Raw genomic sequence first — 43,031 nt, 5'->3', positions numbered from 1 at the left:
ATGAAGGCCGCATCGTCTCCGGCGGCAACTTCCATGCGGAATACGTGGGCTTTGCCGCCGACCAGATCGCGCTCGCCGTGGCCGAGATCGGTGCCATCGCGCAGCGCCGGGTGGCGCTGATGGTGGATCCGACCCTGAGCCACGACCTGCCGCCGTTCCTGACGCCCGATCCGGGGCTGAACTCGGGCTTCATGATCGCCGAAGTCACCACCGCCGCGCTGATGAGCGAGAACAAGCACCTCGCCAACCCCTGCGTCACCGACTCGACGCCCACCTCGGCCAACCAGGAGGACCACGTGTCGATGGCGGCCCACGGCGCGCTGCGGCTGTCGAAGATGACCGCCAACCTCTCGGTGATCCTCGGCGTCGAGATGCTCTGCGCCGCGCAGGGGGTGGAGGCGCGGGCGCCGCTGAAAACCTCGGCCCGCCTGCAGGATGTGCTGATGATGCTGCGCGAGGAGATCCCGGCACTGGCGGAGGACCGTTACCTCGCGCCCGACATTGAGGCCGCAAGCGCCATGGTCCGCGCGGGACGGGTTGCGGATGCCGCGGGCGTGGAGGTCTCGGCATGATCGAAGTCACTCAAGGCGCATCCCCGCTGGTGCTGGGCCTGCCCCACACCGGCACCGATGTGCCGCCGGAAATCTGGGACTGCCTGAACGAGACGGGCAGGGCGCTGGCGGACACAGACTGGCATATCCACGACCTGTATTCCGGGCTGGTGGAGGACATTACAACCGTGCGTACGCCGGTCCACCGCTATGTGATTGACGTGAACCGCGATCCCTCCGGAATCAGTCTCTATCCCGGGCAAAACACCACCACTTTGGTGCCGCTCACGGATTTTGACGGGCTGCCGATCTGGCAGGAGGGCAAGGAGCCGGATGAGGCGGAAATCACCCGCCGCCGCGACGCTTATCATGCACCCTATCACGCGGCGCTGGAGGCGGAGATGCAGCGGGTGAAGGCGATCTACGGCTTTGCCATCCTCTACGACTGCCACTCGATCCGCGGTGACATTCCGTTCCTGTTCGAAGGCCGCCTGCCGGATTTCAACGTGGGCACCAACATGGGTGAAACCTGTGACGCGTCGATTGAGGCGCTGACCGTGGCCCATTGCGCGGCGGCGGAGGGCTATACCTCCACCCTCAACGGCCGTTTCAAGGGCGGCTGGACCACCCGCTATTACGGGCGCCCTGCGGACGGCCTGCACGCCATCCAGATGGAACTGGCGCAGGCGACCTACTGCCAGGAAAGCCCCCCCTGGACCTATCTGCCGGAGCGCGCAGATGCTTTGCGCGCCCATCTCACCAACATTCTTACTGATCTCAAAAACTGGAGGCCCTCGGCATGAGCGATCCCCGCAAGAACACCCGCGACATCTTCCCGCCCACCGGCCCAGAAATCACCGCCAAGTCCTGGCTCACTGAGGCACCGATGCGGATGATGATGAACAACCTGCATCCCGACGTCGCGGAAAACCCGCATGAGCTGGTGGTCTACGGCGGCATCGGCCGCGCCGCGCGCACCTGGAAGGATTTCGACCTGATCGTCGAAAACCTGAAGAACCTGGAAGAAGACCAGACCCTGATGGTGCAGTCCGGCAAGCCGGTTGGCGTGTTCCAGACCCACAAGGACGCGCCCCGCGTACTGATCGCCAACTCCAACCTGGTGCCGCATTGGGCCAACTGGGACCACTTCAACGAGCTCGATAAGAAGGGCCTGATGATGTACGGCCAGATGACGGCCGGCTCCTGGATCTATATCGGCACGCAGGGCATCGTACAGGGCACCTACGAGACCTTTGCCGAGGCCGGTCGCCAGCATTACGGCGGTGACCTGAAGGGCAAGTGGATCCTGACCGGCGGTCTTGGTGGCATGGGCGGCGCGCAGCCGCTGGCTGCTGTATTCGCCGGTGCCTGCTGCCTCGCGGTGGAGTGCAACCCCGACAGCATCGACTTCCGCCTGCGCACCAAATACCTGGACGAGAAGGCCGAAACCCTGGACGAAGCGCTGGAGATGATCGAGCGCTGGACCAAAGCGGGCGAGGCGAAATCCGTGGGCCTTCTGGGCAACGCGGCTGAGATCTTCCCGGAGCTGGTGAAACGCGCCGAAGCAGGCGGTATCCGTCCTGACATCGTGACCGACCAGACCTCCGCGCATGATCCGGTCAACGGCTACCTGCCGCTGGGCTGGACCATGGGCGAATGGAAAGAGCGCCGTGAGAGCGACAAGAAAGCGGTTGAGAAGGCCGCCCGCGCCTCGATGAAGGTTCAGGTAAAGGCGATGTGTGATTTTCACGCCATGGGCGTGCCCACGGTCGATTACGGTAACAACATCCGCCAGATGGCGCTGGAGGAAGGGCTGGAGAACGCCTTTGACTTCCCCGGTTTTGTGCCCGCCTATATCCGCCCGCTGTTCTGCAAGGGCATCGGCCCGTTCCGCTGGTGCGCGCTGTCGGGCGATCCGGAGGACATCCGCAAGACCGACGCCAAGATGAAGGAGCTGTTCCCGGAGAACGAGGGTCTGCACCGCTGGCTGGACATGGCGCAGGAACGCATCGCCTTCCAGGGCCTGCCTGCGCGGATCTGCTGGATCGGGCTGGGTGATCGCCACAAGGCGGGCCTCGCCTTCAACGAGATGGTCCGCACTGGCGAATTGTCGGCGCCGGTGGTGATTGGCCGCGACCACCTGGACTCGGGCTCCGTGGCCTCCCCGAACCGTGAGACCGAGGCGATGATGGACGGCTCCGACGCGGTATCCGACTGGCCGCTGCTGAACGCGCTCTTGAACACCGCTTCTGGCGCCACCTGGGTGTCGCTGCACCATGGCGGCGGCGTGGGCATGGGCTTCTCGCAGCATTCCGGCGTGGTGATCTGCTGCGACGGCACCGAGGACGCCGACCGCCGTATCGGCCGCGTGCTGTGGAACGACCCGGCCACCGGCGTCATGCGCCACGCGGATGCGGGGTATGACATCGCCAAGGACTGCGCGCGCGAGCACGGGTTGAACCTGCCCGGCATCCTGGGCTGACGTCCGAGCGAGAGAAGGGCAGAAATCCGGCGCGGATTTCTGCCATGAAAAATCGATTTTTCATAGCCGTTTCCCTCGCAGGGAAACGGCTATTTTTCGTTCAGCAGCCGTTCAGCGGTGTGTTTGGCATCGCTCAGATGCTGTTCTATGGCAGCCTGCGCAGCCTTTGCATCCCCTGACACAATCGCTTCGCAAATGTCCTGCATATGGGCGGGGCCGGGTTTCTGGCGCTCCGCGGTCGACAGCGTCACCGCCCGCAAGCGGCTGATGCGGCCGTTCAGACGCTGGGCGATTTCCCAGGCGACGTTGTGGCCGGCGCCGTCGAAGATGATCCGGTAAAACTCTGTCGTGGCGCGCAGCATCGGGGTGGGCACGCCTGCGGCCACGGCCTCTTGCAGGCTCTGCAGCGCCGCCTTCAGCTGTTCTGCAAGCTGCGGCGTGATGTTGCGGGCGCATTCGGTGGCGGCGGCGGTCTCCAGCATCTGGCGGATGTCGTAGATCTGCCGCGCGTCGGCCCATGTAAGCCGCGCCACAATCGGCCCCTTGCCGGGCAGGATCTCCACCAGCCCCTCTGCCTCCAGGTACCGGATGGTTTCGCGCACCACGGTGCGGCTGACGCCAAGCTGGTCGCACAGGGGCCGCTCCACCAGCCGCTCGCCGGGGGCAAACTGGCCGGAGATGATCGCCTCGCGCATCCGCTCCTGCACGATGTCGCGCAGGGTCTGCGGCTGGTGGTCGATTTTGCTCATGATGGGGTTGGTCATAGTTCTTCCGATAACAACGGGGGCAGGGCGGAACAAGTCTGCATTGACATACTGTATGATGGTATACCATAATACGGCAACTGGAATCAGACAAGAAAGACCCGCCCATGCCCGCCGAAATCCGCAAGACGCTGCTGCATGTTGAAGAAACCCTGATCGAGGGCGGCAAGGCGGCGGAAACGCCGCTGAAAATGATTGCCGCGGTGGCGGTGATCAAAAACCCCTGGGCCGGGCAGGGCTTTGTCGAGGACCTGCGCCCGGCGATCCACGACTGTGCGCCGGGGCTGGGCGAGAAGCTGACCGCGATGATCCTGGAGGCCGCTGGCGGCGGCGACCGGGTGGAGGGCTACGGCAAATCCGCCATTGTCGGCGTCAACGGCGAGGTGGAGCATGCCTCTGCCCTCATCCACACGCTGCGCTTCGGCAACCATTTCCGAGAGGCGGTGGGGGCGAAGTCCTACCTCGCTTTCACCAACACCCGCGGGCCGGCAAACGCCTCGCTGCAGATCCCGCTGATGGACAAGAACGACGGCGGGCGGCGCAGCCATTACCTGACCATCCAGCTGTCGGTTGCCGATGCGCCGGGCCCGGATGAGATCGTGATTGCGCTTGGCGCCTCGATCGGCGGGCGGCCGCATCACCGCATCGGCGACCGCTATCAGGACCTGAAGGAACTGGGCCATGACGTCGACAACCCTGCCGCTGTCTGAGCCTTACGGTGCCGTCTCCTGCCTCAGGGCAGGGGAGGGGGCGCCGCTGGTGCTGATCCACGGGGTCGGCATGCAATCGGCGGCCTGGGGGCCGCAGATCGAGGCCCTGTCGGCCAGCCATGAAGTGATTGCGCTGGACATGCCCGGCCACGGCGGCAGCGCGCCGCTGCCGGAGGGGGCGGAACTGCCGGGTTACGTGGCGTGGTTGCATGCGGTCTTGCAGGCTCTGGATCTAGGGCCGGTTAGCCTGGCGGGCCATTCCATGGGCGCGCTGATTGCCGGCGGCTATGCTGTCAGCCATCCTGAGAATGTGGCCCGGGTGGCGCTGCTGAATGGGGTGTTCCGCCGCTCTGCCGAAGCACGGGCTGCGGTTGAGGCGCGTGCCGCGGAAATCCGCGCGGGCAGCTTTGATCTGGAAACACCGCTGGCGCGCTGGTTCGGGCAGAGCGAGACCGACCAGGCAGCACGGGCGCAGGTGGGGGAATGGCTTTCGGGCGTGAACATGGATGGCTATGCCGCCGCTTACAGCGCCTTTGCCCGTGGCGACAGCACCTATGCGGACGGTTTCGGCGATACTCGCTGCCCGCTGCTGGCGCTGACCGGCGACGGGGATCCGAACTCGACGCCCGCAATGGCGCAGGCCATGGCCGATGCCGCGCCGCAGGGCAGGGCGGTTGTCATCGAGGGCCACCGGCATATGGTCAACCTGACTGCACCCGCAGCGGTCAACGCGGCCCTGCACGACTGGCTGAACACGGAAGGAGCGACGACATGAGCGAGATCGACCCGCGCGCCCTGCGAAACGCATTCGGCACCTTCATGACCGGCGTCACCGTGGTGACAACGCACGATGCGGACGGCAACCCCATCGGCTTCACCGCCAACTCCTTCACCTCCGTGTCGCTGGACCCGCCGCTGGTGCTGGTCTGCATTGCCAACTCCTCCAGCAACTACGCGGCGTTCGAACAGGCGGGCGGCTTTGCCGTCAATGTGCTGGCCGAGGACCAGAAGGACGTCTCCAACACCTTCGCCCGGCCCGTCGAGGACCGTTTTGCCGCCGTCAGCTGGCAGCAGGGGCCGCAGGGCAGCCCGGTGTTCGACGGCGTTTCCGCCTGGTTCGACTGCTCCATGCACAACCGGGTCGAAGCCGGTGATCACCTGATCCTGATCGGCCGGGTAGAAGCATTTGAAACCTCGCCCGCGCCGGGGCTGGGATACGCCCGCGGCGCCTATGTGACCGCTGCGGCAGAGGCCGAGGCCCTCAGCCAGGGCGCCAAGCTCATCGTCTCGGCCTTGATCGAGCATGAGGGCAAGGTGCTGCTCATGGGCAACGATCAGGGTAAGCTGACTCTGCCGGAAATCCGGGTCGGCAAGGAGGGCGCCTCAGCCGCGCTCGCCAAGCTGATTGCGGACACCGGTGTCGAGGCGGAGCCGGGGTTCATCTATTCCGTTTACGAAGACAAAGCGCGCGAACATCAGCACATCTCGTTTCTGTGCCAATCGGCCGGCGGCACACCGGCCAAGGGGGTTTTCACACCGCTGACCCAATCCACGCTGATGGACATTGCCGACGCGGCGATGTGCACCATGCTTGAACGGTTCGCGAGTGAATCCCGGATGGGCAATTTCGGGGTGTATTATGGCAATCAGACCACCGGGCAGGTCCGCCCCGTGGCGACAGGGAGCAAGGGCGCATGAAATTTTCCCTCTTTGCGCATATGGAGCGGATTTCCGCGGCAGACGATCAGAAGCGGCTTTATGACGAGTTCATCCAGCTGTGCAAAATCGCCGATGACGGCGGTATGCATGCGGTCTGGACCGGCGAACATCACGGGATGAACTTCACCATCTCGCCGAACCCGTTCCTGAACCTGATTGACGTGGCGCGGCATACCAAGAACGTGCGTCTGGGGACGGGGACGGTGATTGCGCCGTTCTGGCATCCGATCCGGCTGGCGGGCGAGGCGGCGATGACCGACATCATCACCGAGGGCCGCCTGGACCTGGGCATCGCCCGGGGCGCCTATTCGTTCGAATACGAGCGGATGATGCCCGGCATGGATGCCTGGGAGGCGGGCCAGCGAATGCGGGAGCTGATCCCGGCGGTGCAGGGCCTGTGGCAGGGCGATTACGCGCAGGAGGGGGAGTTCCACTCCTTCCCGAAAACCACCTCTTCGCCCAAGCCGCTGCAGCAGGACGGCCCGCCGATCTGGGTGGCGGCGCGCGACCCGAACAGCCACGAATTTGCGGTTGCGCAGGGGTGCAACGTGCAGGTGACGCCGCTGTGGAAAGGCGACGAGGAAATCGCTGACCTGATAGGCAAGTTCAACGATGCCTGCGCCAAGCACAGCGATGTGCCGCGGCCCAAGATCATGCTGCTGCAGCACACCTATGTGGCCGACAGCGCCGAGGATGTGAAACGCGGGGCCGAGGAACTGAACCGGTTCTACTGCTACTTCGGGGCGTGGTTCATGAACCAGCGCGAGATCAGCCAAGGCCTCATCGACCCGCTGAGCGACGAGGAGATTGCCGCGCATCCGTTCTACTCGCCCGAGGCGATGGAGCGCGATCTGGTGATCGGCGAACCGGCGGCGGTGATCGAGCGGCTGAAGAAATACGAGGCCCTAGGCTATGATGAGTATTCGTTCTGGATCGACTCCAGCATGAGTTTCGAGCGCAAGAAAGCCTCGCTTGAGCGGTTCATCACCGAAGTCATGCCGGCGTTTCAGTAAGGGAGCCTGAGAATGCAGTCTTTCCAGCAGTACATAGGCGGAGCGTTTGAGGACGCAGGAGAAACCTTCGAGAGCCTCGATCCGGCCACCGGAAAACCCTGGGCGCAGATGCCGGCCGCTTCGGCGGAGGATGTGGACCGTGCGGTGCGGGCTGCAGAGGCTGCGTTCTTCTCGCCTGAATGGGCCGGGATGAATGCTACCCAGCGCGGCAAACTGTTGATGCGGCTGGCCGATCTGGTGGCAGAAAACGCGCCCTGTTTGGCAGAGCTGGAAACCCGCGATACTGGCAAGATCATCCGCGAAACCTCTGCCCAGATCGCCTATGTGGCGGAATACTACCGCTATTACGCAGGGCTGGCGGACAAGATCGAGGGCGCGCATCTGCCGATCGACAAGCCGGACATGGAGGTCTGGCTGCGGCGCGAGCCGGTGGGCGTGGTGGCCGCCATCGTGCCTTGGAATTCGCAGCTGTTCCTGTCTGCGGTGAAAATCGGCCCGGCGCTGGCGGCGGGCTGCACGGTGGTGCTGAAGGCGTCCGAGGAAGGCCCGGCGCCGATGCTGGAATTTGCCCGGATCTTTGACCAGGCGGGCTTTCCGCCCGGTGTGCTGAACGTGATCACCGGCGGGCCGCAGGCAGGCGCGGCGCTGACCAGCCACGCATCGGTGGCCCATGTGGCGTTTACCGGGGGGCCGGAGACCGCGCGGCATATCGTGCGCAACTCGGCAGAAAACCTTGCCTCCACCTCCTTGGAGCTGGGCGGCAAGTCGCCCTTTATCGTGTTTGACGATGCCGATCTGGAAAGCGCGGTGAATGCGCAGGTGTCGGGGATTTTTGCCGCCACCGGGCAAAGCTGTGTCGCAGGTTCGCGGCTGGTGATCCAGAAGGGGATCAAGGACGCGTTCCTGAAGCGGCTGAAGCAGAAGGCCGAAGAGGTGGCGATCGGCGCGCCGGATGACATGGCAACCGAAGTGGGGCCGCTCTGCACCCTGAAACAGCGCGACCATGCGGTGCAGCTGATCGAGGCGTCTGTTGAGGCCGGTGCGAAACTGATCGCTGGCGGGACCGTGCCGGAAGGGGAGGGGTTCTTCTTCCCGCCCACGGTTCTGGATTGCTCCGATGCGCCGGAGGCACCCTGCCTGTCGAACGAATTCTTCGGCCCGGTGCTGTCGGTGGTGGAGTTCGAGACCGAAGCCGAGGCCATGGAGATTGCCAACAACACGGCCTTCGGCCTGGCCTCGGGCGTGTTTACGCAGAACCTCACCCGCGCGCACCGGATGATCCGTGGCATCCGGGCCGGTATCGTCTGGGTCAACACATACCGCGCCGTCAGCCCGATTGCGCCCTTTGGCGGCTACGGGTTGTCCGGCCACGGGCGAGAGGGCGGCCTGCAGGCGGCGCTGGATTACACCAAGGTCAAAGCGGTTTGGCTGCGCACCAGCGATGATCCGATCCCGGACCCCTTTGTGATGCGCTGACCTGGTTCGGCGAAATCTCTGGACGCGGGCGCTGATCCGGTCACACTGGACCCCGTACGGCGGCCACACCGGCCGCGGAGTAAGGAGGTGTGTGATGAGTGACTCGGTTTACAAGACGGTGGATGTGGTCGGCAGTTCGCAATCCAGCATCGAGGATGCCATCAGGGGGGCCATTGCCCGCGCGTCCAAGACCATTGACCACATCGGCTGGTTCGAGGTCGGTGAGATCCGCGGCCATGTCGAGGACGGCAAGGTCGCCCATTATCAGGTCGGCTTGAAGATCGGGTTCCGGCTGGATTGATCCGGCAGAGACGGGCGCAAGTGGCGCGGCGGCGCGGATGCACTATCTGGAGGCGCAGATCCCCATAGGGAGCGTTTCCGGATGCAGATCAGCCCGCGCAGAGTGATCGTGCTGGGTGGCACGGGGTTTCTTGGCCGCCGGGTGGTGCGGCGTCTGCAGCAGCAGGGCTGCAGCGTCAGCGCAGGCACCCGCACGCCCGGGGCGCCGCCGCCGGATGAGTGGGAGCCGGGGGTGGAGCAGGTGCAGACGGATCTGGCACAGCAAAGCGTCATGGCCCGTGCCCTCAGCGGTGCAGGATGGGTGGTCAATTGCATCGGCTTTTACACGGAAACCCGGCAGCAGGATTTTCAGAGCGTGCATGTGGAGGGCGCCCGCAGGGTCGCCCGGCTGGTGCGGCAGACTCCGGGCCAGCGGCTGATCCATATTTCCGGCATCGGCGCCAGCCTGCATTCGCCCTCGGCCTACGTGCGGGCCAGGGCCGAGGGGGAGGCAGCCGTGCGCAGTGCCTGCCCGGATGCGGTGATCCTGCGGCCCAGCGTGATGTTCTGCCAGGGCGGCACATTTTTCGGGGACCTGCAGAAAATTGCCGCGCAACTGCCGGTGATTCCGCTGTTCGGCCGCGGCCGGACCCGGCTGCAGCCGGTCTGGGTCGAGGATGTGGCAGAAGCGGTGGCCCGCGTCAGGGACGGCCCCCGGGCGCAGCGCAAGGTGTTCGAGCTGGGCGGGCCGGATGTGCTGGCCTACCGTGACATCCTGCAGCGGCTGGCGGCCCGCACCGGCCGCCGCCGCCTGCTGCTGCCGGTGCCGTTTTTTCTGTGGCGGCTGGCGGCGGCGCTGCTGTCGCCGCTGCCCAGGCCTCCGGTTACCCCGGCACAGATTGCACTGATGCGGCGGGACAATACCGTGGGCGCGGGAGTTGCGGGGTTCACAGATCTGGGGATCAAGCCGCATTCACCCGTGGCGATGGGTCTGGTGTAGGATAGCAGGATGCCGGCGCCGCCCTTAGCGGTTCTGGCCGCCGCTGGTTTTCGCCATCCAGGGTTTTTCCTGCACCCGGGCCTCGCGGATGGTCCGGCCGTAGTGCCCGCTGAAGGACCGCCCCAGAGAGGAGGCGGAGGAAAACCCGCAACGCAGTGCAATCTGCTCGAGGCTCAGATGGGTTTCCTCCGACAGGTAGCGGGCGTGCTGGAGCCGCAGCATCTTGTAATACTTGCCCGGTGTCATGCCGAGCTCGCGCTGGAACGCCCGCGCCAGGGTGCGTTCCGACAGGGACACGCGTTTTGCCAGTTCTGCCGTGCTCAGCGGGGTTTCGATGGTTTCTGCCATCAGGTTCGCCGCCCTAAGGATCTTGGGTGAGCCCTTCTGCTCCAGCCGCGCGGCGCCGCGGTTCAGCTCCGACTGGCGCGAGGGGTCGTAGACGAACATGGTCGAGGCGCCGAAGGCGGCCGCCGAGCCGTAGAGGTCCTGGATCAGGCTCAGCATCATGTCGAGCGCGGTACTGGCGCCGCCGCAGGTGAGGAACGGGCCGGACCGTACAAACCGCGCGGTGGAAACCTCCACTTTGGGAAAGGTCTCGGCAAAGGCGTCCAGCTCCTGCCAGTGGATCGTCGCCGCATGCCCGTCCAGCACCCCGGCCGCAGCCAGCAGCCATGCGGCGGTATCGAGCGCCAGCACCAACCTGGCAGCCCGTGTGGCGGTCCTGAGCTTGGCCAGCAGGGCAGGCGTCACCTGTTCGCGCACATGGTAGCCTGCAACCAGAACCAAGGTGCGGTTGGCCTGGCGTTCGTCGAATGCCCCGTCCGGCGTGATCTGCAGCCCGCTGGAGCTGCGGACTGGCGCCCCGTCCAGAGTGCTCACACGCCAGCCCGCGACGTCCTGGCCGGAGTTCATCCGCACGTCGCGCAGCGGCTCCATGGCGCTGGCCAGCACCATGTTGGAAAACCCGTCGAACAGCAGGAATTCGAAAACTGGCGGCTGATTTGGCTGCATGTGTATATTTTTTGACCGAAACTGTATAAATGCTGCGTCAACTCCTGCGCTAATCACGCAGGAAGTCAAGCATCTTGACGATCCGCCGACGACCACCTGACGCCCGCTCTCTAACCACTGATACCTCCATGACCACCGCTCCTCTTCTCTGGCAGCCGGATCTTTCGGCGCGCCGCAAACCTCTGCTGTCCGGTTTCATGTCGCAGGCTTCTGCGATTGCCGGAACACCGCAGGACAGCTTTGCCGGACTGCACGCCTGGTCGGTTGCGCAGCCGCAGGACTTCTGGCCGCTGGCCTGGGAGTTCTGCGGGCTGAAGGGCGATCCGGGCACGGTGCCGCTGCTGGCCCATCAGGACCCGATGCAGGCCCGCTTCTTCCCCGAAGCGCGGCTGAACGTCGTGGAGACATTCCTGAAGAACGCGGATGGGCGCGAGGCGATTGTGTTCATCGGCGAGGACGGCCGCCGCTCGGTCTGGACCCGTGCCGGGCTGAAGCGCGAGGTGGAAATGCTTGCCGCCGCGCTGCGGGAGGCCGGGATCGAGGCGGGCGATCACGTCGCGGGCTATGTGCCGAACATGCCGCAGACCGTTGCGGCGATGCTGGCCACCGCCTCGCTGGGCGCGGTCTGGTCCTCCTGCGCGCCGGAGAGCGGCCCGGATGTGGTGGTCGACCGGTTTGGCCAGATCGAACCCAAGCTGATTTTTGCCGCCGACGGTTATTTCTACAACGGCAAGACGTTTGAGACCCGCGCCGCCATTGCCGAGGTCGCCGCCCGCGTGCCGTCGATCCAGCAGATCGTGGTCTGGCCTTATGCGGGTGATGCTGCGGACCTGCCGGAGGGCATGACCGCCTATGAGGCCTTCAAGCAGGCGAATGCCCCGGCGCTGGACTGCCGTGTGATGGGCTTCCGCGATCCGCTTTATGTGATGTTCTCCTCCGGCACCACCGGCAAGCCCAAGTGCATCGAGCATTCCGGCGGCGGCACCCTGTTGCGGATGCTGGTGGAGCAGCAGCTGCACTGCGACCTGCGTCCGGGCGACTGGATGTTCTATTACACCACCTGCAACTGGATGATGTGGAACTGGCAGGTGGCGGCGCTGGCCTCCGAGGCCGTGATCGTGCTGTTTGACGGCAACCCGATGTATCCCGGCATCCGCCGGCTGTTCGATCTGGCCGAGGCTGAGAAGGTCACCCATTTCGGCATTTCCGCCAAATACATCGATGCCTCGCTGAAGCGCCGCAACCGGCCTGCGGACAGCCATAATCTGGATAATCTGCGGGTGGTTCTATCCACCGGCTCGCCGCTGTCGCCTGAGGGCTTTGCCCATGTCTATGCCGACTGGAAGGCGGATGTGCAGCTGGCCTCGATCTGCGGCGGCACCGATATCCTGGGCTGTTTCATCGGCGGCTGCCCCCTGCTGCCGGTGCATCAGGGCGAGATCCAGGCGCCGATGCTGGGGCTGGATGTGGCGACCCTGAACGATCAGGGCGACCCGGTTGAGGGCACGGCGGGGGAGCTGGTCTGCCGCAATGCGCATCCGTCGATGCCGACGCGGTTCCTGAACGACCCCGGCGATGCCCGCTACCGCGCCAGCTATTTCGAGACCTATCCCAATATCTGGCGGCAGGGCGATTTCACCATCCGCACGGAACAGGGCGGCTATGTGGTGCTGGGCCGCTCGGACGCGACGCTGAACCCCGGCGGCGTGCGGATCGGCACGGCGGAAATCTACCGGCAGCTCGACAAGATAGACGAGGTCGCGGATGCGGTGGTCGTGGGCCAGAGCATCGACAACGACGTGCGGGTGGTTCTGTTTGTGGTTCCGGCCGAGGGTGCAGCGCTCGACGATGCGCTAACTGCCCGGATCAAAACGGAAATCCGCAAGAACGCCTCGCCGCGCCACGTGCCCGCGAAAATTATCGCCGTCGCTGATATCCCGCGCACCAAATCCGGCAAGACCGCCGAGCTGGCGGTGCGCGATGTGGTGAACAATCACCCCGTCCGCAACCTCTCCGGCCTTGCCAACCCGCAGGCGCTGGAACTGTTTGCGGATCACCCTGAATTGCAAGCTTAACCCCAAAGGAGCGAGACCATGCCCCTGACCATGAACCGAGACGTCTTCATCACTGCAGCCGTGACCGGCTCTGGCGGCACCCAGGACAAATCCCCCCATGTGCCGCGCTCACCCAAGCAGATTGCCGAATCCGCAATCGCGGCGGCCAAGGCTGGCGCGGCGGTGGTTCATTGCCATGTGCGCGACCCTGAAACCGGCGCACCGTCCCGGAAACTTGAGTATTATCGGGAGCTTACCGACCGCATCCGCGATTCCGAGGTGGATGTGGTGCTGAACCTGACCGCGGGCATGGGCGGCGACATCGTGTTCGGATCGACCGAAGCGCCGCTGCCGGTGAATGAGGCGGCGACCGACATGATCGGTGCATCCGAGCGGATGGCCCACATCGCCGAATGCCTGCCGGAAATCTGCACGCTCGACTGCGGCACCATGAACTTTGCCGAGGCCGATTACGTGATGACCAACACGCCGGGCATGCTGCGGGCGATGGGGCAGATGATGACCGATCTGGGCGTGAAGCCGGAGATCGAGGCGTTTGACACCGGTCACCTGTGGTTTGCCAAGCAGTTGGTAAAAGAGGGAATTCTGGAACCGAACGCGCTGGTGCAGCTGTGCATGGGTGTTCCGTGGGGCGCACCGAACGATCTCAACACCTTCATGGCGATGGTCAACAATGTGCCGACGGACTGGACCTGGTCGGCGTTCTCGCTGGGCCGGGACCAGATGCCCTATGCGGCACAGTCGGTGCTGGCGGGCGGCAACGTGCGGGTCGGCCTTGAGGACAACCTGTTCCTCGACAAGGGCGTGCTGGCCACCAACGCGCAGCTGGTGGAGCGCGCGGTTGGCGTGATCGAGGGCATGGGCGCCCGGATCATCGGCCCCGACGCGGTTCGCGAGAAGCTGGGCCTGAACAAGCGCGCGMCGGTGGCGAAATAAGCGGAAATGCGGGGGTGTCCTGCGTGCACCCCCTGTACACCCCCTGTGCACCGGCGGGCGCACAGGGAGGGCGATCAGAGGATAGATCATGAAAACAGCAGCAATCATCGGCGGCGGGGTTATCGGCGGCGGCTGGGCCGCGCGGTTCCTTTTGAACGGCTGGAACGTGCGGGTGTTCGACCCGGACCCGGAAGCGGAGCGCAAGATCGGCGAAGTGCTGGCCAACGCCCGCCGCTCGCTGCCGTCGCTTTATGACAAGGCGCTGCCGGCCGAAGGCGAACTGACCTTCCACACCGACCTGGCCGAAGCGGTGGCAGATGCCGCCTGGATCCAGGAAAGCGTGCCGGAGCGTCTGGATCTGAAGCACAAGATCCACGCTCAGCTTCAGGAGCACGCACCGGCATCTGCGGTAATCGGCTCGTCCACCAGCGGCTTCAAACCGTCGGAGCTGAACGCCGAAGGCGCCCGCGCGGTGGTGGCGCATCCGTTCAATCCGGTCTACCTGCTGCCGCTGGTCGAATTGGTGGGCGATGCGGACACTTGCGCGCAGGCCGCTGACATCCTGCGGTCTGTGGGCATGTACCCGCTGACCGTGCGCAAGGAGATTGATGCGCATATCGCCGACCGTCTGCTGGAAGCGGTCTGGCGCGAGGGGCTGTGGCTGATCAAGGACGGTATCTGCACCACCGAGGAGCTGGATGAATCGATCCGCATGGGCTTTGGCCTCCGGTGGGCGCAGATGGGCCTGTTCGAGACCTACCGGATTGCCGGCGGCGAAGCGGGCATGAAGCATTTCATGGCGCAGTTCGGCCCGGCGTTGGAATGGCCCTGGACCAAGCTGATGGATGTGCCGGAGTTCACCGATGAACTGGTGGACCTGATCGCGGGCCAGTCGGATGCGCAGTCCGGCCATATGTCCATCCGCGCGCTGGAGCGGCTGCGCGATGACAACCTGGTCGGCATGATGCGGGCGCTGAAGAAATCCGGCAGCGGCGCTGGCGGGGTCATCAACACCCATGAGGCAACGCTGCCCGTGCCGGACGCGGTGGAACTGCCGGTGACCGTCAGCCGCCCGGTGCCGCAGAGCTGGACCGACTACAACGGCCACATGAACGAGGCGCATTACACCGAGGCCTCGGCCCAGGCGACCGACCGGTTCATGGAGATGATCGGCTGCGACGCCGAATATATCGCCGCGGGCGGCAGCTATTTCACCGTCGAGAACCATGTGCGTTTCCTGGATGAGCTGCACGAGGGCGATGCGCTGACCGTGACCACCCAGGTGCTGAAAGGCGTAGGCAAGAAGATGCATCTGTTCCACCGCCTGTTTGGGCCCGAGGGCAAGCTGGCGGCGACGGTGGAGACGCTGCTGCTGCACATGGACCTGAACGCGCGCGGCACCTCGCTGCCGTCGCCGGAGGTGGCGGACAAGCTGGCGTCCTTTGCCGCCGCGCACGCAGGCCTGCCGCTGCCGGAAGGCGCCGGGCGCCACGTCGGCCAGCGCGGATGACTTGGAAACCCGGCGGCTCGCGCGCTGCCGGGTTTCTGTTTGCGGGCCGGGTTTCCTCCCCAATCCGGCCCGTTTTTTCAGTTTGGCCTGCTGCGGATGCGGCGGCAGGGGGAGGACCAAGCCGAAGCGCGGAGCCATCGGGAGGGCTTCATCCCGCCGTGCGCTCCGTTCAGTTTTCCGCGGGTGGAGGGCCCCGGGGCTGAAGAATCTGAAACAAATGGGAGGACCAAATGTCTGAAGATAATTCCAACAGCCACCTGGTGGCGAAGTCCGGTTTCTTTGCCGGTCTTCATCCGGGGATGGGCACGGCGGCGAAGGGGATGATCGCCTTCTTTGTCATTTTCACGGTTTTGAACGTGGATCTGGCGGGCGGTCTGTACAAGTCGGTGCGGGCCTGGATCGAAGGCTGGTTCAGCTGGTTTTACATTTCCCTGCTGATCGGAGTCATGTTCTTCTGCTTCTGGCTGATGGCCTCGAAGTTCGGCAAGCTGCGGCTGGGCGATGACGATTCCCGCCCCGAGTTCGGCAATTTCAGCTGGTTTGCGATGCTTTTCTCGGCGGGGATCGGGGTCGGCATCCTGTTCTTCGGTGTGGCTGAGCCGATCTTCTATTTCGACAACTCCGGCGCTTTTGGCTACCCGAACAACCCGCATGCCGATATGGCGGGCCATATGGAGATGGACATGCTGCGCGCCCGGGATGCGATGCGGGTGGCCTTCTTCCATTGGGGCTTCCACGGCTGGGCGCTGTATGTGCTGGTCGGGCTGTGCCTCGCTTATTTCGGCTTCCGCAAGAAGCTGCCGCTGACCATGCGCTCCACTCTGTACCCGATCCTGGGCGAGCGGATCTATGGCCCCTGGGGCCATCTGGTGGATCTGCTGGCGGTGTTTGGCTCTGTTTTCGGCATCGCGACCTCGCTGGGGCTGGGCTCCACCCAGATTGCCACCGGGCTGAACGTGCTGTTCGGGCTGGAGGTGACGCTGACCCTGAAGATCGCGCTGATCGTGATCGTGTCGGTCATTGCCACGGCATCCACCGTGTCCGGTGTGGCGCGCGGCATCCGGTTTATCTCCGAGTGGAACATCTGGCTGTCCATCGCCCTGCTGCTGGCCTTTGTTGTGCTGGGGCCGGGTAAATGGCTGATGGCGTTCTTCATCACTTCGCTGGGGGATTACCTGTGGAACTTCATCCCGATGGGGTTCTGGACCGCGACCGAAGCGCCGAATGTTGCATGGCAGGGCGGCTGGACCATCTTCTACTGGGGCTGGTGGATCGCCTGGGCGCCGCTGGTGGGCATTTTCATCGCCCGCATTTCCTATGGCCGCACCATCCGCGAGTTCATGGTCGGGGTGCTGTGCGTGCCGACAGTGGCGGTGTTCTTCTGGCTGTGCATCTTTGGCGGCACCGCGATCTGGCAGGAAATGCACATGGCGGGCGGACCGGCGGCGGAAGGCGGCGCGGGCATCATTGCCACCGTCCGCAACTGGGAGCTGCCGGGGGCGCTTTATGGCACCATTGCCAACATCGGCCAGACCTCCTGGATGGGCGATATGAGCTGGACCGCCTGGCCGATGTCGCTGCTGGCAACGGTTCTGCTGGTCAGCTGGTTCGTGACCTCGGCGGATTCGGGGACGCTGGTGATCACCACCATGCTGTCGATGGGCGACGAGAACCCGCCGAACAAGTTCCGCGTCATCTGGGGCGTGGGGATCGGCGCAACCGCCATCGCGCTGTTGATGTCGGGCGGGCTGAGCGCCCTGCAGACGGCGCTGATTGCGACCGCCTTCCCGATCTCCTTCCTGCTCATCGCGATGGTCTGGGGCCTGTGCAAATCGCTGCGCGAGGATCCCTCGGCCGCGCCGATGCAGGCGGAGCCGCTGGCAACACCCGATGGGACCCACATGACCCAGGACCTGCCCGCCTGAGGCAGCATTGCGGGCCGAAAAGAAAAAGCGCCGGGCTGTTGAGGCCCGGCGCGTTCTGTTTGCTAGACGGCAGCCGGATCAGTCGCAGGCGGCGGTGACGATGATCTCGACCTTGAGTATCTCGCGGGCCAGCTTGGCCTCGCCGCAGGCGCGGGCCGGGGCGTGGCCTTCGGGGACCCAGGCATTCCAGACCTCGTTCAGCTCGGCGAAATAGGACATGTCCGAGAGCCAGATCACGGTCTGCAGCAGGCGGGTCTTGTCGCTGCCGGCCTCGGCCAGCAGGGCGTCGACCTTGGCGAGGATCTCGCGGGTCTGGTCCGCGGCGGTCTCGGCCTCGGACACCTGGCCGCTGAGGTAGACGACGCCGTTGTGCTTGACGATTTTGCTGGAGCGGGCGGTGGTGCCGATGCGGGTGATGGTCATGATATGTGCCTTTCCTGTGATGAGCTGCCGCGGTCATAGCCGCGGCGGCTGCCGTCGGAAAGGGGCGGCAGATCGGGCCAATCAGATCAGGCAGGTCTTGGCGGCCAGTTCATCAATCAGCACGCGCTGGTTTTCGCTGTAATCGACGGGCACGTCGATCAGGTGCACGCCGCCCGCGGCAAAGGCGGCTTCAAAGACCGGCGCCAGGTCCCCGGTCTGCTCGATCCGGTGGCCGGTGGCGCCATAGCTGGCGGCGTATCGCACGAAATCGGGGTTGTTGAATTCCAGTCCCCAGTCGGCAAAGCCTTCATGCGCCTGTTTCCAGCGGATCATGCCATAGGCGCTGTCGTTCAGCACCGTGACCACCAGATTCAATCCCAGCCGCACTGCCGTTTCCAGCTCCTGGCTGTTCATCATGAAGCCGCCGTCGCCGCAGATTGCCATCACCCGGCGGTCCGGGTTCAGAAGCGCCGCCATCATCGCCGAGGGCAGGCCCGCGCCCATCGTCGCCAGCGCGTTGTCCAAGAGCACGGTGTTGGGGTGGCAGGCCTTGTAGTTGCGGGCATACCAGAGCTTGTAGATGCCATTGTCGAGCGCGATGATATCGTTTTCACCCATCACCTTGCGGGTATCCGCAACTAGCCGCTGCGGGATAACCGGAAAGCGCGGATCATCGGCGCCTTCGGCGATGTGCGTGTCGGTCTCCGCCTTCATGCGCTTGAAGAAGCTGCGGTCAAAGTTCAGCGGACCGCCCAGGATTTCGCCCAGCCGGGTGATGGATCCGGCCAGATCGCCGACCACCTCCAGCTGCGGGAAATAGACCTGGTCGACCTGCGCGGCCTTGTAGTTCACGTGGATGACCCTGGTGCCGCCCTCAACCATGAAGAAGGGCGGCTTTTCCACCACGTCGTGGCCGACGTTGATGATCAGGTCGGCGCGTTCGATGGCGCAGTGCAGGTAATCGCCGTCCGACAGCGCAGCGGTGCCGAGGAACAGATCGGAGCTTTCGTCTACCACGCCCTTGCCCATCTGGGTGTTGAAGAAGGGGATCTGCACCTGCTCGATGAAGTCGCACAGGGCCGCGCGCGCCTTGCGGCGGTTGGCCCCGGCGCCGACCAGCACCAGCGGCATCTTTGCGGCGCGGATCATTTCAGCCGCTTCCGCCAGAACAGCCTCGTCCGGCACTGCATAATGTCGCGGGTGCGGGGGGATGACAGCGGCATCGGTGTGTTCCGCCGCGATGTCCTCCGGCAGCTCCAGCAGCACCGCGCCGGGGCGTTCCTCCTCCGCCACGCGGAAGGCCTCGCGGATCAGTGCGGGGATGGTGTTGCCGTGCACGATCTGGCGCGCCATCTTGCAGACCGGATCAAACAGGTTGACCACGTCGATGATCTGGAACCGGCCCTGTTTCGATTTCTTGATTGGCTTCTGGCCAGTGATCATGATCAGCGGCATCGCGCCGAGATGGGCATAGGCCGCTGGCGTGGCCAGGTTGGTGGCGCCGGGGCCAAGCGTTGCCATGCAGACGCCCGGTTTGCCGGTGAGGCGGCCATAGGTCGCCGCCATGAAACCGGCGCCCTGCTCATGCCGGGTCAGCACCAGCTTGATCGTCGAGGTGCGCAGCGACTCCAGCAGGTCGAGGTTTTCCTCGCCCGGAACACCAAAGACGTATTCGACGCCTTCGGCCTCCAGCGCGGCCACAAGAAGGTCGGATGCTTTGGCAGGTCGGTCAGAATCTGGCATGGAGGCTCCTTTGGTGGTCAGGGCGGGCGGTTTATTGCGCGGCGTGCTGCTGGGCCTGTTCCGGGTACAGCTCTGCCATCGATACCGAGCGGCCGCTGTCCAGCACGATCCGCGCGTGATAGCGGCGCAAGAGCCGCGGTTCGGTGACGCCGCAGCTGTGGGCGAGAATGGTCACCTCCTTGACCATGTTCCTGGCGTAAGAGGCGACCCGTTCCGCCTTGTCGGCGGGGTCGAGGCCGAACTGCAGCTTGGGGTTATGGGTGGTGATGCCGGTGGGGCAGGTGTTCTTGTTGCACTGCAGCGCCTGGATGCAGCCGAGCGCAAACATGAAGCCGCGCGCCGAGTTGACGAAATCGGCACCGGCGCAGAAGGCCCAGGCGACCTCTGACGGGTTGATCAGCTTGCCGCTGGCGCAGATCTTGATGCGCTGGCGCAGCCCGTAGCGGGTGAGGACATCCACCGCCTTGGGCAGGCTTTCGCGCAGGGGCATGCCCATGTTGTCAATCAGGCTCATCGGGGCGGCGCCGGTGCCGCCGTCGGCGCTGTCGATGGTGATGAAATCCGGCGCGCTGGCCTCGCCGCGGGACAGGATTTCCTGGCAGAGGCCGTCGAGGAAGCCATGGGTGCCCAGCACCGCCTTGAACCCCACGGGCTTGCCCGTCACCTCGCGCGCATAGGCGATCATGTCGAGGAGTTCGCCCACGTTGGAGGCCTCCGGGTGGCGGTTGGGGCTGATTGCGTCCTCGCCCGGCGTCAACCCGCGGATGGCGGCGATTTCCTCTGTCACCTTGGCGCCTGGCAGGATGCCGCCCTTGCCGGGCTTGGCGCCCTGGCTGAGCTTCAACTCGAACATGCGGACGGTTTCATGCGCGGCGACCGCGCGCAGCTTGTCCTCGTCAAAGCCGCCCTCGGGCTTGCGCACGCCGAACTTGCCGGTGCCGATCTGGAACATGATGTCGCAGCCGCCCTCCAGATGGTAGGGCGACAGGCCGCCCTCGCCGGTATTGAGCCAGATGCCGGCCTTTCTGGCGCCGCGCGACAAGGCGCGGACGGCGGGGACGGAGATGGCGCCGAAGCTCATGCCGGAGATATTGAAGATCGACGATGTGGTGTAGGGCGTGCGGGCATAGGGGCCGATAGTGACCTCGGCAGGCGGGGTGGCGCCGTGTTCGAGGTCCGGGAACGGCGCGTTGGCGAAATAGACGGTTCCCGCCGGGCGCAGGTCGCGGGTGGAACCGAAGGCGACGGTGGAATCCACGTTCTTGGCGGCGCGGTAGACCCAGGAGCGTTCGGCGCGGTTGAACGGCATCTCCTCGCGGTCGAGGGCGAAGAAATACTGCCGGAAGAACTCTCCCAGGTGCTCGAACAGGTAGCGGAAGCGGGCAATCACCGGGTAGTTGCGCCGTAGGGTGCTGGCGGTCTGGGTCTTGTCGCGGATGTAGATCGCAAGCAGCCACAGGAGGCCGGCGCCGATGGCGAAAATGAAGGCGTAGGACAGGATTTCGAGCAGCGCCAAAACGGTGCTGGATATCTGGGACATGGTTTCCTTCGCTCCTTTGCGGCCGGGCTTGGGCCTGGCTTTTGCTTTTCTAGACTGCGCCATTACGGTTGAATTTGCAGCCGCGGGGCGGTCACATCCTCGGGAGCCGCAGCGGCGGCGTGCAGAGCGCTGTCCCAGGACGCAACATGCCGCCGCCCGGAAAGGTTCCGCCCGGTGCAGGTCTTGTTTCCGGATACTGCGGCAGGCGCGCTGAAGTTGTCCAGCCTTGGCAGCGGGGCGAGGCTGGAGCGGGCCGCGGCGGGCGGCTGGCACTAATATCTTGCCATGGCGCGTTTTTGCGGCCTATCGACGGGAATGCGCCTGATCCCGTTCCTGATATCCCTCGTGGTGACGATTGCCGTCGCGGCTGGCGTGTTCCGGGTGTCCAGTGCCTATTTCCGCTCAGAAGAGGTGTCCAAGGCTGAAGGGCGGTTGTCCCTATACCAAAGCTCTGTTGTTGCGGAGCTGGAGCGGTTCTCCCATCTGACCCACGTGCTGGCGCGGGACGCCGCGGTCATTGAAACGGCCGGCGGCGCGGACACAGGCGCGCTGAACCTGCGGCTGGAAGACTTCGCCGCCAAGGCGGGGCTGGATGCGATCTACCTGATGGACACGGCAGGGGTTGCCCTCGCGGCCTCCAATTTCCGCCAGCCCGGCAGTTTTGTCGGGCAGAACTACGCCTTCCGCCCGTACTTCCAGCAGGCGCTGCAAGGCGGGCAGGGGCGGTTTTACGCCATCGGCACAACAACCGGCCTGCCCGGGTATTTTATCGCTGATGCGGTGCGCGGCCCGGATGGTTCGCCTGCGGGTGTCGTTGCGATCAAGATCGGCTTTCAGCCGCTGGAGCAGAGCTGGAGCGGTGCGGGCGAGCAGGTTTTGATGGCCAACGAGGACGGGGTTGTGCTGCTGGCCTCCGACCCGGCCTGGCGGTACCGGGTACTGGCGCCGCTGACGGCTGGCCAGCGGCAGCGGATCAAGGCGGCGCGGCAGTTTCCGGGCCAGGACCTGGCGCCGCTGGAGTGGCAGGCGGGCGAGGGGCCGCGCGCGGTGATTGCCGGGCGGGAGCAGATCCACCTGACGGCAAGCATCCCGCCGCACGGCTGGACCTTGCATTACTTTGCCAGCGACGACCGGGCGGCGGCGCGCAGCTGGCTGGTGACCTCGCTGGTCGGCTTTGCTGCGGGTCTGGCGCTGATCCTGTTCCAGGTCCAGCGGGCGCGGCGGATCGGCGCCGCGCTGGCGCGCGCTGAGCGGGAGGAGGCGCAGCTGCGCCGGGCCAACGAGATGCTGGCAAGCGAGATCGAAGACCGCCGCACCGCGGAACGGCGCCTGAAACGCACCCAGGACGAGCTGGAGCGCGCCAGCCGTCTGGCAGCCCTGGGCAGGCTGGCTGCATCGGTGACGCATGAGCTGGGCCAGCCGATTGCTGCCATGCGGAACCACTTGGTGGCGGCTGAAATCGATCGCAAGGGGCGCAGCGGTTTGCCGGACAAGATCGGTGCGCTGGTGGACCGGATGGAGGGGATCACCCGTCAGCTCAAGTTCTTTGCGACACCGGACGCAGAGGCACAGGCTGCTGTCGACCTGAACGCCGCGATGCGCGCCTCTGCCGCCCTGGTTGCCCCCAATCTGGAGGAGGCGGGGGCCGGGCTGCGGCTGGATCTTTGCCCCGCCCCGGTCAGCGTGCAGGGCAGCCGCCTGCGGATCGAGCAGGTGATGACCAATCTGTTGCGCAATGCCATTGATGCCAGCGAGGACAGCGCGGCGCCGCTGATCGAAGCGCGCACCGGCGCTGCGGACGGCGAGGTCTGGTTTGATATCAAGGACAATGGCCATGGCCTGGGCGAAGCCACGCTGGCTGACTTGCAGGAACCCTTTGTCACCACCCGCGAGAGCGGCCGCGGCATGGGCTTGGGCTTGGCGATCTCTGCCGGTATCGTGCAGGATCACGGCGGCACGATGACGGCCTGCAACAGGGACGCGGGCGGGGCCGTGTTCCGGGTCGCGTTTCCGGTCCGGCCAGCAGAGGAAGAACAGCCATGAGCAGCGCCAGGCCCTTCAGCATCCTGGTCATTGATGATGACAAGGCGATGCGCCAGTCGGTGGCGGAACTGCTGGAGGCCGCGGGCTGGCAGGTCACCGCGGCGGCACGGGCGGCGGCGGGTCTGGAGCGGCTGGCGGAGCTTCAGCCGGATGTCATCCTGTCCGATGTGCGGATGCCCGGCATGTCCGGACTGGATCTGCTGGCCGCACTGGAACCTGCCGCGCCGCCGCTGGTGCTGATTTCCGCCCATGGCGACATTCCGATGGCGGTGAAGGCGATGCAGGACGGGGCCTACAGCTTTGTCGAAAAGCCTTATGAGCCGCGCCGCCTGCTGGCGATCCTGCGCCACGCTGCCGAGCAGCACCGGATGCAGCAAAGCAACGCGCGTCTGAAGGCGCGGCTGTTCGCGCTTTCGGGGCTGGACCGGGTGCTGCTGGGGCAGTCGGCGCCGGTGGTGCAGCTGCGGCAGGACATTCTGGACCTTGCGGATACCGGCACCACGGTTCTGATCGAGGGCGAGACCGGCACCGGCAAGGAGCTGGTCGCCCGCGCATTGCATGATCTGGGGCCAAATGCCGATGCGCCGTTTCTGGCGCTGAACTGCGCCGCGCTGTCGCCTGCCACCTTTGAGGCGGAGATGTTCGGAACCGATGGCGGTCCTGGCGGGAGGCTGCTGGCGGCTTCAGGGGGCACGCTGTTTCTGGATGAGGTCTGTTCCTGTCCGCTGGAAGTGCAGGCCAAGCTGCTGCGGGTGATCGAGGACAAGCAGATCCTGCCCGCAGGCGGCCAGCTGCCGGTGCCGGTCAGCTTCCGCGTGGTTTCGGCCACCAATGAGGATGTTGAACTGGCGGTGCAGGAGAACCGCCTGCGCAAGGATCTGCTGTTCCGCCTGAATACGATGGTGCTGACCCTGCCGCCGCTGCGCCAGCGCCGCGATGACCTGATGCTGCTGGCGGCGCATTTCCTTGAAGAATTCGCGCGGCTTTACGAAACTGCCGTGCCCGATATCTCTCAGGACGATCTGACCGCGCTGCTGGCGCATGATTGGCCGGGGAATGTGCGGGAGCTGCGCAGCGTCTGCGAGCGCCGGGTGCTGGCTGCCCGCCGTGGCGGCGGCACCATGGCAGAGGCTATCCGTATGGATCAGCCCCTGGATGATGTGCCGGATACCCTGCGCGAGGCGGTGGCGGCGTTTGAGCGCGAGCTGATCGGCAAGGCGGTGAAAGCCCACGAAGGCCGCATGGATGCCGCCGCTGAGGCACTGGGAATTGGCCGCCGTACGCTGAACGAAAAGATCGTCAAACTTGGCCTCGACAAGGACGCCCTTCTGTAGCCCGCGCGCCCTGCGGAATTCCGCAGGGCCGCCCGCAGATGCCGCGCGGTTTCCTTCATAGGCAGGCTGCCCGCCGTCCCGGATACTCCCTCAATCATATCCGCATGCATCTGGGAGGAGCACTGATGCGCACTTATCTCAAGGGGGCCGCGCTGGCCGCCCTCACCGCCGCCTTTGGCACCGAAGCCCTGGCCACCGAATGGAATGTCTCGCTGTGGGGCAAGCGCCGGGCCTTTACCGAACATGTCGAGAAACTGGCCGAGCTGGTCAGCGAGAAGACCGGTGGCGAGTTCACCCTGAACATCAGCTATGGCGGGCTCAGCAAGAACAAGGAGAACCTCGACGGCATCTCCATCGGCGCCTTTGAGATGGCGCAGTTCTGTGCTGGCTACCACCGCGACAAGAACCCGACGATCACCGTGCTGGAGCTGCCGTTTCTGGGCGTAACGTCGCTGGAGCAGGAGATCGCGGTCTCGCAGGCTGTCTACCAGCACCCGGCGGTGCAAAAGGATCTGGCGCGCTGGAACGCGACCCTGCTGATGCCCTCGCCGCTGCCGCAGTACAATCTTGTCGGCACCGGGGATGTGCCTGGCACGCTGAAGGATTTTAAGGGGCTGACCGTGCGCGCAACCGGCGGTATCGGCAAGGCAATGGAGGCTGTCGGCGCGGTGCCCACCTCGATGTCGGCCACCGAGGTGCGCCAGGCGATGGACAGCGGCATCGTCAAGGCGGTTGCCTTTGCACCGCATGCGCATATGTCCTTTGGCACCATCGAAAACGGCACCTGGTGGACCACCAACCTGAACCCCGGCACGGTGAACTGCCCGGTGGTGGTGAACACTGATGCGCTGGACAGTCTGTCCGATGAACACCGCGAAGCGCTGCTGGGTTCGGTGGATGAGGCGCTGGCCCATTACGTTGATTTCTACAAGTTCAACTCTCTGGACACCTGGGAACCTGCGCTGGATGCCGCCCGGATTGAGCTGGTGACCTTCCCGGATGCCGAAATCGCCGCCTTCAAGGAGGCCGCCGCGGCACCTGCGGCCCAGGCCTGGATCGAGGAAAACGCCACCCGCGGCCTGCCTGCGCAGGAACTTTACGACCTGGTGACAGGCCTGATCGCCGAAGGCAGCTGACCCTGCCGCGCCCCGCAGCCGCACGCTGCGGGGCGTCTTTTTTCTCCCGTAAAACTGATGGAGTCCCGCCATGGCCGGCTCATCCCTCGTGCTGACAGACGGCAGCCGTCTCAGCGCGCTTGACCAGAAACTCTACCGATTGGAAAAGCCCCTTGCCCTGCTCAGCGGCCTGGCGGTGTTTTCCCTGATGCTGCTTGCCGTTGGCTCCGTCGGCGGGCGCAATTTGTTCAACAGCCCGCTGCCGGGTTATGTGGACTGGATCGAGCAGGCGATGCCGCTGATTGCCTTCATGGGCATTTCCTTTACCCAGCGCGACGGCGGCCATATCCGCATGGACATGCTGGTGGGGGCGCTCAAAGGCCGGGCGCTGTACCTCGCCGAGTTTCTGACCACCGCCGCCGTGCTGGTTCTGATGCTGCTGATGGTCTGGGGAAGCTGGGCGCATTTCCAGCGCAGTTTCGATTTTGCCGCGCCCTGGTGGAGCGCCGACAGCTCAATGGATATCTCGCTGCCGCTCTGGCCTGCGAAACTGCTGGCGCCGGTGGCGTTCAGCGTGCTGTGCCTGCGCCTTTTGCTGCAGCTCTGGGCCTATGGGCGCGCTTTGCGCAGCGGCACCAATACCCCCGTTGCCGTCCCGATGATTGCCGATGCCGCCACCCAGGCAGCGATGGAGGCGGATCACGTCTCCGGCCACGACAGCTGAGGAGTTTCTGATATGGAACCGATTGAAATTGGGCTGACCGTCTCAGCCGGGCTGCTGGTGATGGTGATCCTGGGCATGCGGGTGGCCTTTGCCGCTGCCGCTGCCGGGATGATCGGCCTGATCTGGATCTTCTGGGCCAAGTTCGGCTATGACCCGGCGCGTTTTGGCAAGGCGCTGACCATTGCGGTCAAGACCGCGGGGCAGGTGCCGCATTCCAAGGTGTCCTCCCAGGCGTTGAGCCTCATTCCGACCTTCATCCTGATCGGCTACCTCGCCTATTACGCGGGTCTCACCCGCGCCCTGTTCGAGGCCGCCAAGCGCTGGATGGCCTGGGTGCCGGGCGGGCTGGCGGTGTCTACCGTTTTTGCCACCGCAGGGTTTGCCGCGGTATCCGGTGCCTCGGTGGCCACCTCCGCCGTCTTTGCCCGCATCGCCATCCCGGAGATGCTCAAGATCGGCTATGACAAGCGTTTTGCCGCGGGTGTGGTTGCTGCTGGCGGCACGCTGGCGTCTTTAATCCCGCCCTCGGCCATTCTGGTGATCTATGCGATCATCGTTGAACAGGACGTAGGCAAGCTGCTGCTGGCAGGCTTTATTCCCGGCGCGTTCTCGGCTGTGATCTATGGGCTGCTGATCGTCGGCATGGCAGTGGTGATCAAGGATTTCGGGCCCCGCGTCACCGGCTTTACCTGGCGCCAGCGGTTTGCCGCCCTGCCGCCTGCGCTGCCGATCGTGTTTGTCGTCGTKACCATCATCTTCTTTGTCTACAACCCCTTTGGCGGCGACGCCTGGGGCACCCCGACCGAGGGCGGGGCAATCGGTGCCTTTGTGGTGTTCCTGATGGCCTTGCGCCACGGTATGCGCTGGCGGGAGCTGAAGGATGCGCTCTTGGAGACCGCCAAGCTGAGCGTGATGATCTTCACCATCATCTGGGGGGTGCTGATCTATGTGCGCTTCCTCGGGTTTGCCGATCTGCCCGGCGCCTTTGCTGATTGGATCACCTCCCTGACCATGAGTCCGATGCTGATCCTGGTCTGCATCCTGCTGGCCTATGCCGTCCTGGGGATGTTTATGGACGCAATCGGGATGCTGCTGCTGACGCTGCCGGTGGTTTACCCGGCGGTGATGGCGCTCAATGGCGGCGAAGCGGTTTCGGCTGCGGACAGCACCTTTGGCATGTCCGGCCCGATGTGCGCGATCTGGTTCGGTATTCTGGTGGTCAAGATGGCCGAGTTCTGCCTGATCACCCCGCCCATCGGCCTCAACTGCTTTGTGGTGGCGGGCGTACGCGATGATCTGAGCGTGCAGGACGTGTTCAAGGGCGTGACCCCGTTTTTCATTGCCGACGCAGTGACAATCGCGCTGCTGGTGGCGTTCCCGGCGATTGTGCTGTGGCTGCCGGGGCAAGTCTGACACGCTTTTGATGCGCTGAACCGGGCCGCCTGCTGCTGGGCGGCCCGGCTGTTTTCAGCGGAAGGTCAGCCTGAAACAGGCGCCGCAGCTGGACGGGACAACACTCAGGGTGCCGCCGATAGCCTCTGCCGTTGCCTTGACGATGTTGAGACCCATGCCGGTGCCACCGCTGTCCCGCCGGGTGGTGAAGAAGGGCTGCAGGATCTTGTCCGCGTTGCCTGCGCTGATGCCGGGGCCGTCGTCTGCGATCTGAAGACAGGTGGCCGCGCCGTCCTGACAGGCGGTCAGCACGGCCTGTTTGGCCCCGTGCTGCTGTGCGTTTTCCAGAAGATGGGTCAGGATAATCTGAAGGGTGCGCGCTTCCAGCGGCAGCGGCAGGGTGGCGTTCTCCGTTTTGACGGCAAGTGCCGGGAAGGCTTGTGATATCTGCGCATGGATTTCGTTCAGGCAGCATGTCCCTGCCATCGCGCTTTGATCCGCCAGGCTGAAGGCGCGCATGTTGGCCAGCAGGTCCTCCATCCGCTTGCCGCCCTTGTCCACGGTATCCAGCAGCCGGTGTTTCTGGGCCGGGGGCAGATCGTCGTCGCGCAGCAGTTCTGCAGCGCCTTTCAGAGCCGTAAGCGGCGATTTCAGCTCATGCGTCACATGGGCGGTGTAGGTTTTCAGCGCGTCCTGCTTGTTTTGCAGGCGGCCGGTCAGCGACTGGAAGCTGCGGCTCAGCTCCTCGATCTCGCGGGTGCCGAGCTGGTCCGGCGGCTCCCACGTCTGGCTGCCGTGGCCTGCCAGCTGGCTGCGCTGGATCAGCAGCTGGATCGGGCGGGTGATGAAGCGCCAGAACACATAGCCGATCAGCATGGTGGACAGGGCAATAAAACCCGCGGCCTTGGCGAGGTTGAAGCGCTCGCCATAGAGAAAGCGGAAGATGTGGTTCGGGGTGCGGCTGAGGTAGACCGCGCCGATCAGGGTCTGGTCCGCAAACACCGGCATCGCCACAAAGACGCGCACGCGGGCGCCGCGGCTGAGGGTATAGAGCGCGGGCGGCGCGTCCTCGCGCAGGCGGGTGCGCGCAACTGAGACGGTTTCGCCTGCCAGCGCGCCCTGCACCTCTTGCACATGGCCCAGGAACGTGCCGGTTTCGGCGGTGCCTGCAAAGACGTTGCCGCGGGTGTCAAGGAACCGGTAGCCGGCCAGCGTCTGGGCCTGCGCGGCATTGGCAATGCGGGTCAGCCGGGTTGCGATTTTGCGGTAAGGGGCGCCCGCAGGACCGGAGAGCGGTTTTGCGTCGGGCCGCGGCGGCAGCACGGTTTCGCTGTTGACCGACAGCGACGGAAACACCGCGTGCTCGCCGGAGACGGCGCGTCCGCGGGGCGGTTCGGTGCCGGCCGCGCCTGCATAAAGCTCAGCGTAGACCGCTGACATCACCGCGGCCTGGGTCAGCAGGCTTTCCTCGGTCTGCTGCACCAGCTGGCTGTCATAAAAGCGGAATAGGATCAGCCCGGCAAAGGGCAGGCACAAAACCAGTGCCAGCACCAGGAGCACCACCGCCCAGAGCCGCGGCCGCCATTTGCGCGTCAGGCTGGGGTGCATGCGCCCATCCTGAGGCCGACGCCGTGGACGGTCACGATCCCGTCGGCGCAGCCGGCCTGGGCCAGCTTGGCGCGGATGTTGCGGATGTGGCTGTCGATGGTGCGGTCGGAGACATGGATGTTGTAGCCGTAAAGCGCATCCACCAGCTGCGCCCGCGACAGCACGCGGTCCGGGCGGGCCATCAGGGTGGCCAGCAGCCTGAACTCCGACCCGGTCAGGGCCACCGGCGCGGCAGCGAAGCGGCAGAGGTGGCGGTCCGGATCAAGCTGCAGGCTGCCTTGCGCCAGTACCGCTTCGGGCTGCGCCGGGGCAGCAGGGGCGCTGCGTTTCAGGATCGCCTTGATCCGGGCCACCAGCTCACGCGGGGAGAAGGGTTTGGTCAGGTAGTCGTCGGCGCCAAGCTCCAGCCCGACGATGCGGTCGATCTCGTCATCGCGGGCGGTGAGGAACAGGATCGGCACGTCGGAGGATTTGCGGATCTCGCGGCAGACCTCCAGCCCGTCCTTTTCCGGCAGCCCGATGTCCAGCACGATCAGGTCGGGGTTTGCCTCCCGGCTGGCCTCCAGCGCGGCGAGGCCGTCGCTGGCAAAGACGGTTTCAAAGCCTGCCTTTTCCACCGCGAATCCGGTCACCTCAAGGATATCGGGATCGTCATCGACAACAAGAATGCGGGCTGGCATCAAATGGGGTCCTTCAATTCTGCTGCTGATAATAGGCTTGGATCCGCCACCTCCGAAAGCCCCATTCGCGCCAGTTGGTGATGGCGGTTTTGTACAGGTCATAGTGCATTGCGCTGCCGCAGACCTGCTGTCCGATTTCGGTTTCAAAGGCATGGACGGCGGGGTAGGCACCGGCGCCGAGGCTGCAGATGTAATAGCTGTCCTGTTCCGCCAGCGTGCTGCCGTGTGTCAGGTTGTAGCGGGCGATAACTTCGGCGAAGTTCACGAAACCGCAGATGTAAAGAGTGCCCAGAAGTGCGGCAAAGCAGCGGCGCAGCAGCCAGGCATTGCCGTGGCCGCGGTGGATTTGCATCACGGTCAGCACCAGTCCCGCCAGCACCAGTGCCATCCAGATAAAGGCGGCCACCCGCAGGTAAGTCAGCGCATAGGCCCCGACGTAATGGTGCAGCCGGATGGCTGCGGTCAGCACCAGGAACATGTTCTGCGCCAGCCAGAGGTAGACCAGAGCGCGCAAGCTGCGGTCGGTGCCGGTCATGCTGCGCGTCACCAGTGTGAACACGCCGGCCAGCAGTGCCGTCACCACCAGCGGATAGGAGCCGCGGTGGGCGTAAGAGGCATAGCTCATCCTTTCAGGCAGGGACACGCCGCCGGTCAGGATGCCGAGGTCCATCACCGTTTGGACCAGAAACAGCAGGTTGAACAGCACCAGCGAATTGCGCACCGAGACCGGGTTGATCAGAAAGGCGGCCCGGCTTGGGCCTGCTTTTTGCATGGAGACGGGCGGTGCTGCACTGCCCAGCCATGTCCCGCTGAGGTTGAGGCAGGGCCACAGCAGAGCTGCCATCACGGTCCAGAACAGGAGCCGCAGCCAGAATTCCAGCTCGAACAGGCGGCCGGGGTCCAGCTCTGCCAGAAACTCCTCCAGCACGGGGTTGGCAGAGGCCAGCAGCATCAGGAAAACCGCCCCCATGAGCAGCGGCAGCGCTAGCGAGGCCGCCTGGCGGCGGGCGCCTGAGCTGAGGTCCGAGGCAGGCATGGCGCGGAATGCATCGCGCAGCAGCAGCACGGCGCCAACCGTTGGCAGGCGCAGGGCGGTGCGCAGCGCCAACTTCTCGCTGACGGCTGGGCCGTAGATTGCCCAGGCCGTCAGGCAGATCAGGCCGCCGAGGCTGAACAGGACGGACAGGAACTGCAGCTCAATTGCCGCAGGCAGGTTGCTGAGCAGGGCAAAACCTGCGGCGCCTGCCCATTCGCGGGCTGTTGGCCGGCGGGGCTTCATCGCCATGACGGCGGCAGAGAGGATCAGCGCAAAGACTGCAACCGAAATGCCCGCCGGCTGATCCCAGAACAGCCAGTCCGCAACTGCAACCAGCGATGCCAGAAGCGGAATTGCATGGCGCATTCGCAACGAGGCGAAAAGCGGCCCGCCGTCCTTGCGGCGGCGGGGCTGCGCCTGCGGCGGCCCGTCCGCCGTTTCCAGCCACCACCCATCCAGCCTGATGCTGTCGGGCACCCCGTGAATAACCAGTTCCTGCCTCATGTCCTGTCTCCTGCTCTCAAATCTCTTTGCCAGGCAGGATGAGGCCCGCGCTTGCAGCTTTGGCGTGCTGTCTCCGCAGGTTTAAGGGGGCTTTTGTGCAGATTTCGTGCATGGAAGCGGCGTCAGCCTGATGACGTTTCCCGGGTGTGCTGCCGCATGATGACTCGCGCGTGCATCTGGCGTTTGCGGCCGCGAGTGCGGCAGGCCGATTGAGCCTGCCCCTCGCTTCTGCCGCCGCCGCAAGCGCCTCAGGGGGCCATCTTGCCTTCGGCAAAGATCCGGGCGGCGGCCACCGCCTCCGGGTCCGGCTCGACCCCGGTGAAGCCCAGCAAATAGCCCTCCAGCCGGGCGGTGCGGGCCTGCATCGGTTCACGCACTTCCAGCGCGTGATAGCCGCATTGCATGAAATAGAGGATCCGGGCGCGGGCCTCTGCTTCATAGGCGGAGTAGCCGTGGCACTCATACATGGCCGTCACGGCGGCAAGCCGCTGCGCATCCGCCGCGTCGATCCGGTTGCGCACCTTGCCGTCGCGGCGCGACCATTCGCGGACCGCGAAGTCCAGGGATGCGTCGAACAGGTCCGGGTCGACAAAGCAGCGGAAGAAATTGCAGACCGCCCAGGAGATATTGGCGGCGGGCAGGTTGCAATGGTCGAGGATGGGCGCGGTGTTGCGCGCCTCCCAATCGTCCAGCAGCGCCTCCAGCAAGTGTTTGCGGCTTTTGAAGTACCAGTAGAAGCTGGAGCGCGAGACGCCGAGCCGCTCGCCGATCGCCAGCACCTTGACCCCGGCCACCCCTTCGCTGACCAGCAGGTCGCGGGCCACGTTCAGCCAGTCCTCCGGCGTGACCTTCACATGGCCGCTCAGCGGTTCCTTGTCGGGGTTGTCCCGGTGCAGCACAGGGGCGGCGCGTCTGGCCATGTCAGCTCTCCGGCGGGGCGCCGCCTTCCGCGGTGCGTTTGGCGATGAAGGCCTGCAGGGCCTCAGCGCGGGTATCATCCGTTGCGGGCCGGTTATCACGGGCGAGGATGTCCTTCCAGACCCGGGTGGCGCGCTGGCTGGCATCCAGGGCGCCGCGTTCTGTCCAGGTGCCGAAATTGGCGTAGTCATGCACCACCGGCCCATAGAATTCGGTGCTGTAGCGCTCCATGGTCTGGGGGGCGGCAAAGAAATGCCCCTGCGGCTCCACCTGTGTCAGGGCGCTGGAGTAGCCTATTTCGTCCGTTCCGGCCTCAGCGCCTGCGCAAAGTTCGGCAATCATGTTCAGCACTTCGGCGTCGGTTATCAGTTTCTCGTAGGAGACCGAAAGCCCGCCTTCGAGCCAGCCGGCCGAGTGGATGATCACGGTGGCGCCGGCCATCAGGCAGCCCCAGAGGCCCATCTGGTTTTCATTGGCGGCCTGCACATCATTGCAGTTTGAGGCCGACCCTGCGGCAGAGCGCCATGGAAGCCCGAGGTGCCGCGCCAGCTGGCCTGCGGCCAGCGAGGCCTGAAAATGCGCGGGCGTGCCAAAGGCCGGGGCGCCGGATTTCATGTCGACGTTGGAGGTAAAGGTGCCATAGCACACCGGTGCGCCGGGGTTTGTCAGCTGGGTCAGCGTCAGCGCGGCCAGCACCTCCGCATGGCTGAGGGTGATGGCGCCCGCAACGGTAATCGGCGCCATGGCGCCCATCAGGGTGAATGGCGTGATGATCGAGACCTGGCCGTTGCGGGCAAAGTCGATCAGCCCCTGCGCCATCGGAATGTCCAGCGTGCGCGGGCTGTTGGTGTTGATGATGGTGTAACAGCGCGGGTCTGCCCTGAACTCCGCGTCAGACACCCCGCGAAAATCGCGGATCATCTCGAAGCAGTCCATCACCTGCGGCGTGCCGCGCGAGAAGATGAAGGGGAACTTGTCGGTCCGGGTCATCTGCGCCTCGGTGGTGAAGTAATGGCGCAGATGGATGGGGACGTCCTGCGGCTCCACCTGGGGGGAGATCATGTGGAAGACGTCGAAGTGATGGGTGAGCTGCAGGTATTCCAGGTAATCCCGGGCGGAGCCAGGGCGGCGGCCGCGTTCCAGATCGGTGGCATTGGGGGCACCGGCGCCGGCCTGGAACACCAGGCTGCCCAGCTCCAGCGTGATATCGCGGTCCCGTGCCCCGGCGCGGCAGGTGATCGAGCGGGGCGCGGTGGCCAGCGCCGCCTCCACCATGTCGCGGCCGATATAGACCATTTCGCTGTCTTCATCGACGCGGGCGCCACCCTTGGCGTAGATCTTGCGGGCCTCTGGCAACAGCACCTTCATGCCCAGTTCCTCGAGCATTTTCAGCGCGGTTTCATGCATGTCCGCGATCTGATGCGCCGGGAAGACCTCCATCAGCGGGAAGGGATTTTTCAGCTGGCGGTAGTTTGTCTTGCGCTGCGGGGCAGGGGCGGCGTCGCCGCCGCGTCCCCGCCGCCGGCGTCCACGGGCGGCGCTGTCATTTTCGATGGTCATGGCCTTAACCTCTCATCGCTCTGCCGGAGGGGTCGTAGGGGGAGGACGCAATCACGCGGGCGGCGCGTTCCTGGCCGACGATATGGACGGTCAGTCCGGTGCCCTCTGCGGCGGCGTCGCGGTCCACCATTGCCATGGCGAGTGATTTGCCCACGGTATGGCCATAGCCGCCGGAGGTGACAAAGCCGACGCGGGTTTCGCCCTGCCAGACCGGCTCAAAGCCGCTGGCGTCGGCGTCCGTTGCGTCCACCTCCAGTGTCACCACGACTTGTTCCGGGCCGCCTGCGTCACGTTCCTTCAGCACGGCGCCGCGGCCGATGAAGTCCTTGTCCCAGTCGATCCAGCGGTCCATGCCGGTTTGTGCTGCGGTGTAGCCTTGGGTGAATTCCGCGCTCCAGATGCCGAAGCTTTTCTCCAGCCGCAGGCTGAGCAACGCGTTGAAACCGTATTCGCGGATGCCGAGGTCGGCGCCAGCCTCCAGCAGGGTTTCGCGCAGGGTGATGTGCTCGGCGGCCGAGCAATGGAGTTCAAAGCCCAGCTCACCCGCAACCGAGAGGCGGCCCACCTTGAGGCGCAGCATGCCGATGTCGAAGGTGCCGCAGCCCATGAAGGCCAGGTCTGCGATGGGGCCATCGGTCAGCTTTTCCAACACCTTGCGGCTGTTCGGGCCGGAGAGGCTGAAGCCGGTGACGGCATCGGTCACGTCGCGCACCTCGACCCCTTCGCCCATGTGGTCCTGGAACCAGCGCATGTGCCATTCGCGCAGGTAGTAGCTGCCCATGATCCACCAGCTGCCGTCGCCCCAGTTGAACACGGTGAGGTCGCCCTTGAGGCGGCCTTCGGGCGACAGCATCGGCGCCAGTTTGGCGCGGCCCGGGGCGGGGAGTTTGGAGGCCATCAGGCGGTCGAGCCAGGCCTCGGCCCCTGTGCCCGTGACCTCGAACCGCGAGAAGGCGGAAATATCCAACAGGCCCACGGACTCGCGCACGGCCTTGCATTCGTCCGCGACGATATCAAAGGCGTTGGAGCGTTTCAGGGTCGGGGTTTCGGTGAAGTCTTCCGACGGGGCGAAATAGAGCGGGATTTCCAGCCCGTAGCTTGCACCCCAGCGACAGCCAGCGGCGGTCATACCGTCATAGGCGGGGGCCTTTTTCAGCGGGCGGCCGGCGGGCAGCTGCTCGTTCGGGTAGGTCATCACAAAGCGGCGGGTGTAGAACTGGCCGGTGGTTTCCTTGATGAAGCGCTTGTTCTGGGCGTAGTCGCCGAAACGGGCCACATCCATGCCAAAAACATCCGCCGCCGGCTCGCCGTGGATCATCCATTCGGCCAGCGACTTGCCGACGCCGCCGCCCTGCAGGAAACCGGCCATCACGCCGCAGGCGCACCAGTAGCCGGGCTTGCCGCGCACCGGGCCAACCAGCGGGTTGCCGTCGGGGGCAAAGGTGAAGGCGCCGTTGACCCAGGTCTTGACGCCGGTGTGCTGCAAGGCCGGGTAGCGTTCGAAGCCCAGCGTCAGTTCGCGCTCGATCCGGTCGGGGTCTTCCTGCTGCAGTTCGAACCCGTATTCCCAGGGCGCGCCGTCCATCATCCAATGCTCGTGGTCGATCTCGTAGATGCCCAGGAGGATGCCCTTCTGGTCCTGGCGCATATAGGTGAAGCCTTCGAGGTCCACGGTCATCGGCACCTCGAAGTCGAGCTGTTCCAGTTCGGGGATGGTGTCGGAGATCAGGTAATGGTGGTTGAGCGGCGAGACCGGCAGTTCGATGCCCGCCATGCGGCCCACCTGCTTGGCCCAGAGGCCCGCGGCATTGACCACATGTTCGGCGTGGATGGTGCCCTTTTCGGTCACCACCTGCCAGCCGCCCTCCACCTGGTGCAGTTCCAGCACCCGGTTGTGCTCGATCACCTCGGCGCCGCGTTTCTTGGCAGCCCCGGCATAGGCGTGCACGGTGCCGGTGGTGTCGACATAGCCCTCGCGGTCGGCCCACATGCCGCCGATGATGCCCTCGGTGGACATGATCGGACACAGCTCGCCGGCCTCCTGCGGGGTGATCAGGCGGCAGTCGTCGATGCCGATCGACTGGAAGGTGCGGTAAGCCGATTGCAGCCATTCCCAGCGGTCGGGGGTGCCTGCCAGGGTCATGCCGCCGGTCATGTGCATGCCGACGGACTGGCCGGATTCTTGTTCGATCTCGGACAGGAGGTCGATGGTATAGGCCTGCAGCGAGGCGATGTTCGGGTCGGCGTTCAGCGCGTGAAAACCGCCCGCGGCGTGCCAGCTGGAGCCGGCGGTCAGAACCGAGCGTTCGATCAGGCAGACGTCGGTCCAGCCGAACTTGGCCAAGTGATAGAGGACGGAGGCGCCGACAACGCCGCCTCCGATGACAACGGCACGATAGTGCGACTTCATAGCTTTGCTCCCTGTCTGCCGCCGCCGGGCCGGCGGGGAGGCCCCCGAATCCGCCTTTTGGACATTTCTGTCCAATTGATCGGCGATCCTGGACAGTCTTGTCCAGAAAAAAATTCCGGGATCTTTCGCGGGGGGCGCTATTTGCCGGATGTACGGGTATTGGTCCGGGCTTCCGCCCAGGTGCCGGTGCGCAGGGTTTGCGGGGCAAACCTGCCAGGGCCGGTCCGCCAGGGCAGGGCGGATTCCAGCCAAAGCCCCTTGTGCAGGGTAAAGCGCCAGCCGCGCTGCGCCCGTTCAAAACCCGTCACGTCCGGGTGGTCTTCTTCCAGCAGCTCCACCGTGCCGGTCAGCAGCAGAAGGCTGCCGGTCTCGAAGTCCGGTAAGGCCAGGCCAGCGCGCGGATTCAGCAGGAAATTTCCCAGCGTGTTGAAGTGGTTGTTGCCGCGAAAATCCGGGATGGTGAGGGTGTTGCCCGCCACCCGGACAAAACCGGGCCGCCCGCCGCGGTGGGAGACATCGACGCCCTCGCGTCCCGGGTCTGCTCCGGCGGGGATGTGGCTGGCAACAAAGAATGTGTCGGCCTGGGCGATCCGCGCGCTGTGCTCCGGCGGCAGTGTGGTAAAGGCCTGCGGGGGCGCAGGGGCTGCGTCATTGGCGGGGGTCAGATCCCGCTCCTGAATATACTGCGGGCAATTGCCAAAGGACTGGTCCACCCGCAGGGTGAAACCTTCCGGGCCTGCTGAAATGATCCGCCCGTTCAGCCGGTTGCGGCGGCGGCTGTGCAGCTCAATCCCCAACATCCCCAGCGGTGCGCCCTCGCGGATGGCGGTCGGGACCGGGTCCCCTGCAGTTCCGTTCAGCGATACTTGCAGGTGCTCCGGGTCGGGCGAGACGGCAAAGCCGGGCGCACCGCTCAGCAGGGTGGCCCAGGGCCAGCCGTCCGCGTCCACGGCGCCGGCGGCAACGAACGGCAGCTGGGCAAAGAATTCCCGGTGCTCATCAGGCATGAAGGGGCGGATCATCCGGCGGCCCAGGGTTTCTGCCATCTCGCGCTTGCCCGCGCGGCGCTGCATTTCCTGTTCTCCTGCGTGGAAGGGCGAGGGGCTGTCTGCGTCATGGGGCATTAGAGCCTCCTTTAGCTGGAGCGCTGCGGCGGCGGCCCGATGGACCGCCGCCCGCGGGATCAGGCTGCGAGGCCGGACTTGGTTGCGGGCATAGGCTTGAAGCCTTTCAAGCCTTCGATATTTGCCAGCAGGGCGCGGAGATTGGGGTAAGGCTCCAGCGAGATGCCGCCCTCCGGCGCGTGAGCGATGTAGGAATAGGCGGCCACGTCGGCGATGGTAGGGGCGTCGCCGACCAGGAAGCGGCGGCCCTCCATATGGGCGTCGATCTTGCCCAGCACGCGGGCGGCTACGGTGGCGCAAAACTCAGCATCCAGCGGGGCGTTGAAGACGTTGATCAGCCGTGCCGCTGCCGGGCCAAAGGCGATCTCGCCCGCCGCAAGGGTCAGAAACTTCTGCACCTCGGCCTCTTGCACCGGATCGGTAGGCAGCCAGGACGGCGCGTATTTGCGGGCCAGGTAGACCAGGATGGCGTTGGAATCGCTGATCACCGTTTCGCCGTCCTCGATCACCGGCACCTGGCCTGCCGGGTTCAGCGCCAGGAAAGGCGGCTGTTTATGTTCACCACCGGCTAGGTCGACGTTCACCACCTCATGGGCGATGCCGGTGAGGCTGGCAAACAGTTCTACCCGGTGGGCGTGGCCGGAGAGGGAGAAGCTGTGGATGCGGATCGGATGTGCCATGTCTGGGGTCCTTTGCTGCGGCATCGGCCGCTGGTTTCTGAAGACACCCAGTTGATACACCCCGCCAAACATGGCGATAATATTCCAATTCATGGAAAGATTATGTACATTTCATTCATAACTGATGCCGGAGACCCCGCGATGGACAAGCTGGACTGCATGCGCGCCTTTGCTGCGGTGGCGGCGCAAAGCTCCTTTACCGGCGGTGCCCGGCAAATGGGGATCAGCACCAAGCTGGCCAGTAAATACGTTGCCCGGCTTGAGGAGCAGTTGGGTGCGCAACTGCTGAACCGCACCACCCGCAAGGTGACGGTGACCGATACCGGCCGCGCCTATCTGGAGCGCTGCCTGCCGCTTCTGGATCAATTCGACGAACTGGAGGACGTGGTGCAGCTGCGCCAGCAGGAGCTGGCAGGACCGATCCGCATCACTGCACCCACAGGGTTCGGCAGCCGCGAACTGGTGGAGGCGCTGCAGCCCTTCCAGCGGACGCACCCCAAGGTCTCGGTGGAGCTGGTGCTGTCCGACCGGCATCTGCCGATGCTGGAGGAGGGGGTCGATCTGGCCGTGCGTTTCGGTGCCCTGAAGGATTCGACGCTGGTGGCGCGCAAGCTTTGTGACATGCGGCTGGTGGTGGTGGCGTCGCCGGACTATCTGGCCGAGCACGGCGAACCGGCGGAGCCGGAGGCGCTGGCCACTCACAACTGCCTGCTGCAGATGACCTCGCCGCAACCGGACGCCTGGGTCTTTGGCAAGGGCGCGGCGCAACGGACCGTCACCGCCGGCGGCAGCTTCCGGGCCAATTCGCCCCGGGCGGTGGCGCATATGGCCGCAAGCGGTCTTGGTATTGCGCGCTGCCCGCACTACACCGCGCTGCCGTTCCTGCGCGACGGCAGGCTGCAAGTGCTTTTCGAAAAACAGGAAACCGACCCGGCAACGCTTTACGCCGTTTACCCCTCCAGCCGCCACCTGACGGTGCGAATCCGGGCGCTGATTGACCATCTGGCAGTCTGTTTCGGGCCGGGCTTTCCAGCCTGAGAACCTGCTGCTTCTTTCTGGTGGCCAATACCCCGGAGAGCGCGAGAGGCCTGCCCTTCGTATCGGTAACAAGGCCAATATCATGCAGTTGCAGCAATTCGGGCAACAATATTGCCCTATATATTTTATGCTTGAAATATATATTCAAGCCTGCGTAGGCTGATCCCGAGGGCTGGCACAAGATCAGCCGGGGCGATGCGGGCTGCAGCGGGTCTTGGCTTCTGCCGGGGCGGCGTTAAAGTCGCAAGCATTTGATCAAGAACCCTGGCTTCGGGCCGGGGCCTATTCTGGGAGGAAAGACGTAATGAAGACCATTCGGATGCTCGCCATGGCAGCGGCGGTCCCGGCGCTGGCGGCTGCGGCCCAGGCCGACACCAAGATCGGCATGATCACCACCCTGTCCGGCGGCGGCGCGGGGCTGGGCGTGGATGTGCGCGACGGTTTCATGCTGGCGATCGAACAGGACGGCCGCGAGGGCGTCGAGGTGGTGATCGAGGACGATCAGCGCAAGCCCGACGTTGCGGTGCAGATCGCCGACCGGATGATCCAGTCCGAGAAGGTGGACATCATGACCGGCATCATCTGGTCGAACCTGGCGATGGCGGTGGTGCCCGCGGCGACCGCGCAGAACGTGTTCTACCTATCGCCGAACGCGGGCCCCTCGGCCCTGGCGGGCAAGCGCTGCCATCCKAATTACTTCAACGTAGCCTGGCAGAACGACAACCTGCACGAGGCTGCGGGCGCCTATGCCAATGAGGCGGGGCTGAAGAACAGCTTTATCCTGGCGCCGAACTACCCGGCGGGCCAGGACGCGCTGACCGGTTACAAAAGGATGTACCAGGGCGAGCTGGCGGGTGAGATCTACACCAAGCTGGGGCAGACCGATTACGCTGCCGAAATCGCCCAGATCCGGGCCTCGGGTGCGGACTCGGTCTATTTCTTCCTGCCCGGCGGCATGGGGATTTCCTTTCTCAAGCAGTACGCAGGCAGCGGTGTCGATCTGCCGGTCGTCGGCCCGGCGTTCTCCTTTGACCAGGGCATCCTGCAGGCGGTGGGCGATGCCGCGCTGGGGGTGAAGAACACCTCGCAATGGAACAAGGACATCGACAATGAGGCCAACGCTGAGTTTGTCGCGTCCTTCCAAGAGAAATACGGCCGTCTGCCGTCGCTGTACGCGAGCCAGGGCTTTGACACCGCCAACCTGATCCTGAGCGCGCTGGACAAGGCAGAGCCTGCCGACCAGGACGCCTTCCGGGCGGCGCTGAAGGCGGCGGATTTCGCTTCCGTGCGCGGCAGCTTCAAGTTCGGGGACAACCATCACCCGATCCAGGACATCTATGTCCGCGAAGTGATCAAGGAAGGCGATGTCTTTACCAACAAGATCATCGCCACCGGCCTGAAAGACCACGCCGACGCCTATGGCGGCGAGTGCAAGATGTGACCTGAGCCACTGAGCGGAGACGCCTGTCCGGCGTCTCCGCAAGCGGCCAAGCTTCCCCCTCGGAAATCCGAAAATGACTTATATTCTTGTTCTGGAGCAGATCCTGAATGGGCTCCAGCTCGGGGTGATGCTGTTTCTGATGGCAGCCGGGCTGACGCTGGTGTTCGGGGTGATGGGGCTGATCAACCTCGCCCACGGCTCGCTCTATATGGTGGGCGCCTTTGCCGCCGCTGCGGTGGCGGGCTGGACCGGCTCGTTCCTGCTGGCGCTGGCCGCGAGCCTCGCCGCCGCGGCCGCCGCCGGGGCGCTGATKGAGCTAGTGGTGATCCGGCGCCTTTACCGGCGCGACCATCTGGACCAGGTGCTCGCGACCTTTGCGCTGATCCTGATTTTCTCTGAAGGCACCCGCTGGCTGTTCGGCTCCTTCCCGCTGTTCCTGGATGTGCCGGCCTACCTGTCGGGGCCTGTCAGCCTGCCGGGCGGCATTGAATACCCGCTTTACCGGCTGACCATCATCCTGATCGGATTGGGCATCGCCGCCGGGCTGTTCCTGCTGATCGCGCGCACCCGCATCGGCATCCAGATCCGCGCAGGCGAGGCGGACCGGGAGATGATTGCCGCCCTCGGCGTCGATATTTCCAAACTCTACACGCTGGTCTTTGCCCTTGGCGCGGCGCTGGCCGGGCTGGCAGGCGCGCTGGTTGGCGCGATCCAGTCGGTGCAGGTCGGCATGGGGGAGCCGGTGCTGATCCTGGCCTTTGTGGTGATCGTGATCGGCGGTATCGGCTCCATCAAGGGCGCGCTGGCCGGGGCGCTGCTGGTGGGGATGACCGATACGCTGGGCGGCGTGTTCCTGCCGCAGCTGTTTGGCCTGTTTCTGGACCCGGCCAGCGCGGCCTCTGCCGGGGCGTCGCTGGCGTCAATGCTGATCTATATCCTGATGGCGGCGATCCTGCTGGTGCGCCCCTCGGGTCTGTACGGGGGGAGCGCATGATGATGACGCGCGAGAGCCTGCTCAATTGGGCGATGATTGCGGCGCTGCTGATCGTGCCGGTGGCGGCGTGGAGCCTGGATGAGCCGTTCATCATCACCCTGGCGACCAAGGCCGCGATCCTGGCACTGGCGGGGGTCGGGCTGAACATTGCCCTTGGCCTTGGCGGGCTGATCAGCCTGGGCCATGCGGCGTTTTTCGGGATCGGCGGCTATGCCATGGGCATTCTGGCCGCCCATGCCCAAAATTATGAGCCGCTGTTTGAATGGCCCTTCCTGTTTGAGGGCAGCAACCAGATGCCGCTGATCTGGCTGGTTGCGGTTGTGTTCAGCGCGCTTGCCGCGCTGGTGATCGGGGCGCTGTCGCTGCGCACCTCGGGTGTCTATTTCATCATGATCACCCTCGCCTTCGGGCAGATGCTTTACTACTTCGCGATCAGCTGGAGCGCTTACGGCGGCGAGGACGGGCTGTCGATCTGGGTGCGCAACGATTTTCCCGGCCTCAACACCCTGGATCCGATCCAGTTCTTTGCCATCGCCTATGTCATCCTCTGCCTGGCGCTGGTTTTCGCGGCGCGGCTGGCGCGCTCACCCTTCGGGCTGGCGCTGGCAGCAGCGCGGCAGAATGAGGACCGGGTGCAGGCGGTGGGCCTCACGCCGTTTGCCCTGCGGCTGACCGCCTTTGTGATTTCCGGTGCGATCACTGGGCTGGCGGGCGCTCTGTTTGCCGACCTGAACCGCTTTGTCAGCCCCACCATGCTCAGCTGGCATACCAGCGGCGAGATCATGATCTTTGTGATCCTCGGCGGTGTCGGGCGGCTGTATGGGCCGGTTGCGGGTGCTGCGCTTTACATCATGCTGGAGCATCTCCTGGGCGGGGTCAGCGATTACTGGCAGATCTTCCTGGGCGTGCTTCTGCTGCTGATCGTGCTGTTTGCCCGCGGCGGGCTGATCGGGGCGCTGGCTGGACGGGAGAAGGCGCATGGCTGATGCGGTTCTGAAAACCAAGAGCCTGAGCAAGAGCTTTGGCGCGTTGCAGGCGAGCAAGGATGTCTCGCTGGACCTGCGGCCCGGGGAAATCCACGCGCTGATCGGGCCGAACGGGGCGGGCAAATCCACCCTGATCAAGCAGATCGCGGGCAATATCGCGCCGGACAGCGGCTCAGTTGAACTGCTGGGCCGGGATGTTACCGCGCTGGACACCGTGGCGCGGGCGCGGATGGGGCTGGGGCGGACGTTCCAGATCTCGGCGCTGGCGATGGAATACACCGTGCTGC

37 protein-coding genes are annotated in these 43,031 nt (G+C 65.0%); 24 read left to right on the top strand and 13 right to left on the bottom strand.

The window, feature by feature from the left end:
* The 3 genes from GKC28_RS21205 to hutU all read left to right on the top strand — a co-directional run.
* The coding region (locus GKC28_RS21205) for an aromatic amino acid lyase (RefSeq protein ID WP_174148986.1) at positions 1-572 on the top strand (572 nt) is incomplete at its 5' end.
* Positions 569-1,354 (top strand): N-formylglutamate deformylase, encoded by a 786-nt coding sequence (hutG, locus tag GKC28_RS21200; RefSeq protein ID WP_174148985.1) that lies wholly within the window; start codon positions 569-571, stop codon positions 1,352-1,354. The genes GKC28_RS21205 and hutG, both read left to right, overlap by 4 nt.
* On the top strand, positions 1,351-3,033 hold the full coding sequence (hutU, locus tag GKC28_RS21195) for a urocanate hydratase (protein ID WP_174148984.1): 1,683 nt from the start codon (positions 1,351-1,353) through the stop codon (positions 3,031-3,033). The genes hutG and hutU overlap by 4 nt, the downstream gene beginning before the upstream one ends.
* A gap of 89 nt (positions 3,034-3,122) precedes the next feature.
* On the opposite strand, the gene GKC28_RS21190 is transcribed toward hutU, so the two are convergent.
* Positions 3,123-3,797 carry a GntR family transcriptional regulator gene (locus GKC28_RS21190; protein WP_174148983.1) on the bottom strand — a complete coding sequence of 225 codons (675 nt, stop codon included), beginning with the start codon at positions 3,795-3,797 and terminating at the stop codon, positions 3,123-3,125.
* Positions 3,798-3,904: 107 nt separating this feature from the next.
* Between GKC28_RS21190 and GKC28_RS21185 the strand changes: the two genes are divergently transcribed.
* The 7 genes from GKC28_RS21185 to GKC28_RS21155 all read left to right on the top strand — a co-directional run bounded on the left by GKC28_RS21185 (position 3,905) and on the right by GKC28_RS21155 (position 9,994).
* The gene (locus GKC28_RS21185; RefSeq protein WP_174148982.1) at positions 3,905-4,507 is read left to right on the top strand and encodes an amino acid synthesis family protein; all 603 of its coding nucleotides are present in this window, start codon (positions 3,905-3,907) and stop codon (positions 4,505-4,507) included.
* A complete protein-coding gene (locus GKC28_RS21180; protein WP_174148981.1) occupies positions 4,479-5,282 on the top strand; it encodes an alpha/beta fold hydrolase in 804 nt (267 codons plus the stop codon). The genes GKC28_RS21185 and GKC28_RS21180 overlap by 29 nt, the downstream gene beginning before the upstream one ends.
* Positions 5,279-6,205, top strand: coding sequence for a flavin reductase (locus GKC28_RS21175; RefSeq protein WP_174148980.1), 927 nt, complete (start codon positions 5,279-5,281; stop codon positions 6,203-6,205). The genes GKC28_RS21180 and GKC28_RS21175 overlap by 4 nt, the downstream gene beginning before the upstream one ends.
* A complete protein-coding gene (locus GKC28_RS21170) occupies positions 6,202-7,239 on the top strand; it encodes an LLM class flavin-dependent oxidoreductase (RefSeq protein WP_174148979.1) in 1,038 nt (345 codons plus the stop codon). Before GKC28_RS21175 ends, GKC28_RS21170 begins: the two co-directional genes overlap by 4 nt.
* Before the next feature lie 12 nt (positions 7,240-7,251).
* Positions 7,252-8,715 (top strand): aldehyde dehydrogenase, encoded by a 1,464-nt coding sequence (locus tag GKC28_RS21165; protein ID WP_174148978.1) that lies wholly within the window; start codon positions 7,252-7,254, stop codon positions 8,713-8,715.
* Between the two features lie 94 nt (positions 8,716-8,809).
* Complete coding sequence (locus tag GKC28_RS21160) at positions 8,810-9,016, top strand: dodecin (RefSeq protein ID WP_174148977.1); 207 nt, start codon at positions 8,810-8,812, stop codon at positions 9,014-9,016.
* Positions 9,017-9,097: 81 nt separating this feature from the next.
* Positions 9,098-9,994 carry a complex I NDUFA9 subunit family protein gene (locus tag GKC28_RS21155; protein ID WP_174148976.1) on the top strand — a complete coding sequence of 299 codons (897 nt, stop codon included), beginning with the start codon at positions 9,098-9,100 and terminating at the stop codon, positions 9,992-9,994.
* Positions 9,995-10,018: 24 nt separating this feature from the next.
* Here the strand turns inward: GKC28_RS21155 and GKC28_RS21150 are convergent, their stop codons facing one another.
* Positions 10,019-11,005, bottom strand: coding sequence for a GlxA family transcriptional regulator (locus tag GKC28_RS21150; RefSeq protein ID WP_174148975.1), 987 nt, complete (start codon positions 11,003-11,005; stop codon positions 10,019-10,021).
* Positions 11,006-11,133: 128 nt separating this feature from the next.
* Between GKC28_RS21150 and GKC28_RS21145 the strand changes: the two genes are divergently transcribed.
* The 4 genes from GKC28_RS21145 to GKC28_RS21130 all read left to right on the top strand — a co-directional run bounded on the left by GKC28_RS21145 (position 11,134) and on the right by GKC28_RS21130 (position 17,451).
* Positions 11,134-13,080, top strand: coding sequence for an acetoacetate--CoA ligase (locus GKC28_RS21145; RefSeq protein ID WP_174148974.1), 1,947 nt, complete (start codon positions 11,134-11,136; stop codon positions 13,078-13,080).
* Positions 13,081-13,098: 18 nt separating this feature from the next.
* A complete protein-coding gene (locus GKC28_RS21140; protein WP_174148973.1) occupies positions 13,099-14,016 on the top strand; it encodes a 3-keto-5-aminohexanoate cleavage protein in 918 nt (305 codons plus the stop codon).
* An 88-nt stretch (positions 14,017-14,104) separates the two neighbouring features.
* Entirely contained in the window at positions 14,105-15,526 is a 1,422-nt protein-coding gene (locus GKC28_RS21135; RefSeq protein ID WP_174148972.1) for a carnitine 3-dehydrogenase, read from the top strand.
* Between the two features lie 230 nt (positions 15,527-15,756).
* Positions 15,757-17,451, top strand: a complete 1,695-nt coding sequence (locus tag GKC28_RS21130) for a BCCT family transporter (RefSeq protein WP_174148971.1) — start codon at positions 15,757-15,759, stop codon at positions 17,449-17,451.
* A gap of 78 nt (positions 17,452-17,529) precedes the next feature.
* Here GKC28_RS21130 and GKC28_RS21125 read toward each other — a convergent pair whose 3' ends face one another.
* The 3 genes from GKC28_RS21125 to GKC28_RS21115 form a co-directional block, all read right to left on the bottom strand.
* Positions 17,530-17,874, bottom strand: a complete 345-nt coding sequence (locus tag GKC28_RS21125; protein ID WP_039148384.1) for a RidA family protein — start codon at positions 17,872-17,874, stop codon at positions 17,530-17,532.
* Positions 17,875-17,955: 81 nt separating this feature from the next.
* Positions 17,956-19,617 (bottom strand): acetolactate synthase large subunit, encoded by a 1,662-nt coding sequence (locus tag GKC28_RS21120; RefSeq protein ID WP_174148970.1) that lies wholly within the window; start codon positions 19,615-19,617, stop codon positions 17,956-17,958.
* Between the two features lie 31 nt (positions 19,618-19,648).
* Positions 19,649-21,157 carry an FMN-binding glutamate synthase family protein gene (locus GKC28_RS21115; RefSeq protein WP_174148969.1) on the bottom strand — a complete coding sequence of 503 codons (1,509 nt, stop codon included), beginning with the start codon at positions 21,155-21,157 and terminating at the stop codon, positions 19,649-19,651.
* A gap of 285 nt (positions 21,158-21,442) precedes the next feature.
* On the opposite strand from GKC28_RS21115, the gene GKC28_RS21110 reads away from it, so the two are divergent.
* From GKC28_RS21110 to GKC28_RS21090, 5 genes are all read left to right on the top strand, one after another.
* A complete protein-coding gene (locus GKC28_RS21110; RefSeq protein ID WP_368041155.1) occupies positions 21,443-23,200 on the top strand; it encodes an ATP-binding protein in 1,758 nt (585 codons plus the stop codon).
* Entirely contained in the window at positions 23,197-24,534 is a 1,338-nt protein-coding gene (locus tag GKC28_RS21105; protein WP_174148968.1) for a sigma-54 dependent transcriptional regulator, read from the top strand. Before GKC28_RS21110 ends, GKC28_RS21105 begins: the two co-directional genes overlap by 4 nt.
* Before the next feature lie 125 nt (positions 24,535-24,659).
* Positions 24,660-25,670, top strand: a complete 1,011-nt coding sequence (locus GKC28_RS21100; RefSeq protein WP_174148967.1) for a C4-dicarboxylate TRAP transporter substrate-binding protein — start codon at positions 24,660-24,662, stop codon at positions 25,668-25,670.
* Positions 25,671-25,740: 70 nt separating this feature from the next.
* Entirely contained in the window at positions 25,741-26,373 is a 633-nt protein-coding gene (locus GKC28_RS21095) for a TRAP transporter small permease (RefSeq protein ID WP_174148966.1), read from the top strand.
* Between the two features lie 12 nt (positions 26,374-26,385).
* Positions 26,386-27,786, top strand: coding sequence for a TRAP transporter large permease (locus GKC28_RS21090; RefSeq protein WP_174148965.1), 1,401 nt, complete (start codon positions 26,386-26,388; stop codon positions 27,784-27,786).
* 54 nt (positions 27,787-27,840) lie between these two features.
* Here the strand turns inward: GKC28_RS21090 and GKC28_RS21085 are convergent, their stop codons facing one another.
* The 8 genes from GKC28_RS21085 to GKC28_RS21050 form a co-directional block, all read right to left on the bottom strand.
* The gene (locus GKC28_RS21085; RefSeq protein WP_174148964.1) at positions 27,841-29,373 is read right to left on the bottom strand and encodes a HAMP domain-containing sensor histidine kinase; all 1,533 of its coding nucleotides are present in this window, start codon (positions 29,371-29,373) and stop codon (positions 27,841-27,843) included.
* A complete protein-coding gene (locus tag GKC28_RS21080; RefSeq protein WP_174148963.1) occupies positions 29,358-30,053 on the bottom strand; it encodes a response regulator transcription factor in 696 nt (231 codons plus the stop codon). Before GKC28_RS21080 ends, GKC28_RS21085 begins: the two co-directional genes overlap by 16 nt.
* 13 nt (positions 30,054-30,066) lie before the next feature.
* Positions 30,067-31,593: a DUF4153 domain-containing protein gene (locus tag GKC28_RS21075; protein WP_174148962.1), complete on the bottom strand. Its 1,527-nt coding sequence runs from the start codon at positions 31,591-31,593 to the stop codon at positions 30,067-30,069.
* A gap of 248 nt (positions 31,594-31,841) precedes the next feature.
* Positions 31,842-32,513: a TetR/AcrR family transcriptional regulator gene (locus GKC28_RS21070; RefSeq protein ID WP_174148961.1), complete on the bottom strand. Its 672-nt coding sequence runs from the start codon at positions 32,511-32,513 to the stop codon at positions 31,842-31,844.
* 1 nt (position 32,514) lies between these two features.
* Positions 32,515-34,071, bottom strand: coding sequence for a trimethylamine methyltransferase family protein (locus GKC28_RS21065; RefSeq protein WP_174148960.1), 1,557 nt, complete (start codon positions 34,069-34,071; stop codon positions 32,515-32,517).
* Between the two features lie 4 nt (positions 34,072-34,075).
* Positions 34,076-36,481, bottom strand: coding sequence for an FAD-dependent oxidoreductase (locus GKC28_RS21060; RefSeq protein ID WP_174148959.1), 2,406 nt, complete (start codon positions 36,479-36,481; stop codon positions 34,076-34,078).
* Positions 36,482-36,618: 137 nt separating this feature from the next.
* Complete coding sequence (locus tag GKC28_RS21055) at positions 36,619-37,605, bottom strand: pyridoxamine 5'-phosphate oxidase family protein (protein ID WP_174148958.1); 987 nt, start codon at positions 37,603-37,605, stop codon at positions 36,619-36,621.
* A 59-nt stretch (positions 37,606-37,664) separates the two neighbouring features.
* Positions 37,665-38,285, bottom strand: coding sequence for a glutathione S-transferase family protein (locus tag GKC28_RS21050; RefSeq protein WP_174148957.1), 621 nt, complete (start codon positions 38,283-38,285; stop codon positions 37,665-37,667).
* A gap of 141 nt (positions 38,286-38,426) precedes the next feature.
* Between GKC28_RS21050 and GKC28_RS21045 the strand changes: the two genes are divergently transcribed.
* From GKC28_RS21045 to GKC28_RS21025, 5 genes are all read left to right on the top strand, one after another.
* Positions 38,427-39,323: a LysR family transcriptional regulator gene (locus tag GKC28_RS21045; protein ID WP_174148956.1), complete on the top strand. Its 897-nt coding sequence runs from the start codon at positions 38,427-38,429 to the stop codon at positions 39,321-39,323.
* Positions 39,324-39,627: 304 nt separating this feature from the next.
* Positions 39,628-40,764, top strand: a complete 1,137-nt coding sequence (locus GKC28_RS21040; RefSeq protein ID WP_174148955.1) for an ABC transporter substrate-binding protein — start codon at positions 39,628-39,630, stop codon at positions 40,762-40,764.
* Between the two features lie 73 nt (positions 40,765-40,837).
* Positions 40,838-41,758 carry a branched-chain amino acid ABC transporter permease gene (locus GKC28_RS21035; protein ID WP_174148954.1) on the top strand — a complete coding sequence of 307 codons (921 nt, stop codon included), beginning with the start codon at positions 40,838-40,840 and terminating at the stop codon, positions 41,756-41,758.
* 2 nt (positions 41,759-41,760) lie between these two features.
* Positions 41,761-42,744 carry a branched-chain amino acid ABC transporter permease gene (locus GKC28_RS21030; protein WP_174148987.1) on the top strand — a complete coding sequence of 328 codons (984 nt, stop codon included), beginning with the start codon at positions 41,761-41,763 and terminating at the stop codon, positions 42,742-42,744.
* The coding region (locus GKC28_RS21025; protein WP_174148953.1) for an ATP-binding cassette domain-containing protein at positions 42,737-43,031 on the top strand (295 nt) is incomplete at its 3' end. The genes GKC28_RS21030 and GKC28_RS21025, both read left to right, overlap by 8 nt.

This window comes from Leisingera sp. ANG59, assembly GCF_013317235.1.
In the GTDB taxonomy this organism is placed as follows: domain Bacteria; phylum Pseudomonadota; class Alphaproteobacteria; order Rhodobacterales; family Rhodobacteraceae; genus Leisingera.
This window is presented reverse-complemented; position numbering and strand designations above follow the sequence as displayed.

Coding starts and splice junctions, on each gene's coding strand:
- GKC28_RS21150 (WP_174148975.1), bottom strand. CDS start 11,005: ATGCAGCCAAATCAGCCGCCAGTTTTCGAATTCCTGCTGTTCGACGGG.
- GKC28_RS21080 (WP_174148963.1), bottom strand. CDS start 30,053: ATGCCAGCCCGCATTCTTGTTGTCGATGACGATCCCGATATCCTTGAG.
- GKC28_RS21165 (WP_174148978.1), top strand. CDS start 7,252: ATGCAGTCTTTCCAGCAGTACATAGGCGGAGCGTTTGAGGACGCAGGA.
- GKC28_RS21045 (WP_174148956.1), top strand. CDS start 38,427: ATGGACAAGCTGGACTGCATGCGCGCCTTTGCTGCGGTGGCGGCGCAA.
- GKC28_RS21155 (WP_174148976.1), top strand. CDS start 9,098: ATGCAGATCAGCCCGCGCAGAGTGATCGTGCTGGGTGGCACGGGGTTT.
- GKC28_RS21085 (WP_174148964.1), bottom strand. CDS start 29,373: ATGCACCCCAGCCTGACGCGCAAATGGCGGCCGCGGCTCTGGGCGGTG.
- GKC28_RS21130 (WP_174148971.1), top strand. CDS start 15,757: ATGTCTGAAGATAATTCCAACAGCCACCTGGTGGCGAAGTCCGGTTTC.
- GKC28_RS21120 (WP_174148970.1), bottom strand. CDS start 19,617: ATGCCAGATTCTGACCGACCTGCCAAAGCATCCGACCTTCTTGTGGCC.
- GKC28_RS21075 (WP_174148962.1), bottom strand. CDS start 31,593: ATGAGGCAGGAACTGGTTATTCACGGGGTGCCCGACAGCATCAGGCTG.
- GKC28_RS21060 (WP_174148959.1), bottom strand. CDS start 36,481: ATGAAGTCGCACTATCGTGCCGTTGTCATCGGAGGCGGCGTTGTCGGC.
- GKC28_RS21180 (WP_174148981.1), top strand. CDS start 4,479: ATGACGTCGACAACCCTGCCGCTGTCTGAGCCTTACGGTGCCGTCTCC.
- GKC28_RS21190 (WP_174148983.1), bottom strand. CDS start 3,797: ATGACCAACCCCATCATGAGCAAAATCGACCACCAGCCGCAGACCCTG.
- GKC28_RS21115 (WP_174148969.1), bottom strand. CDS start 21,157: ATGTCCCAGATATCCAGCACCGTTTTGGCGCTGCTCGAAATCCTGTCC.
- hutU (WP_174148984.1), top strand. CDS start 1,351: ATGAGCGATCCCCGCAAGAACACCCGCGACATCTTCCCGCCCACCGGC.
- GKC28_RS21170 (WP_174148979.1), top strand. CDS start 6,202: ATGAAATTTTCCCTCTTTGCGCATATGGAGCGGATTTCCGCGGCAGAC.
- GKC28_RS21145 (WP_174148974.1), top strand. CDS start 11,134: ATGACCACCGCTCCTCTTCTCTGGCAGCCGGATCTTTCGGCGCGCCGC.
- GKC28_RS21135 (WP_174148972.1), top strand. CDS start 14,105: ATGAAAACAGCAGCAATCATCGGCGGCGGGGTTATCGGCGGCGGCTGG.
- GKC28_RS21160 (WP_174148977.1), top strand. CDS start 8,810: ATGAGTGACTCGGTTTACAAGACGGTGGATGTGGTCGGCAGTTCGCAA.
- GKC28_RS21185 (WP_174148982.1), top strand. CDS start 3,905: ATGCCCGCCGAAATCCGCAAGACGCTGCTGCATGTTGAAGAAACCCTG.
- GKC28_RS21125 (WP_039148384.1), bottom strand. CDS start 17,874: ATGACCATCACCCGCATCGGCACCACCGCCCGCTCCAGCAAAATCGTC.
- GKC28_RS21105 (WP_174148968.1), top strand. CDS start 23,197: ATGAGCAGCGCCAGGCCCTTCAGCATCCTGGTCATTGATGATGACAAG.
- GKC28_RS21030 (WP_174148987.1), top strand. CDS start 41,761: ATGACGCGCGAGAGCCTGCTCAATTGGGCGATGATTGCGGCGCTGCTG.
- GKC28_RS21065 (WP_174148960.1), bottom strand. CDS start 34,071: ATGACCATCGAAAATGACAGCGCCGCCCGTGGACGCCGGCGGCGGGGA.
- GKC28_RS21055 (WP_174148958.1), bottom strand. CDS start 37,605: ATGCCCCATGACGCAGACAGCCCCTCGCCCTTCCACGCAGGAGAACAG.
- GKC28_RS21110 (WP_368041155.1), top strand. CDS start 21,443: ATGGCGCGTTTTTGCGGCCTATCGACGGGAATGCGCCTGATCCCGTTC.
- hutG (WP_174148985.1), top strand. CDS start 569: ATGATCGAAGTCACTCAAGGCGCATCCCCGCTGGTGCTGGGCCTGCCC.
- GKC28_RS21070 (WP_174148961.1), bottom strand. CDS start 32,513: ATGGCCAGACGCGCCGCCCCTGTGCTGCACCGGGACAACCCCGACAAG.
- GKC28_RS21100 (WP_174148967.1), top strand. CDS start 24,660: ATGCGCACTTATCTCAAGGGGGCCGCGCTGGCCGCCCTCACCGCCGCC.
- GKC28_RS21095 (WP_174148966.1), top strand. CDS start 25,741: ATGGCCGGCTCATCCCTCGTGCTGACAGACGGCAGCCGTCTCAGCGCG.
- GKC28_RS21050 (WP_174148957.1), bottom strand. CDS start 38,285: ATGGCACATCCGATCCGCATCCACAGCTTCTCCCTCTCCGGCCACGCC.
- GKC28_RS21175 (WP_174148980.1), top strand. CDS start 5,279: ATGAGCGAGATCGACCCGCGCGCCCTGCGAAACGCATTCGGCACCTTC.